The organism is Actinomyces israelii DSM 43320 (genome assembly GCF_000711965.1).
Taxonomy (GTDB): Bacteria; Actinomycetota; Actinomycetes; order Actinomycetales; family Actinomycetaceae; genus Actinomyces; species Actinomyces israelii.
On sequence record NZ_JONS01000002.1, the window covers coordinates 171,099 to 215,524 of the forward strand.

Annotated in this window: 34 protein-coding genes (1 of these 34 only partly in view); 9 read left to right on the forward strand and 25 right to left on the reverse strand. The window is 70.4% G+C overall.

Annotated features, from left to right (window positions below; translation table 11 throughout):
• Positions 1-1,130: the 3' portion of a glucuronate isomerase gene (uxaC, locus tag O145_RS01935; protein WP_043558853.1), read on the forward strand. It extends 295 nt beyond the left edge of the window; only the last 1,130 of its 1,425 coding nucleotides appear in the window; the start codon falls outside the window, past its left edge; the stop codon is at positions 1,128-1,130.
• 71 nt (positions 1,131-1,201) lie between these two features.
• Here uxaC and O145_RS01940 read toward each other — a convergent pair whose 3' ends face one another.
• The 4 genes from O145_RS01940 to O145_RS01955 form a co-directional block, all read right to left on the reverse strand.
• On the reverse strand, positions 1,202-2,260 hold the full coding sequence (locus tag O145_RS01940; protein WP_052374504.1) for a LacI family DNA-binding transcriptional regulator: 1,059 nt from the start codon (positions 2,258-2,260) through the stop codon (positions 1,202-1,204).
• A 96-nt stretch (positions 2,261-2,356) separates the two neighbouring features.
• Entirely contained in the window at positions 2,357-3,193 is an 837-nt protein-coding gene (locus tag O145_RS01945; RefSeq protein WP_043559040.1) for a carbohydrate ABC transporter permease, read from the reverse strand.
• A 5-nt stretch (positions 3,194-3,198) separates the two neighbouring features.
• A complete protein-coding gene (locus O145_RS01950) occupies positions 3,199-4,137 on the reverse strand; it encodes a carbohydrate ABC transporter permease (protein ID WP_084682300.1) in 939 nt (312 codons plus the stop codon).
• Between the two features lie 49 nt (positions 4,138-4,186).
• A complete protein-coding gene (locus O145_RS01955) occupies positions 4,187-5,461 on the reverse strand; it encodes an ABC transporter substrate-binding protein (RefSeq protein ID WP_043558857.1) in 1,275 nt (424 codons plus the stop codon).
• A gap of 250 nt (positions 5,462-5,711) precedes the next feature.
• Here O145_RS01955 and O145_RS01960 point away from each other — a divergent pair, with 250 nt between their 5' ends.
• Complete coding sequence (locus O145_RS01960; RefSeq protein ID WP_052374508.1) at positions 5,712-7,820, forward strand: alpha-galactosidase; 2,109 nt, start codon at positions 5,712-5,714, stop codon at positions 7,818-7,820.
• Between the two features lie 330 nt (positions 7,821-8,150).
• Here the strand turns inward: O145_RS01960 and O145_RS01965 are convergent, their stop codons facing one another.
• Genes O145_RS01965 through O145_RS01980 form a run of 4 tightly spaced genes read right to left on the reverse strand, consistent with a single transcriptional unit; the run spans position 8,151 to position 13,236 of the window.
• Entirely contained in the window at positions 8,151-10,160 is a 2,010-nt protein-coding gene (locus O145_RS01965; RefSeq protein ID WP_043558860.1) for a glycoside hydrolase family 31 protein, read from the reverse strand.
• A 39-nt stretch (positions 10,161-10,199) separates the two neighbouring features.
• Entirely contained in the window at positions 10,200-11,030 is an 831-nt protein-coding gene (locus tag O145_RS01970; protein WP_043558864.1) for a carbohydrate ABC transporter permease, read from the reverse strand.
• Complete coding sequence (locus O145_RS01975; protein ID WP_043558867.1) at positions 11,027-11,998, reverse strand: carbohydrate ABC transporter permease; 972 nt, start codon at positions 11,996-11,998, stop codon at positions 11,027-11,029. The genes O145_RS01970 and O145_RS01975 overlap by 4 nt, the downstream gene beginning before the upstream one ends.
• A complete protein-coding gene (locus O145_RS01980; RefSeq protein ID WP_052374512.1) occupies positions 11,995-13,236 on the reverse strand; it encodes a sugar ABC transporter substrate-binding protein in 1,242 nt (413 codons plus the stop codon). Before O145_RS01980 ends, O145_RS01975 begins: the two co-directional genes overlap by 4 nt.
• Before the next feature lie 219 nt (positions 13,237-13,455).
• Between O145_RS01980 and O145_RS01985 the strand changes: the two genes are divergently transcribed.
• The gene (locus tag O145_RS01985) at positions 13,456-14,478 is read left to right on the forward strand and encodes a LacI family DNA-binding transcriptional regulator (protein ID WP_043558869.1); all 1,023 of its coding nucleotides are present in this window, start codon (positions 13,456-13,458) and stop codon (positions 14,476-14,478) included.
• A 54-nt stretch (positions 14,479-14,532) separates the two neighbouring features.
• Here the strand turns inward: O145_RS01985 and yicI are convergent, their stop codons facing one another.
• From yicI to O145_RS02010, 5 genes are all read right to left on the reverse strand, one after another.
• Positions 14,533-16,851: an alpha-xylosidase gene (yicI, locus tag O145_RS01990; RefSeq protein ID WP_043558870.1), complete on the reverse strand. Its 2,319-nt coding sequence runs from the start codon at positions 16,849-16,851 to the stop codon at positions 14,533-14,535.
• A 47-nt stretch (positions 16,852-16,898) separates the two neighbouring features.
• The gene (locus O145_RS01995) at positions 16,899-17,819 is read right to left on the reverse strand and encodes a carbohydrate ABC transporter permease (RefSeq protein WP_229118291.1); all 921 of its coding nucleotides are present in this window, start codon (positions 17,817-17,819) and stop codon (positions 16,899-16,901) included.
• Positions 17,820-17,821: 2 nt separating this feature from the next.
• Positions 17,822-18,772, reverse strand: a complete 951-nt coding sequence (locus tag O145_RS02000; protein ID WP_084682301.1) for a carbohydrate ABC transporter permease — start codon at positions 18,770-18,772, stop codon at positions 17,822-17,824.
• Between the two features lie 97 nt (positions 18,773-18,869).
• Entirely contained in the window at positions 18,870-20,174 is a 1,305-nt protein-coding gene (locus O145_RS02005; RefSeq protein ID WP_043559055.1) for an ABC transporter substrate-binding protein, read from the reverse strand.
• 98 nt (positions 20,175-20,272) lie between these two features.
• Complete coding sequence (locus O145_RS02010) at positions 20,273-21,292, reverse strand: LacI family DNA-binding transcriptional regulator (RefSeq protein ID WP_084682302.1); 1,020 nt, start codon at positions 21,290-21,292, stop codon at positions 20,273-20,275.
• 413 nt (positions 21,293-21,705) lie between these two features.
• Between O145_RS02010 and tkt the strand changes: the two genes are divergently transcribed.
• Positions 21,706-23,817 carry a transketolase gene (gene tkt, locus O145_RS02015; protein WP_043558872.1) on the forward strand — a complete coding sequence of 704 codons (2,112 nt, stop codon included), beginning with the start codon at positions 21,706-21,708 and terminating at the stop codon, positions 23,815-23,817.
• Positions 23,818-23,900: 83 nt separating this feature from the next.
• Here tkt and O145_RS02020 read toward each other — a convergent pair whose 3' ends face one another.
• The 5 genes from O145_RS02020 to O145_RS02040 all read right to left on the reverse strand — a co-directional run bounded on the left by O145_RS02020 (position 23,901) and on the right by O145_RS02040 (position 29,542).
• On the reverse strand, positions 23,901-24,653 hold the full coding sequence (locus O145_RS02020) for an iron ABC transporter ATP-binding protein (RefSeq protein ID WP_043558875.1): 753 nt from the start codon (positions 24,651-24,653) through the stop codon (positions 23,901-23,903).
• Positions 24,650-25,666, reverse strand: coding sequence for an iron chelate uptake ABC transporter family permease subunit (locus O145_RS02025; protein ID WP_043558878.1), 1,017 nt, complete (start codon positions 25,664-25,666; stop codon positions 24,650-24,652). The genes O145_RS02020 and O145_RS02025 overlap by 4 nt, the downstream gene beginning before the upstream one ends.
• Positions 25,663-26,667 carry an ABC transporter permease gene (locus tag O145_RS02030; RefSeq protein ID WP_043558885.1) on the reverse strand — a complete coding sequence of 335 codons (1,005 nt, stop codon included), beginning with the start codon at positions 26,665-26,667 and terminating at the stop codon, positions 25,663-25,665. The genes O145_RS02025 and O145_RS02030 overlap by 4 nt, the downstream gene beginning before the upstream one ends.
• A gap of 62 nt (positions 26,668-26,729) precedes the next feature.
• On the reverse strand, positions 26,730-27,740 hold the full coding sequence (locus O145_RS02035; protein ID WP_052374514.1) for a siderophore ABC transporter substrate-binding protein: 1,011 nt from the start codon (positions 27,738-27,740) through the stop codon (positions 26,730-26,732).
• Positions 27,741-27,880: 140 nt separating this feature from the next.
• Positions 27,881-29,542 carry a xylulokinase gene (locus O145_RS02040; RefSeq protein ID WP_043558887.1) on the reverse strand — a complete coding sequence of 554 codons (1,662 nt, stop codon included), beginning with the start codon at positions 29,540-29,542 and terminating at the stop codon, positions 27,881-27,883.
• Between the two features lie 308 nt (positions 29,543-29,850).
• Here O145_RS02040 and O145_RS02045 point away from each other — a divergent pair, with 308 nt between their 5' ends.
• Positions 29,851-30,624: an L-ribulose-5-phosphate 4-epimerase gene (locus tag O145_RS02045; protein ID WP_043558888.1), complete on the forward strand. Its 774-nt coding sequence runs from the start codon at positions 29,851-29,853 to the stop codon at positions 30,622-30,624.
• A gap of 79 nt (positions 30,625-30,703) precedes the next feature.
• Here O145_RS02045 and O145_RS02050 read toward each other — a convergent pair whose 3' ends face one another.
• The 6 genes from O145_RS02050 to O145_RS02075 form a co-directional block, all read right to left on the reverse strand.
• Entirely contained in the window at positions 30,704-31,669 is a 966-nt protein-coding gene (locus O145_RS02050) for a variant leucine-rich repeat-containing protein (RefSeq protein ID WP_043558889.1), read from the reverse strand.
• A 693-nt stretch (positions 31,670-32,362) separates the two neighbouring features.
• Complete coding sequence (locus O145_RS02055; protein WP_052374515.1) at positions 32,363-33,754, reverse strand: MFS transporter; 1,392 nt, start codon at positions 33,752-33,754, stop codon at positions 32,363-32,365.
• 47 nt (positions 33,755-33,801) lie between these two features.
• Entirely contained in the window at positions 33,802-34,749 is a 948-nt protein-coding gene (locus O145_RS02060; protein ID WP_043558893.1) for a sugar kinase, read from the reverse strand.
• Positions 34,750-34,843: 94 nt separating this feature from the next.
• On the reverse strand, positions 34,844-35,758 hold the full coding sequence (locus tag O145_RS02065) for an L-ribulose-5-phosphate 3-epimerase (RefSeq protein WP_052374517.1): 915 nt from the start codon (positions 35,756-35,758) through the stop codon (positions 34,844-34,846).
• Positions 35,755-36,408 carry a 3-dehydro-L-gulonate-6-phosphate decarboxylase gene (locus O145_RS02070; RefSeq protein WP_043558895.1) on the reverse strand — a complete coding sequence of 218 codons (654 nt, stop codon included), beginning with the start codon at positions 36,406-36,408 and terminating at the stop codon, positions 35,755-35,757. The genes O145_RS02065 and O145_RS02070 overlap by 4 nt, the downstream gene beginning before the upstream one ends.
• A 16-nt stretch (positions 36,409-36,424) precedes the next feature.
• Complete coding sequence (locus O145_RS02075; RefSeq protein ID WP_043558898.1) at positions 36,425-37,417, reverse strand: phosphotriesterase family protein; 993 nt, start codon at positions 37,415-37,417, stop codon at positions 36,425-36,427.
• A 221-nt stretch (positions 37,418-37,638) separates the two neighbouring features.
• Between O145_RS02075 and O145_RS02080 the strand changes: the two genes are divergently transcribed.
• The 4 genes from O145_RS02080 to disA all read left to right on the forward strand — a co-directional run bounded on the left by O145_RS02080 (position 37,639) and on the right by disA (position 42,430).
• Positions 37,639-38,595, forward strand: coding sequence for a sugar-binding transcriptional regulator (locus O145_RS02080; protein WP_052374519.1), 957 nt, complete (start codon positions 37,639-37,641; stop codon positions 38,593-38,595).
• 241 nt (positions 38,596-38,836) lie between these two features.
• Positions 38,837-39,199: a hypothetical protein gene (locus O145_RS16325; RefSeq protein ID WP_052374521.1), complete on the forward strand. Its 363-nt coding sequence runs from the start codon at positions 38,837-38,839 to the stop codon at positions 39,197-39,199.
• A 545-nt stretch (positions 39,200-39,744) separates the two neighbouring features.
• Complete coding sequence (radA, locus tag O145_RS02090; protein ID WP_043558900.1) at positions 39,745-41,169, forward strand: DNA repair protein RadA; 1,425 nt, start codon at positions 39,745-39,747, stop codon at positions 41,167-41,169.
• A 181-nt stretch (positions 41,170-41,350) separates the two neighbouring features.
• Positions 41,351-42,430, forward strand: a complete 1,080-nt coding sequence (gene disA, locus O145_RS02095; RefSeq protein WP_043558906.1) for a DNA integrity scanning diadenylate cyclase DisA — start codon at positions 41,351-41,353, stop codon at positions 42,428-42,430.
• 75 nt (positions 42,431-42,505) lie between these two features.
• On the opposite strand, the gene O145_RS16330 is transcribed toward disA, so the two are convergent.
• Entirely contained in the window at positions 42,506-43,852 is a 1,347-nt protein-coding gene (locus O145_RS16330; RefSeq protein WP_052374522.1) for a hypothetical protein, read from the reverse strand.
• Positions 43,853-44,426: the final 574 nt, after the last annotated feature.

Genomic DNA, 44,426 nt, shown 5'->3' on the forward strand with positions numbered 1-44,426 from the left:
CCTTCCGCCTTCTGTGCGAGAGCTGGCACCTGCTGGCCGGCACGCCCGTGCAGGCGTGGTTCGCCGAGGAGCTCCACGGCGTCTTCGGCGTGCGCGTGCAGCCCTGCGCGCGCACGGCCGACGACATCTACGACCAGATCGACGCCGCTCTTCACACCCCGGAGTTCTCCGTGCGCGCCCTGTACGAGCGCTTCGATATCGCCGTCCTGGCGACGACGGACGACCCGTGCTCCGACCTGGCCGCGCACCGCACGCTCGCGCAGGACCCGCGGTGGACCGGGCGCGTGGTGCCGACCTTCCGCCCCGACGCCTACCTCGAACCGGCGCGCGCGGGGTGGCGGGAGCTCACCGAGCGGCTCGGAGAGGCCGCCGGCCTCGACGTGTCCACCTACACCGGGCACGTCGAGGCGATGCGGGCGCGGCGCGCCTTCTTCAAGGCCAATGGCGCGGTCTCCTCCGACCACTCGCACGCCGACCCGGGGACCGAGCGGCTGACCGGGACGGAGGCGGAGACCCTCTACGCCCGCGCCCTGGCGGGCACGCTCGATGGGCGCGACAGCGACCGGCTGCGCCGCCACATGGTCAATGACCAGGCCCGCCTCGCAGTCGACGACGGCCTGGTGATGACCCTGCACCCCGCCGTCCTGCGCAACCACGACACCGGCGCCTTCCGCCGCTACGGCGCCGACGTCGGCGGCGACATCCCGATGGCCGTGGAGTTCACGCGCAGCCTGCGCCCGCTTCTGGACGCCTACGGCAATGCCGAGGGCTTCCACCTCATCCCCTTCACCATGGACGAGACGGTCTACTCGCGCGAGCTCGCGCCACTCGCCGGCTGGTACCGGGGGGTGTACGTGGGCGTGCCGTGGTGGTTCATCGACGAGCCTGACGCCATGCTCCGCTTCCGTGCGGCGACGACGGGTTTCGCAACCCTCTACAAGACCTCGGGATTCATCGACGACACCCGCGCCTTCTGCTCCATCCCCGCGCGCCACGGCATCGCCCGGCGCTGCGACTCGTCCTTCCTGGCCCGGCTCGTGGTCGAGCACCGGATCACCATGGACGACGCCGTCCGGATCTCCCGCGACCTCGTCGGCCCCATCCCCCGGCGGGCCTTCAAGCTCGACTGAGCCGCCGAGGCGCGCCAGGGCCGGAAGCCAGGAACGCACCGATGACGCAGGACGCCGGCCGGGGTCCTGCCTCACGCCCGCGCGGCCCGGACGAGCCCTCGGCGCGGGTGCGGCACCGTCGTCGACTCCCCCCGGATGAACTCGGAGGCGATGACGACGGGCGAGGGCGCGGCACCGGCCCGGTCCGGGAGGTCCAGCAGAAGCTCCACCGCGGCCCTCCCGGCGGCCGTGAAGTCCTGGCGCAGCGTCGTCAGGGTGGGGGTCACGACGTCCGCCAGCGGGATCCCGTCGAAGCCGGTCACCGAGACGTCCTCCGGAACGGACAGGCCGGCCTCGTGAACGGCCCGGACCGCCCCGAGGGCGAGCTCGTCGTTCGGGCAGACCACCGCGGTGACCAGCTCCCCGTACTCCTCCAGCAGCCTCCGGCAGGCCCGGTAGCCCGCGCGCGGCTCCCACGACTCGCAGCGAACGATCGGATACAGGGGCAGGCGGGCGTCCCGCAGCGCGTCGAGGGCCCCGACGGACCTGCGCTCCGGAGGAGCGTTGTTCGGCTGCGCCACGACGAAGACGGAGGTGTGCCCCAGCTCGACGAGGTGCTTGGTCACCTCGTAGGCGCCCCCGTACTCGTCAATGGCCACGTACGGCTTGCCCGAGGACTCTCCGGACTGCGGCGGCCCCACGTCGACCACGGGGAGGTAGTCGGGAATCCGGGAGATCGCGCTGTGCGCCAGGACGTCGTAGTCCACGACCACGACGCCGGCGGGCTGGTGCGAGGCCGTCGATGCCACCGCGTGCTCCACGGCCTTCTCGTCGTCCCGGTCGAGCACGCAGATGAGGGAGGACATTCCCGCCCTCCGAGCCCGCTGCTCGGCGCCGCTGATCGTCTGCGCGTACCCGTAGGGCAGCGTCTCGGAGGTAATGATCGCCAGGGTCTCGGGCCGCCCGGACACCAGCTGGCGCGCCGCAGAGTTCCCGAAGTAGCCCAGCTCGCGCATCACCGCCTCCACGCGGGCGCGGGTCCTATCGCTGACCTTCTGCGAGCGGCTCAGGACGCGGGAGACCGTCACCGTCGAGACGCCCGCCTCGCTTGCGACGTCGGCGATCGTGGGCCGCTTCGGGGTGGGCTTCACGGCTCCAGGGTATCGACCGGCAGACCGACCCGGACGTCCGCAGCGCCCGCGCGCCGCGGCGCCCGCGTTCTTGTCGGGTCCGGGCCCCGCCGGTCCTCACCCCTTGACCGCGCCGCTCATCATTCCGGCCATGAAGAACCTCTGCAGGAACAGGAAGACGAGCGCCACCGGCAGGACCGCAATGACGGAGGCCGCCATGAGCCCTCCCCAGTCGATGGAGTTCGCCCCCTTGAACAGCATGATCGCGGGCGTGATCGTGCGGAAGCGGTCCTGAGAGATGAAGATGTAGCCGAACATGAACTCGTTCCACGCGTTGATGAAGGCGTAGAGGCCGACCGAGACGATGCTGGGCCGCATCATGGGGAGGATCACTCTGCGCATCGTCTGCAGCCTCCCGCACCCGTCGATCTCCGCGGCCTCCTCCAGGGAGACCGGTATCGCGTCGAAGGCGCTGGAGAGCATGAAGGTGCACATCGGGATCACGAAGGTCGTGTACGCGAGGACCAGGGACAGCGGGGACTCGAGCAGCCCGAGATTCTTCATCGTGATGTAGAGCGGGACGAGCAGAAGAACGCCCGGGATCATCTGCGAGACCAGCATGAAGAAGCTGGCGCATCGGACGGACCGTCTTCGGAAGAACCTGCTGAAGACGTAGCCCGCGAAGATCGCAATGACCAGCGCGAGCAGGCAGGCGGTGGCCGAGACGACGAGGCTGTTGCGGATGTACCGCAGGAAGCCGTGGTCGAGCAGGACGCTCCGGAAGCTCCCCAGGGTCGGGTGGTCGATTGTCAGGCGGGGGACGCGGGCGCGGATCTCCTCGCGCGGCTTCAATGCGGACAGCGCCATCCACACGAACGGGAAGATGCTGTAGATGACGAGGAGGGTCAGGAGGACGTAGGCGACCGCGTCACCGAGGACCCGCTGCTTCTTCATGTCGATCAACCCACGATCTCCTCACTGAGGCTCCGGCGCATTCTGTAGTAGATGACGAATATGAGGCTCGTCGCCGCCAGCATGATTGTGGACAGCGCGGAGGCCATACCGACGTTGAAGTCCTGCATCGAATATCGGTAGATGAGGAGCGGAAGAGTCATGGTGGCGTAGTTGGGCCCGCCCTGAGTCATGACCCAGATGAAGTCGAAGTTCACCGCCGTCCAGATCAGGTGCATGAACACGATGATGAGCGAGGGTGAGCGCAGCTGGGGGAAGCTCACCGCCCAGAAGGACCTCCAGGCCGAGGCCCCGTCGATCTGCGTGGCCTCCTTGAGCTCGGGCGGGATCGCCTGAAGCGCAGCGAGGAAGGTGATCGTGTAGTAGGGGAAGCTCCGCCAGATGTTGACGAAGATGACGGCGGGCATCGCCCAGGCCGAGTCCCCGAGGAAGTTGACGGGCGAGTCGGTCGCTCCCGCCCGCACCAGGACGGCGTTGACGATCCCGAAGTCCGGGTTGAGCATCCACTCCCACGTCATTCCCGCCACGATAATCGGCACCAGCCAGGGGACGAAGGTCAGCGTCCTGAATACTCCCCCGCCCCGAAGGCGCCGGTTGAGGAGGACCGCGGAGCCCAGACCGAGGACATACTCGCCGACGACGGATCCGATCGTCCAGACGAGCGAGTTCCTGACAGCCCCCGAGAAATGGGGGTCGGCAAGGACGTCCGAGTAGTTCTCGGTGCCGGCGAGCCCCGAGACCGACGGATTGACGAGGTTCGAGTGCGAGAACCCGTCGACAAGGACCTTGAGGAGCGGGTAGCCGATGAGGAGGACGAGGAAGACCCAGGTCGGCAGGAGGGCCGTGGTCACGAATCTTCTGCTCGCCCTGCTCCGGGGGCTCCTACGGCCGGCCTTTCCCCGCCCCTCCGCCTCCTGCTGGGACATGCCTCTCCTTCCCCCGTGCTGACGGCGCCGAACAACTCCCCCGAGGACGTCAGGCGTGTGCGTCACCGGACTGCTGCAGCGAGGTGTTGATCGCCTCTGACAACCAGGTGGCCGCCTCCGCGGAGGACGTCCCCTCCTGAAGAACCATGGCCAGGGCGTCAATCATGTTCTGCGTGACTCCGGACAATGCGATCGGCGGGTAGGTGACGCCGGTGTCGAGGAGCGCGGAGAAGTCTCTGCTCCACTTCGTGTCGGTGGATACGCCCGACAGGGCGGAGCGGTCGGCGAAGCCCGCCGTCTGCCACTCGGTGGAGGCGAACGCCCGGGCCAGCCGCGTCGCGCCGTCGAGCGCCCTGGAGGACGACATGACCATGAGGGGCTTGGCCTCGATGTAGGTGGCGGGCCGGCCGTCCGCGGGATGCGGAATCGGATGGACCGACACGTCCCCCATGGTGCTCGGGTTGGAGGACTCGCGCTCGGCGAGCCAGTTGCCGGTGACGTACGTGGCGGTCAGGCCCGTCGCGAAGTTCTCATCGGTCTCCTCCCAGCCGTAGGTGGACGAGTTGGGCGAGGCGGCGCCGGACCTGACGAGCGAGGCGTAGAAGTCGAAGACCTTGACGGCCCCGGCGAGCTCGTCGGGGTTGTCTCCCCAGGTGTTGCGGTAGCCGCCGCCCTCCTGCTCGGCGGCGACGGCCAGGCCGTACTGGGCCAGGTACACGAGGAGCTCCTGAGGGGCGCGCACCCCGGTGCCCGCCACCCCGTAGAAGGACGATCCTGTGGCCTGCTCGACCTTCGTGCCGGCCCCGACCACCGCGTCCCACGTCCTGGGGACCGCGACCCCGGCCCGAGCCAGCAGGTCATCATGAACGAGGTAGGCGCGCGCGGTGGTCTCGTAGGGGAAGCCGATGATCTTCCCGTCCACGGTCATCGCGGACTTGACTGTGTCACTGACCTTGTCCCTGTCCTCCCAGGAGTCCCAGGCGGAGGTGAGGTCCGCGAGGATCCCGAGCCTGTGGAGCTCGCCGACGTACTCGGGAAGCCCCCAGACGGCGTCCGGAAGGTTGCCGCCGGCGGCCGAGGCGATGAGCTTCTCGTGAAGCATGTCGTAGGTGAAGTTCGTCTGATTGACCGTGAAGCCGGTTGACTCCTCGAACTTCTTGATCTGCTCCTGGCCGGCCTTCGCCGTATCGGCGCCCTCGGTCCAGGCGGTCCACAGCTCGACGGTCCTCGAGTCGCCCTTCGATCTTCCGGCGCCGCAGGCGGCGAGGAGGGCGGGGGCGGCTACCGCGCCGCCGGCCAGTTTCAGGACAGTCCTTCGCTTCATGGGAAGCCTCCGCATGCTCGTCATTGAACAAGGCGCGCACCACAGGTGGCCGGCGCAAGCCGGGCGGGCCGACGCATCCGACCATATGATGAACGTCGATCATTTATACGGCACATCCACACTCCTCGTCAAGTCCGTGCGACAACGATTACTTCCCTCTTGCGCCCAAGAGCACGAGAGGACATGATGAACTACGTTTATCATTCTCTGCCACGGCCCGTCAGGCGCTGCGGCGCCGCTCACAAGGAGGTTGAGAGATGACCCGGTTCTCCTGGGGAGGCCCCCCGCAGGGCTCTTCTTCGACTATGGGGACGACCGCCCGGTCCGTGTCAGCAGCTCACCGCTCCCCCAGTCCGACCAGGGGCCCGCGCCCCGGGCGATGGTCGAGATCCTCGCCGTCGGGGAGGGGCGGGCGCTGACGAGCACCCGGTCGGACCGGGGGGCGCTCTCGGAGCGGCTCCGCTTCGTCTCCAGGGGGGAGCGGGACTCCCGGGGCGTCCGCACTCTGGAGATCGTCCAGCGAGACCCCCTGTCGGGTGCACTCGTGACCACGACATTCACCCGCCATGGAGACCTCGACGCCTGGCGCGTCAGCACCGGGATCCGGAATGAGGGAGGCGCGCCCATCGTCCTGCAGATGCTGTCCTCCGTGGCCCTCAGCGGCCTGACCGGCTTTCTCGGCCCCGCACGCACGACCGAGATCTGGACCGCACGCAGCGAGTGGTGCGGGGAGAGCCGCTGGGCCGCGGCGCCGCTCCAGGGCGCCGGCGCGCTCGCCGACGCCCACCCCCGCGCGCACGGCCAGGCCCACCGGGGCGCGTACTCCTTGCAGGGAAGCTCGACGTGGTCCTCCGGGGACCACGTCCCGGTCGCGGCGCTGGTCAACACGGACACGGGTCACGCCGTCGTGTGGCAGATGGAGGTCAACGGCCCCTGGCGCTGGGAGATCGACCCGCAGCTCGAACGGCCCGACTGGTTCACCCTGGTGCTCCAGGGTCCGGACGACCTTCACCACTCCTGGCTGAAGGCGCTCGCACCGGGCCAGGGCTTCGAGAGCGTCCCGGTCTCGCTCGCGTTCAGCGACGACGGGCTCGACGCCGCCGTCGGCGAGCTCACGCACCACCGGCGGGCCTCGCGCATCCCGGTGGCGGCCGACTCCGGCCGCCCGCTCATCTTCAACGACTACATGAACACGCTCATGGGCGACCCGACGGCGGACAGGCTCCTGCCGCTCATCGACGCGGCGGCCGAGGCCGGAGCGCAGTACTTCTGCATCGACGCCGGCTGGTACGACGACAGGGGCCACTGGTGGGACAGCGTCGGCGAGTGGCGCCCGTCGACCACGCGCTTCGGCGACGGGGGGCTGGCCGGCGTCCTGGAGCACATCCGCGGCCGCGGCCTCACGCCCGGCCTCTGGATCGAGCCCGAGGTGGTCGGCGTGAGGTCCCCGCTCGCACGGACCCTCCCCGAGGACGCGTTCATGCACCGGGCCGGAGCGCGCATTATCGAGCACGGACGCCACCTCCTCGACCTCCGCTCCGCGAGCGCGCGGGACTATCTCACGCAGACCTTCGACCGGCTGATCAACGGCTACGGCGTGTGCTACATCAAGTGGGACTACAACGTGACCCCGGGGACCGGGCCGGACACGGGGGCGAGCAGCACCGGCGAAGCGCTGCTGGACCACGCCCGCGCCCACCTGGCGTGGTTCGAGCAGCTGCGCCGGGCCCACCCGCGGGTGATCTTCGAGTCCTGCGCCTCCGGAGCCCAGCGCATGGACCAGGCGGTCCTCTCCCGCTACGACCTCCAGTCGACCAGCGACCAGCGGGACTACCGGCTCTACCCGACGATCGCCGCCTCCGCCCCCATGGCCATGGCTCCCGAGCAGGCCGGGAACTGGTCCTACCCGCAGCCCGGCATGACCCTGGAGCAGATCGCCTTCACCATGGTGACGGGCCTGTCGGGCCGGCTCTACCTGTCCGGCCACCTCGATCGGCTCAGCGGCGAGCAGATGGCCCTCGTACGCGAGGGGACGAGCCTGTACCCCGGCCTCATGGCGCACCAGTCGGCCTCGGTCCCGCTGTGGCCCCTCGGGCTGCCTGCCTGGGACGCCCCCGTCGTCGTCCTCGCCACCGAGTCCGACACCGAGACCGTGCTGTACGTCTGGAAGCGGAGCCCGGCCCTCGCGGGTACGACGATCCCCCTGCGCGGGCACGTCGACGAGGACCTCGAGGCCCGGGTGGCCTACCCGACGTCGTTGGAGCCCTGGCGCGTCACGTGGCTGCCGCGGGCGGGGTGCCTCGACATCGACTTCGAGCCCGCCGGGGAGAGCGCGCGAGTCATCCGCCTGCGCAGGTGACTCGGCGCCCGGGGGCGGATCGCCTACTAGGCTCCTCTGTCTCTTACTGTACGGGCGTAAGGAGCGTAGTAAGCAGCGCCCGGCTCACGGTCTTCTCCGGTGTTGCACATGGGAGGGCGGGGCCTCTGCGGGGCGGGAACCGGTTTCCCGCAGGATCATGCGTTTTCCCATCGGTCGTCATGTTCGACCGGCAGGCTCCCATGTGCGCTGAGGGGGGTCTGCGCACATGGGAGCCGGGTCCTGGTCGCCACCGAAAACACTCTTCCGCATGATTCCGGGGTTTCTGCCGACGCGGAGCGCGCGCGAATGTGCAACATCACCGCCCCGGGCTCAGACGCCGATGCGGGCGCCCTCCCGGCGGAAGACCGGGATGTACTCGTACGGCGCCTCGGCCCGGATCCGCTCCCCGCCGTCAAAGGTCTGCTCCGAGTGGATCTCCGTCCACCGGACGCCCACCGGCAGGTAGACCTCGCGGCTGGTGACGCCCGGCTCGGTCACCGGCGCGATGAGCAGGTCCGGCCCCAGCAGGAACTCGTCGTCGACCTCCCAGGCGGCGGGGTCGTCGGGGAACTGCAGGAAGAGCGCGCGCATGGCCGGGACCCCCTTCTCGGAGGCCTGCCTCATGACCTCGCCGATGTAGGGGCGCAGGCGCTCGCGCAGCTCCATGTGGGCCCGGGAGATCTCCAGGCAGCGCTCCCCGTAGCTCCACACCTCGTTGGGGCCGCCGCTCACGGGCGAGCCGAGCTCGCCACGGGGCTCGCGGTGCCCGTGGAGCCTGAACAGCGGGCAGAACGCGCCGAAGGCGAACCAGCGCGCGTACAGCTCCCGGTACGCCTCGTCCGTCGGGTCGCCGCCGTGGAAGCCGCCGATGTCGGTGGTCCACCAGGGGATGCCGGAGATCCCGATGCTCATGCCCGCGCGCACCTGCCGGGCCAGGGAGTCCCAGGTCGGCGGGATGTCCCCGGACCACACGGCGGCCCCGTACTTGGCCTGCCCCGCCCACGCCGAGCGGCACAGCAGCACGGTGTCGGGGGCGCCGGCGTCTCGGCTGCCCTCCCAGAAGGTCCGGGCGTTGTCGCGAGGGTAGACATTCGCCACGGCCGCGCCCGGCCCGGCGTGGAAGGACAGGTTCTTCGGGTGCCCGGGGTTGAGCTCCGGCTCGCAGGCGTCCAGCCACCACACCCGCACCCCCAGGTCGAAGTAGTTGCGCTTGACGGTCTCCCAGATGAATGCGCGGGCGCGGGGATTGGTCGGGTCGTAGAAGGCGACCGGCAGGGAGCGCGGCATCTTCTTGTCGTGGATGTCCTGGTGGAGCTCCACGCCCTGGTCGGCGCCCACCAGGAGGCCCCGCCGGACCATCTCGTCGTAGTTCTCCGACAGGGGCGAGATGGTCGGCCAGACGGAGACCATGAGCCTGACACCGAGCTCGTCGAGCTCGCGCACCATCGCCTCGGGGTCCGGGTACTCCTCGGGGTCGAACCGGTAGTCGCCCATGGCGGTCCAGTGGAAGAAGTCGGTGACGATCACCGACAGGGGCAGCCCCCGACGGCGGTACTCCCGGGCGACGTCGAGCAGCTCAGCCTGGCTCAGGTACCGCAGCTTGCACTGCCAGAACCCCGTGGCCCACTCGGGAAGCACCGGAGAGTGACCTACCGCGTCGGCGTAGCGCTCCATGATGTCGGCCGGCGTCGGCCCGGCCGTCACCCAGTAGTCGAGTCCGGGCGCGGCGTCAGCGACCCAGCGTGTGGCGTTCTCGGCGAGCTCCACGCGTCCGACCGCCGGGCTGTTCCACAGGAAGCCGTAGCCGCGGCTGGACAGGTAGAAGGGGATCATCACCTCGGCGTTGCGCTGGACGAGGTCGAGCACGACCCCCTTGTGGTTCAGGCGCCCGTGCGTGTGCTGTCCCAGCCCGAAGATCCTCTCCCCGGGGTAGGCGCGGAACCGCTGGTGGATCTCGTACAGGCCCGAGCGCTGCCCGTAGAAGACGTGCGAGCCCGGCCACCAGAAGTGCTCCCGCTCCTCGGCCAGGAGCTCGCGGCCGTCGCCGGTGCGCAGGAAGCGGAGCATGACCGCCGGCTTGCCGTCCCCGGCGTCCAGGCGGGCCTCGACGGTGAGGTTGCCGACGACGAGGTGGACGGCCTGACCGTCCTGTTCGTCCCGGCTCGCGGGCGGGCAGTCGCGCGGCCCGGGAGGGGTCTCCAGAGCACCGGCGTCCGCGGACGGGATGGCGTGCTGCGCGCAGCGCACCCGCACCGAGTCGCGACCCCACTGCTCGACGCGCATCACCTCGTGCGCGTACCGGACCTCGAATCCGTGATCAATAGTGACGTATTCCAGCATATGAATTCCTTTATCCGATGAATAGGACGAGCGTGCGTCTCAGGACTTCACGGCGCCGCCGGTCGCTCCCGCGGCGACGTACTTCTGGGCCACCACCAGCAGGATCGCGGCGGGCAGGGACGCCATGGTCGCCGTCGCCATGACGGAGCCCCAGTCGGCCACGAATCCCCCGATGTACTGGTAGATGCCCAGGCTCACCGGCCTAGCGGCCGAGCTCGAGTCCAGGGTGAGCGCGAACAGGAAGTCGCTCCAGGCGAACAGGAAGCTGAAGAGCGAGGCGGTGACGAGCGCGTTCCGGCTCAGCGGCAGGACGATGGAGAAGAAGACGCGCAGGCGGCCCGCGCCGTCCACCCTGGCCGCCTCCAGGATGGAGACCGGGATGGCCGACATGAAGGCGCGGATAATGAGAATGGAGAAGGGGACCCCTAGGGCGGAGTCGGCCAGGATCAGCCCGGGAACGGTATTGAGGATCCCGAGGGTGTTGTAGGCGCTGTACAGCGCGTTGGCAATGATGATCCCGGGAATCATCTGGCTCAGCAGCAGGATGAACAGGATGGCCCCGGAGCGCCGCACCCGGTGAAGGGACAGGGCGTAGGCGGCCGGCGTGGCCACGCACAGGCACACCGCCACGGCCCCCAGGGAGACCACCAGGCTCGTGGCGAGGTTCCCGCCCTGGCCGGCAATGGCCTGCCGGTACCCGTCCAGGCCGGGACTCATGGGAAGGATCTGCAGGTCGGCGGTGGACACGCCCGGCTGGAGGGAGGCGTTGACCATCCAGTACACGGGGAAGAGCATGATCGTCAGGAACACCAGCCCCAGGACCGTGTTCACGACGGCGCGGCGGGAGCGGCGGGGGCGCGGGGCCGTCATGATTCCTCCCCGGAGCGGCTGAGCCTGAGGTAGACGACGGCGAAGGCCACCGACACGAGCACCAGGACGTTTCCGAGCGCCGCCCCCTGACCGAACTCGAAGTTGGTGAAGGACAGTTTGTAGGACTGCGTCGCCAGGGTCTGGGTGGCGTTCGACGGCCCGCCGCCGGTGAGCCCCAGAATGATGTCGAGGACCTTGAGGGTGTAGACCACCCCGAGGACCAGCACCACCGAGACGACGGGCCTGAGCATCGGCCAGGTCACGTACCGGAAAGCCTTCCATCCCACGGCCCCGTCCAGGGAAGCGGCCTCGTAGAGCTCATCGGGGATGTCCTGGAGCCCGCTGTACAGAATAGTCATGTTGAAGGGAATGCCGAGCCAGATATTGACGATGATGACCGCGACCAGCGCCACGCTCGTGCTGGTCAGCCACGGCACGGCGGGAAGGCTCAGGGCGTGGAGGAGCTGGTTGACGACGCCGCTGTCCTTGTCCAGCATCCACTTCCAGATGGCGCTGGAGACGATCATCGGCAGCAGCCAGGGCAGCAGAATGAGTGAGCGCATCACGCCGTTAAGGGGGAAGCGCCGCTTGAAGAAGACGGCGAGCGCCAGCCCGATGGTGAACTGGCCGGCGATCGAGCCCACGGTGAACAGGAAGGTGTTGAGCATTGCCGTGGAGAACACCGAGGAGGTCAGCACCGAGGCGTAGTTGCTGAGGCCCACCCACGGGGCCTCACCGGTGTAGAAGGTGGAGGTGGTGTACTCCTGGAAGCTCATTGTCACGTTCTTGACAACGGGGTACCCGAAGAACAGCGCCATGAAGGTCAGGGCCGGCAGGAGGAAGGCCCACTTGCCGAGCTCCTCCCGGCGCCGCACCGACTTGCGCGCCGCCGACCTCCCCGCCGCGGGCGTGTGCTCCTCTCTCGGGCCGCGCTGGGCGGGCCCCGCCAGGTCTGCGGCCGCCGTCATGACAGGTAGTCCGTCTTGGCCGTCTCAAGGGCGGCCTGGGCGGAGGCCTTGCCGGTCAGGGCTGACTGGATGGCGTTGTAGAGGGCCTCGGCGGTCTTGGGCCAGGCCTCCCCCAGCTGCGCGGTGCGGGCCCGGCCGTTGTTGACCGACTCGACCAGCGAGGCCATCTGCGGGAGCTCCTTGAGGTAGTCCTCATCGACCTGGGAGCTGGTGGGGATCGTGTACCGCTCCGTGTTGAGGCTCAGCTGCCGGGAGGCGGAGAGCAGCTCGGACAGGAGCTCGGCCGCCTTGGCCTGGCGGTCCTTGCTGCCGGTCTGGGGAACCGTCCACACCTCGCCCCCCAGAGGGGCGACCAGGGTGCCGCCGGCCTTGGGCACCGGGATCTCGGCAACGGCCCAGCTGATGTCGGACTTGTCGAAGGTGATGGTCTGCCACGGCCCGTTGATGACCATGGCGGCCTTGCCGGAGGTGAACTGCTCCCCGACATCGCCCTGGCCCCAGTTCAGCACGCCGGAGGAGGCCGATCCCTCCTTGACCAGGTCGACCCACAGCTGCAGGGCCCCGGCGGCGGCGGCCGAGGCGATGTCGGTCTCCTCCGCGCCGTTGGACCAGAAGAAGGGCAGGAACTGCCAGGAGCCCTCGTAGGAGGCGGCGGCGCAGAACGCAATGCCGTAGGTGTCGCCGCTGGTGAGGGTCTTCGCAGCGGCCCTGAGCTCGTCCCACGTGGTGGGGACGGACACTCCGGCGGCGGAGAGCTTGTCCTTGTTGTAGTACAGGCCGATGGTGTTCGCGCACGGCCCCATGCCGTAGAGCCTGTCCTGGTAGGTGCCGGCGCTGACGAAGCCCTGGTTGAACCCCTCTGCGCCGATCCCGAAGTCCGCCAGCGGGGCCAGCGCCCCGGTCGCGGCGATCTGCTGGAGGTCCGGGTTGTCGAGCATGAGCAGGTCGGGCAGGGTCTTGGAGGAGCTCATCTGGAGGACCTTCTGGATCAGGCCGGTACCGTTAACGCTCTCGCGCTCGACGGTGACGCCCACCTTGGAGGCGCACTCCTCGAGGACCCTCTGGAAGATACCGTTGTCGGGTTCGTCCGCGTAGTAGTCGAGGATCTTAATGGTTGAGGAGTCCCCTGACCCACCGCTCTTGCCGCACGCGGCCAGCGGCAGCGCCGCTGCCACGAGCGCCGCGCCCTGCAGGATGCGGCGGCGGTTGATCATGAGCCTGTGCTGGATCGTGGACATGTCAGCTCCATTCCTCCGCCGGCAGCGATCAGACCGAGCGATACGTATGCGCACACGTATGCGATCGGCGCTCATGCCTTGGGCGGTGACGTGACGGGATCTCGGGCGCACGCCTCGTCGCTGCGCCTCGGGGCCCGAATGTATCGTGATAAACCTAATGGCGCAAGGCGCGGCCCTGAGCGCGGGCCTGCCCGTCAACACACCTGGAGGTCGCCCACCATGCCTTCCTCGCCCACCAGCCGCGATGTCGCACACGCCGCCGGCGTCTCGCAGTCCACGGTCTCCTACGTACTCAGCGGTAAAAGATTTGTTGCACCGGAGACAAGAAAGCGGGTCCGCGAGGCGATGGCCGCACTCGGGTATCGTCCGCACGCGAGCGCGCGCGCCCTGAAGAGCAGCCGCAGCAGGATCCTCGGACTCATCGCGCCCTACCACGAGCACACCGATGCTCCCGGGCAGTACCGCTACATCGTCTCGCTCGCGGCCGCGTGCCGGCGCCACGGCTACGAGCTGCTGGTCATCAGCAGCGAGGAGGGCGTGGAGGGCATGCACCGACTGACCGAGTCCGCGCTGTGCGACGGCATCCTCGTCATGGACGTCCGCGACCGCGACCTCCGGGTCGAAGCCGCGCGCAAGTCGCAGATCCCGTCGGTGTTCATCGGCTTCAGCCACGACGCGAACGACGTTATCGCCACCGACACCGACTTCGAGGCCATAGGCTCCGGCTGCGCCCAGAGACTTCACGACGCCGGTCACCGACGGGCCCTGGTCATCAACCCGGCCTCCGAGCACGTCAGGCCCATGGGCTTCATCCACCGCTTCGCCCGGGCGCTCAACGAGCGCGCCTCCGCGCTGGGGCTGACGCTTCAGCCCGTGGAGGTCGCCCGCGACTTCAGCTCGATGCAGGCGGCGCTGACCGCCCACCTCGCCGGCGACAGCCCCGCGGACGCCTTCATCGCCGCGCCCGCCACCTCGATAGACGACGCCATCAATGTGCTCGCGGCCAGCGGCCTCGTCCCAGGGGCCGACGTCTCGATCATCGGGGCCGGGGGCTCGGGCGACTCGCCGCACACCAGCGTGGACTACACCCACTACGACCCCGACGTCTCCAGGGTCGCCGAGACCGCCGTCGGACTGCTCGTCGACCAGCTCGACGGCCTGCTCCCGCTCTCCGGCAGGGAGCCCGAGCGCATCGCCCCGATCTTCCACCCGGGCGCATCCATGAAGAGCCCCGCGCGGTGAGCCCTGCGGGCGGGCGCTCGGGCCCGCCCCCTGGGACGGGCCCGAGGCGGGCGCTCAGTCGAGCCGGAGCTCGACGGTCTCGGCGCCCGCGGACGCCTCGACGCGCCGGCCGTCCGCCTCCAGGGCCCAGGGGCCCCGGGCGCCGCCGGCCGAGGCCGTGAGCGCTCCGCCGCGGCGGACCACCCGGAAGGCGACGGACGCGCAGCCGTCGTGCGCGGGCACCACGACCTCGCGCTCCTCGCCGTCGGCCAGGGCGAAGCAGCGCAGCGTCACCCCGTCGGCCCAGTCGGCCTCGGGCCGGTCGAGCCGGGAGGAGACCGGCAGGACGCTGCCGGGCCGCACGTAGAGCGGAAGCGTGCCGACGCCGTGGCGCTCGTGCACCCACCGGGGCCCGACAACTCTCGTCCCGTCCCACCAGGAGGTCCAGGTGCCCTCGGGCAGGTAGACATCCGCCTCGCCGCCGGCATCCATGACGGGCGCCACGAGGAGGGCGTCGCCGAGCATGTACTGGGTGTCGACGTCCCAGGCCCCGCGGTCGCCCGGGAACTCCAGGAGCATGGAGCGCATGACCGGGGTGCCGTCGTCGTGGGCCTCGCCCGCCAGGCGGTACAGGTAGGGCATGAGGGACAGGCGCAGGGCGATGAAGCGGCGGGCAACCTCGACGGCCTCCTCGTCGAAGGCCCAGGGCACGCGCACCGAGCCCGACCCGTGGAGGCGGGCGTGCGAGGACAGCAGCCCGAAGGCCAGCCACCGCTTGAAGACCGCCGGGTCCGGGGTGCCCTCGAAGCCGCCGATGTCGTGACTCCAGTAGCCGAAGCCGCAGGAGCCCAGCGACAGCCCGCCGCGCAGGGTCTCGGCCATGGAGGCGTAGGTGGACTCGCTGTCCCCGCCCCAGTGCACCGGGTACTGCTGGCCGCCGGCGGTGGCGGAGCGGGCGAAGAGGACGGCCCGCCCCTCGCCGCGCCTGCGGCGGAGCAGCTCGAAGACGGTGCGGTTGTACAGGTGCGTGTAGTAGTTGTGCATCTTCTCCGGGTCGGAGCCGTCGTGCCAGGCGATGCCCCGCACGGGGATCCGCTCCCCGAAGTCGGTCTTGAAGCAGTCCACGCCCATGTCGACCAGCGCCTCCAGCTTGGAGCTGTACCAGGCGGCGGCCTCGGGGTTGGTGAAGTCGACCAGCGCCATGCCGGCCTGCCACAGGTCGGTCTGCCACACCCCGCCGCCGTCGGTCCGCACGAGGTAGCCGCCGGCGAGCCCCTCGTCGAAGAGGGCCGAGCGCTGGGCGATGTACGGGTTGACCCACACGCACACGCGCAGGCCCCTGGCCCTGAGGCGGGCGAGCATGCCGGCGGGGTCGGGGAAGGTGTCCGGGTCCCACACGAAGTCGCACCAGTGGAGGGCGCGCATCCAGAAGCAGTCGAAGTGGAAGACGCTCAGCGGCAGGCCGCGCTCGGCCATGCCGTCCACGAAGGAGGCGACGGTGGACTCGTCGTAGTCGGTGGTGAAGGAGGTCGTCAGCCACAGGCCGAAGGACCAGGTGGGGAGCATGGGCGGGCGGCCGGTCAGGGTCGTGTAGCGGCGCAGCACGTCCTTGGGCGCGGGCCCGTCGATGACGTAGTAGGCCAGGCGCTCGCCCTCGACGGAGAACTGGGTGCGGGCGACGGCCTCGGAGCCGACCTCGAAGGAGACGCCGCCGGGGTGATCGACGAGGACGCCGTAGCCGGCGCTGGTGAGGTAGAAGGGCACGTTCTTGTAGGCCTGCTCGGAGGCGGTGCCGCCGTCCTCGTTCCAGATCTCGACGCTCTGCCCGTTCCTGGTCAGCGGGCCGAAGCGCTCCCCCAGGCCGTAGACGCGCTCGCCCGGGCGCAGGGACAGCTGCTCGCGCATGTAGGCGGTGCCGTCGGGGCCGGTGACGTGGGCGACGGCGCGCGGCGGGCTGGCGGTCAGGCGCCGCCCGTCGGAGCTGAACTCGGCGGTCCACTCCGCCCCCTCGTGCACGGTGACGGCCAGGGAGCCTGCTCGCAGGGTGACGGCCCGGCCGGCCCGGCCGGCCTCGCCGGTCTCGCCGGTCTCGCCGGTCTCTATGGTCTCGACGACGCCGGTGAAGCCGGCCTCGCCGGCGACCTCGAAGCGGGGGCCGCGGTCGGGGGCGCCGCGGTGGTGGACGAGCTCGACCCTGATGACGCCGTCGGCGACGGCCCTGAACGAGGCGCTCAGGAGGCCGACATTGAGGGTGTCCCCACGGGTGGCGACGGGGCGGACGGGGGCGTGGGCGACGACGGCGCCGTCGTCCTCGACGGCGAGGTCGCGCAGGCCGCGCGCCTTGCGGACCGCGTATCCGGCGCGGTCCATCCAGTAGCCGTTGGTGAACTTCATGGCGGGCTCCTTGGCAGGGGTGGTCGGCGGGCAGGCGTCCCGGCGTCCTACTTCACGGCTCCGGCGGTGACGCCCCGGGTGAGGGTCCGCTGGAAGAACAGGAAGAAGAGGAAGGTCGGGACGAGGGAGACCAGGGCGCCGGCGTTGAGGGTGGGCACGTCGAGCATGCGGTCCCCCTGGAGGCTCGACAGCGCGATGGGCACCGTCTGGTGGTTGTTGCTGGTGAGCATGACCAGCGGGATGAAGAACTCGTTCCAGGTCCAGATGAAGAAGAAGATCATGAGGACGGACAGGGTGGGGCGCACGATCGGGTAGACGACCTTCCACAGGATCTGCCAGCGGCCGGCGCCGTCGAGCTCGGCGGCCTCCAGAAGGGCGCGCGGGAAGGTGCCGAGCACGGAGGACAGCAGGTAGGTGCCGAAGGCCGACTGGATGACCGTGAAGATGATGACGATCGACCAGGGGCTGTCCGCCAGCCCGGACCTCTGGGCCATGGTGAACAGGGGGTAGATGAGGGCCTCCTGCGGAAGCATGTTGGCGATCATGAACACGGCAATGACCCAGGCGCGCCCGCGCACCCTCCCGACGCCGATGGCGTAGGCGTTCAGCAGGGACAGGAGGGCCCCGGCCACGGCCACCACGGCGGAGGTCCACACGGAGTTCCACAGCTTGACCGGGAAGTTGACACGGTTCCAGAAGTAGACCAGGCCCTCGGTGTAGAGCTCCCGGGGCCAGGACAGCGGGCTGCCGGCGGAGTAGTCCTCGGGGGACTTGAAGGCGTTCATGACCATGAGGAGGAAGGGAGCGATCATGAGCAGGGCGGCGGCGCCGACGAGGGCGAGCACGATCCAGCGGGCGGCGCCGCGGTGGAAGCGGTCGCCCTCAGGCCGCCCGGCGGTCCGGGCGGGCGGCGCGGAGGCGGGGGCGTCGGCGGCCGCAGGGGCGGGCGCAGCGGGCATGGTTGACATGGTCAGCGTCCTTCCTCGTCGCGTCGGGCCGAGCGGTTCTGGAGGACCTGGATGATCCCGGCGACGGCGATAATGACAACGGTCAGGACGGTGGAGATCGCGGCTCCGTAGCCGACCTTCGACTTGTCGAAGAAGTTGAGGTAGGAGTAGTAGCTCGGCACGAGCGTGGAGCTCTCGGGGCCGCCCCGGGTGAGCACGTAGATGGGGGCGAAGACCTTGAGGGCGGCGATGGTGCAGGTGAGCACGATGACGAATGTCTCGGGCTTGATCTGGGGGACGGTGATGGCGCGGAAGCGGGTGAACCAGCCTGCGCCGTCGAGCTCGGCGGCCTCGTAGAGCTCGGGGTCCACGCGCTGGAGGGCGGACATGAAGATGACCGTCGGGTAGCCGATCTGGATCCAGATCAGGACGAGCATGACCGAGGGCAGGGCGGTGGAGGTCGAGCCGAGCCAGTTGGGCGGGTCGGCGAGGCCCGCGCCCCGCAGGATGACGTTGACGGCGCCGGTCTGGGAGTTGAGGATCCAGTTCCACACGATGCCGGCCACGGACACGGGCAGGATCTGGGGCAGGTAGTACATGGCCCGCAGGGCGGAGGCGGTGCGCGTGCCGATGTGCTTGCCGACGTAGTCGAAGAGGACGGCCGCCAGGAGGAGGCCGATGAGGGTCGGGACGGCGACCATGGCGACGATCATGGACAGCGAGTTGCGGAAGGAGGCCCAGAAGCTCGCGTCGCCCATGAGCTCGGCGTAGTTCCCTGCCCCGATGAATCGCATCGGCGCCATCCCGCCCTTCCACTTGTGCAGGGAGTACCAGATGTTGAGCGCCAGCGGCACGAGGATGATGACGGTGAAGGAGACGAGGCCGGGAAGCAGGTAGGGCAGGTAGGCCGGGCTGCGACGGCTCCCGCGCCTCGGCGGGGCCGGCGGGGGTGCTGGGGTGGCGGATGCGGTCATAATGAGCTCTTTTCGCTAAGGGGCCGACGGCGGTGCCGGGGCCCGCCGCCGTCGGGGCGGGAGGGCCCGGCGGTGCGCGGGCACCGGCGTCGGCGGATCAGTGGTCGACGCCGAGCTCGGCCCTGCCCGCCTCGTAGGCGGTCTTGAGGTCGGCCAGGACCTGGTCGCCGGTCTTGGAGCCGTTGATGAGGGACTGCATGGCGGAGGTGATCTGGTCGTAGAAGCCCGCGACCGGCCAGTCGGGGTAGAAGGCGAGCCCGTCCTCGGCGTTGATCGCGGCGAAGTTCTCCGTCATGGTGCGCGTCTTGGCGTCCTCGATGGCCGCGGGGTCGCCGCTCACGGGCAGGCCGCCCTTCTGGCCGAGGACCCCCTGGACCTCCTGCGACATGGTGATGTCGATGAAGTCGTAGGCGAGATCCTTGTTCCTGGCGTTGGCGGGCACGACCCACAGGTTGCCGGAGGAGCCGAGGTGGAGGCCGGCGCCCGGGAACAGGAACTGGTCCCAGCCGGCGCTCATGTCGGCCACCAGGCGGCCGAACCACCACGACCCCGAGACGAGCATCGGGTAGGAGCCGGCGATGAAGGCGGCGCCCGCGTCCTCGGCGGTGAGCCCGGCCGAGTCCGGGGCGACGTAGCCCCTCCTGATCCACTCCACGAGCGTGTCGGTGCCCGTCTTGACCGGGCCCGCGCTCCAGTCGACGTCGCCCTTGAAGAGCTGGTAGGCGTCCACGAAGGAGCGGTCGGCGTGAGCGAGGATGAGCTGGTACCACAGCTGCCCCATGGGGTACTCCGAGCCGGCCTCGGCCAGCGGGACCTGCCCGGCGGCGACGAAGGCGTCGCACACGGACTCGAACTCGGCCAGGGTCGTCGGCACGCTCAGGCCCCGGGCGGCGAACATGTCCTTGTTGTAGTAGACGAAGACGTACTCGCCGTAGTTGGGGACGCCGTACCAGTCGCCGTCGCCCATGAGGCCGTCCTCGGTGTAGCGGGCGGTGGTCTGGAGGGAGGCGGTGAGCGCCTTGTCCCAGCCGCGCCTGGAGGCCTCCTCGGTCAGGGGCTCGAGAAGGCCCTGGGAGGCGAGCTGGCCCGAGGTGGAGTTGCCCTTGTTGTACTCCATAATGTCCGGCACGTCGTCGCCTGTGAGGACGATCTTGGCGTTCTTCTGGAGCTGCTCGAAGGTCTGCGCCTCGTTCTTGACGGTGACCTCGGGGTGCTTCTCCTTGAAGATCTCGATGGCGCGGGCCCAGGCCTGGCCCATGGCCGAGTCGTCGGCCTCGTAGTCCCAGATGGTGAAGGTGTCCGAGCCCTTGCCGGAGGAGCCGCAGCCGGCGAGCCCGAGACCGAGCAGGCCCGAGGCGGTGCCGGCGGCGAGGAGGGCGTTGAAGTCCCTGCGATTGATCATGGTGGTGCACCTCTTCATTGAGATTCCGGGATTGTGCTGAGGAATGGGGCCCGGCGGGAGGCGGCGGGCGGGGCCGCGCCGCCCGCGGGCGCAGCGGCTCAGGGCGCTCCGGGCGCGGGGCCGAGGCTCTCGCCGGCGATCACCGTGCAGGCGACGAGCCGGTGGTAGTCGGCGGGTTCCAGGCGGTCGTTCAGCAGCGCGATGAGGGCCCGGGCCGCTGAGCGGCCCATCTGCTCGCCGGGCGCGTGGGTGGTGGTCAGGGTGGGGCAGGTCATGGCCCCGAGGGTGGGCGAGGAGACGACGCCGACCACGGACGCGTCCCGGGGCACCTCCAGGCCCAGGGCGCGCAGGCCCGGCAGCAGGCCGAGCGCAGCCATGTCGTTCATGACGACGACGCCGGTGGGCGGCGCCGGGCGGTCGAGGAGCCGCCGGGCCATGGCCTGCCCCGCCTGGGGGCCGGCCTCGCAGGCGACGGCGAGGGGCTCCAGGCCGCGGGCCCGCACGGCCCGCTCGTAGCCGAGGCGTCCGCGCACCGCCGGGCCGTAGCCGGCGGCGGCCTGGGCCGCCGGGCGGCCGACGAAGGCGATCCGGCGGTGCCCGAGGCGGTGCAGCGCCCCGACGGCATCGTCGACGGTGCGCTCGAAGTCGATGTCGATGTGGGCGATGCCGGCGGGCCTGGCGGTGCGCCCCACCATGACGAAGGGGAGGCGGGCCCGGCTCAGCGCGGCGACGCGGCGGTCGGCCATCTCGACCTCGACGAGGAGGACGCCGTCGGCCTTGCCCTGGCGGACGAGGCCGACGAGGCCCTCGCCGGCGCGCTCCTCCTCCAGGGGCCACACGGCCAGGGCGTAGCCCTCCTCGGCGGCTCCCTTCTGGGCTCCGCGGACGATCTCGAAGACGGTCTCCCCCATGGCCGTGTCGAAGCGGGGGAAGGTCATGGCCAGGGTGCGGGAGCGGCGGCTGGCCAGGCCGCGGGCCATGGCGTTGGGCTGGTAGTGGAGCTCGTCCATGGCGGCGCGGATCCGCGCGGCGGTCTGCGGGGCGACGGGCCGGGCGCCGGACAGGGCGTAGGAGACGGTGGACACGGCGACGTTGGCCCTGCGGGCGACGTCCTGCATGGTTGCCACGTGCGCACCTCCTTGTGCCGGGAGCCGGGGACGATCCTCGTCGAAGCGTTTCGATCAGTGTGCGCCGCCTTCCGATAACGGGTCAACAAATCTGGTCGAAGATCGAACGTGTTCGACTCGGACTCGCATCCCATGGCGTCACAGCATCGTCACTTTTTGTTCATCCACTGTATTTTGATAGGTTTGCCGGACCCTGGCCGGGTGCTGCCCCGGGTTCGCCCGCACTGAGGGCGCCGCGGCGATGGAATCACGAGGCGCACATCTGTCCACCCGCCCGGTTGTTCGCTCTTGAGGAGCCGGGGGACGATTCCAGGGAACCGGTGGGAGGATTCCCCGGAGACCAGTCGCCGGGCGCACGCCCGTCACCGATATCCACACACGAACGCGTACGAAGGAACCTGTTAATGACTACGGAGCCTACAGACCCCACAGAGCCCGCAGAGCCCCTCCGGCTCTCGGACCTCGATCTCAGGGCGATCAGCATCGCCAAGGCGCTGGCCGCCGACGCCGTCGAGAAGGCCGGGTCCGGGCACCCCGGCACCGCCATCTCCCTGGCCCCCGTGGCCTACCTGCTCTACCAGCACGAGATGGCCTGCGACCCCTCCGACGCCCGGTGGCTGGGGCGCGACCGCTTCATCCTGTCGGCGGGGCACGCCTCGGTCCTCCAGTACATCCAGCTGATCATGGCGGGCTACGGCCTGGAGATCTCCGACCTTCAGGCGCTGCGCACCGCCGGGTCGCTGACGCCGGGCCACCCCGAGCTCGGCCACACGGTGGGGGTGGAGACGACCACCGGCCCGCTGGGTGCCGGGTTCTCCAACGCGGTGGGCATGGCCATGGCCGCCCGCTACGAGCACGGCCTGCTGGACGCCGCCGCCCCGGAGGGCGAGTCGATTTTCGACCACGTCGTCTACACGCTCATGGGGGACGGCTGCATGCAGGAGGGCGTCGTCGCCGAGGCCGCCTCCCTGGCCGGCGCCCAGCAGCTGGGCAACCTCATCGCCATCTACGACGACAACGACATCACCATCGAGGGCAGCACGGACCTGGCCTTCACCGAGGACGTCACCGCTCGCTTCACCGCCTACGGCTGGCAGGTCATCGAGGTGGACTGGAGGGGCGACGGGGAGTACCACGAGGACCTGGCCGCCCTGCACGAGGCACTGGTGGCGGCGCGCGCCGAGACCAGCCGGCCGTCCCTGATCCGGTTGCACACGATCATCGCCTGGCCCGCCCCCACCATGCAGGGCCAGGCCTCCACCCACGGCGCGAAGCTCGGCGCCGCCGAGGTCGCCGGGCTCAAGAGGGTCCTCGGCCTGGACCCCGAGGCCTCCTTCCAGACCGGCGGCGTCCTGGAGCGCACCCGCGCCCACGCCGCCGAGCGGGCCGCCGCCGCGCGCGCCGACTGGGACGCCCGCTACGAGGCGTGGAGGGCCGCCAACCCCTCGGGCGCGGCGCTGCTGGACCGCCTGCGCTCCGGCGAGCCGCCCGCGGAGCTGGAGGCCGCCCTGCCGACCTGGGAGACCGGGAAGTCGGTCGCCACCCGCAACGCCTCCGGAGCGGTGCTCACCGCCCTGGCGCCCGTCGTCCCCGAGCTGTGGGGCGGCTCGGCCGACCTGGGCGGCTCCAACAAGACCACCATGGTCGGCGAGCCCTCCTTCCTGCCGGCGTCCCTGGCGCAGAAGGAGGGGGACGGCCCCTACGGGCGCACGATCCACTTCGGGGTTCGCGAGCACGCCATGGGCGGCATCCTCAACGGCATCGTCCTGGACGGTCTGACCCGCGCCTACGGGGGCACCTTCCTGGTCTTCGCCGACTACATGCGGCCCACCGCGCGCCTGGCGGCGCTCATGCGGATCCCCAGCATCTTCGTGTGGTCCCACGACTCCATCGGCGTGGGCGAGGACGGCCCCACCCACCAGCCCGTCGAGCACCTCGCCTCCCTGCGGGCCATCCCGGGCTTCGACGTCGTCCGCCCCGCCGACGCCAATGAGACCGCCGCCGCGTGGGCGGAGATCCTCAGGCGCCGTCACGAGCCCGCCGGCCTGATCCTGTCGCGCCAGAACCTCCCCGTGCTGGCCTCGGCCGAGGCCGCCGCCGAGGGCGTGCGCCGCGGCGCCTACGTCCTGGCCGAGGCCGCCGACTCCCGGGGCGGCGCCGTCGCCCCGGCCGTGACCATTATCGCCACCGGATCGGAGGTGTCGGTCGCCGCCGACGCCCGCCGCATCCTCCAGGCCGCCGGCACCCCCACCCGCGTGGTCTCCGCCCCCTGCCTGGAGTGGTTCGACGCCCAGGACGAGGACTACCGCGCCCAGGTCCTGCCCGAGGACTGCGTGAGGGTCGCCGTGGAGGCGGGCGTCGCCATGGGCTGGCGCGAGCGCGTCGGCGACGGCGGCGCGATCGTCTCCATCGACCGCTTCGGCGCCTCCGCCCCGGCCGCGGAGATGTTCGCCGACTACGGCTTCACCGGCGACAACGTCGCCTCCGTGGCGCGCGAGGCCCTCGCGCGGGCCTGAGACCCGGCGGGGGCCGGCTCGCCTCCTGGCTCCCGCCGTCGTCGAGCGGGGCGAGTGCGTCACGCCGTGCCGGCCAGTCCTCTTCAGAAGCAGGCGATGAGGCCCTTGGGCCCCTCGATGACCTCAATGTCGGTGCCGAAGATGGAGCTGAGGATCTCGCCGCGCATGATCTCGGCCGGGGTGCCGAACTCGACGATCCGGCCGTCCTTGACGGCGCAGATCCGGTCGGCGTAGCGGGCCGCGACATTGATGTCGTGCAGGACGATGATCACCGTGCGCCCGAACTCCCGGGCGGCGCGCTCGACGTGGTTCATCATCTCCACCGAGTGGGCGATGTCCAGGTTGTTGAGGGGCTCGTCGAGCAGGACGTAGTCCGTCTCCTGGCACAGGACCATGGCCACGTATGCGCGCTGGCGCTGACCGCCCGAGAGCTCGTCCAGGTGGCGCCCCTCGAGCTCGCCGAGCCCGAGGAAGTCCACGTATCGGGAGATGATCTCCTCGTCCTCGGAGGTCAGCCTCCCCCGGGAGTAGGGGAAGCGGCCGAAGCCGATGAGCTGGCGCACGGTGAGCCGGGTGATGAAGTGGTTCTCCTGCCGCAGGATGGACAGCACCTTGGCCAGGTCCGCGGACCTGGTCGAGGCCACGTCCATCTCGGCCACGCGGATCGTGCCCTCGCTGATGCCGAGCAGCCTGCCGATCATCATGAGCAGCGTGGACTTGCCCGCCCCGTTGGGGCCGATGAGCGCAGTCACCCCGCCGGCGGGGATGTCCAGCTCGACGGGGCCGATGGAGACCTCCGAGCTGTAGACCTTGGTGACCCGACGCAGCTCGATCACAGCCGCCCCTTTCTGAGAATGACGACGAGGAACGCGCAGCCGCCCACCAGCTCGATAATGATCGAGACGACGCCCTGGGCGTCGAAGACGTGGTACATGAGGAAGTAGGCCCCGGTGAGCACGAGCAGGGCGAGACTGACCGCCATGGGCAGGATGTAGCGGTGGTCGTAGGTGCCGCACAGCTGGTAGGTCAGGGTCGCGACGAGGAACCCGAGAAAGGTCATGGGCCCCACCAGCGCGGTCGATGTCGCCATGAGCACCGACACGAGCACCAGCACCGCGATCGAGGTCCGCGTGTGACTCAGCCCCAGGCTCGTCGTCGTGTCCCTCCCCAGCGACAGGACGTTGAGCCTGCGGGAGGCGACGAGCAGCGCCGCGGAGGCGATAAGCACCAGTGGCAGCGCCACCGGGTAGTACTCGGAGTCCGCGTTGTTCACCGAGCCGAACAGGCGGGCGGTGAGGACGTCGAACTCGCTGGGGGTCAGCATGCGCTGCATGAAGGTCGAGACGCTGCCCAGCCCCGCGCCGATAATGATCCCGATGAGCAGCATGGCGTGCATGCTGCCCGCGCGCTCGGTCAGCAGCCAGGAGTACAGCAGCAGCGACAGCCCGATCATGAGCACCAGCTGGATGACGAACATCTGCAGGTTGCGGGCCGCGTTGAGCCCGGCGACGCCGAAGAAGAACACGGTGGAGGTGTGGATGGCCCGGTACAGGGACTCGAATCCCATAATGGACGGGGTGATAATGCGGTTGCCGGTCACCGTCTGGAAGGCGACCGTGGCCATGGCCTGGCACACCGCCACGACCCCCATGGCGATGAGGGCGTACATGCGGCGGTGGGCGATGAGCCAGAAGCTGCGCGTGCCCAGCGGGGCGGGGTTCTTCCAGATGAGCAGCCCGGCGGCGAGCAGGAGGGCCAGCGCCGTCAGGCCCAGGTAGGTGATCCACCACCGGCGCCGGGCGCGGGCGCTCGGAAAGGCGCCGGAGCGGCGCACGGTCTGCGCGCTCATGACGACCTCCCGAGCCGGCGGATAATGAGGGCGACGAACACGGCCGCGCCGACAATGCCCAGCACCACCGAGACGGGGATCTCGAAGGGGGAGATGATCGTGCGGGCGAGCAGGTCGCAGGCGGTGACCAGGCCGATCCCCACCAGGCAGACCCACGGCAGGTTGGAGCGCAGGTCGTCCCCGCGCCGCATGGAGACCAGGTTGGGGACGATGAGGCCGAGGAACGGCAGCGACCCGACGACGACGGTGACAATGCCGGTGGCCAGGGCGATCAGGCCCGTCCCGACCAGGACGGTGCGCCGGTAGTCGACCCCGATGCTCGTGGCGATGTCCTGGCCCAGGCCGGCCGCCGTGAGCCGGTCCGCGTAGTGGAAGACGGCGGCGGCCACCAGCAGCACGAGCCACAGGACCTCGTACTGGCCCCGGTAGACCGAGGTGAAGCTGCCCTGGAACCACACGCCCAGCGACTGGAGCATATTGGTCTTGAGGGCGAAGAAGGTCGACAGGGCGCTGACCACGGAGCCGAGCATGATGCCGACGATGGGCACCAGCAGGGAGGAGCGCAGCGAGACGCGCCGCAGGAACAGGAAGAAGACCATGGTTCCCGCGAAGGCCATGACGACGGCGCCGACCATGCGCATGAGCACGCTGGCCCGCGGGGCGACGGCCATGACCAGGAGCAGCCCGAGCCCCGCCCACTCGGTGGTTCCGGTGGTGGTGGGCTCCACGAAGCGGTTCTGGGTGATGAGCTGCATGACGAGGCCGGACATGGACATGGCGGCGCCCGCCAGGACCAGGGCGATGGTGCGCGGCACGCGGACGTTGAGGAACATCTCGCCGCCGTCGCTGCGGGAGAAGATGGAGTACTCGCCGGTGAGGAGGCTCACGACGAGCAGGGCTGCGACGATCGCCAGCCCCGCGAGCAGCCCGCCGGTGAGCAGTGGGCCGCGGGTGCGGGTGGCGGGCGGCGTCGTGGGGCTTTCTTTCTGGATCTCAGTCATGGGGTCGGCCGTCCTGCAGGGCCTCGGAGCCGCGCAGGACGGCGGGAGCGCACGTCTGCGGGTCAGCCCTTGGACTTGGCGGCCTCGAAGGCGTCGGCCATCGAGCTGAGGATCTCCGTGTAGGTGATGATCGACTCGTTGGTGTAGGTGTCCTTGGGGGCGTAGATGACCTGTCCCTTGGTCACGGCGGGGACGTTCTGGAGGGCGCTGTTGCCCGCGATGACGTCCTCGGCGGGCGTGTAGTCGTCCTTGTCGGCGCTGATAGCGCCGTCGCGGTCGAGGACCAGGATCCACTCGGGGCTGGAGTCGGCGATCTTCTCCACCGAGATGTCGTCGCCCTTGTGGTTGTCCGTGCCCTCGACATCATCCAGGGCGGGCGTGAGGCCGAGCAGGTCGTACAGCGGCCCCCAGGTGCGCCCGATCTTCGGCGCGACGTAGCCGATCTTGCCGCCGGAGACGTCGACGGCCATGACCTTGGAGCTGCCGTCGTAGGCGTTCTTGGCCCGCTCCAGGGCGGCATTGAAGTCGGAGACGAGCTGGTCGGCCTCAGTCTCCTTGCCGAAGACCTGACCCAGTGCGGTGACCTGGCGGCTGAGCTCGGAGTCGAGGGGCTGCCCCTCGCGAGGCTCGAGGTCGAGCAGCGGGACGCCCGGGTTCAGCTCGGCCATCTGGTCGTCGTACTGGGAGAAGCGCTGGCCGGAGATAATGAGGTCGGGACTGGCCGCCACGAGCTTCTCCAGGTCGGGCTCCTTGTGGTTCTTCAGGTCGACGACGTCGTCGCCGCTGTAAGCGGTCACGGTCGAGGGCATGAGGCCCTTGGGAACGGCGACCAGCGGCACCTCCCACTGCGCCAGGACCTCGAAGGTGCGGTTGTCGGCGGAGGCGGCGCGCTGGACGGGCAGGGTGATATCGACGGTGCCGCGGTTGTCCTCAATGGTGACCGTGGAGCCCTGCGAGGCGGAGTCGCCGGAGCCCGTCGAGCTGTTGTCGGCGGGCCTGCCGCAGGCGCCCAGAGCGAGCCCGGCTGCGGTGACAAGGACCATGCTGTGACGGCGGGAGATCTTGCGAGACATGTCTTCCTTATTTAGGTGAGGATTGACTCGCCTAAAAACCTAAGGGAAACCTCACCTAAAGGGGAAGCCCCGTCAAAGCCCGTTGTTTCGTGGCAACTGTCACTGCTCGACGTCGTCGGCCCGTCGCCGCCCCGTCGCCGTCAGAAGAGGTCGGCCGCGGCAGCCTGGACGGGCAGGGCCCGCGTGAAGGCCGCCAGGTAGCGGGCGTACTCCTCGACCTGCCCGGGCTCGGGCACGACCGTGGTGACCTCCATGTCGCGGAAGACGACGTCGGCGAGGTAGTCCTCCAGTGCCGGGCCGCCGGGGCCGGCCGCCCACAGCCTGTAGCCGGCGAGCAGGGCCATGCCCCACGCCCCGCCCTGGGAGGCGGTGGCGCCCACCGACACGGGCGTGTCGAAGGCGGCGGCCAGGACCCGCTGGGGGATCTCGGGAGTGGTGAAGATGCCCCCGTGGGCGAACATGGAGTCGATCGGCGCCTCCGCGCCGGCCCGCAGCACCCTCAGGCCGTGGGCCATGGAGGCGAAGGCCGCGAACAGGTGCGCGCGCATGAGGGTCGCCAGCGACAGGGTCCCCTCGGGGCGCCGCATCACCAGGGGCCGCCCCTCGGCCAGGCCCACCAGGTGCTCGCCGGACAGGAAGTTGAAGGCCAGCACCCCGGGGCTGGCCGTGCCGGACGCACCGGACGTGCCGGCACGGCCGCCCCCGCCGGACGCACCGGCGTCGGCCGCGGCGCCCAGCAGGACCTCGAACAGCCTGCCCCGCTCCACCGGCGCGCCGATGGCGGTGGCGAACTGGCCGAAGACCTCCACCCAGGCGTTGATGTCGCTCGTGCAGTTGTTGGAGTGGACCATGGCCACCGGCGCCCCCGACGGCGTGGCCACCAGGTCGATCTGCTCCACCATGGTCCGCAGCGGCCGCTCCAGGACGATCATGGCGAAGGCGCTGGTGCCGGCCGAGACGCTGCCGGTGCGCGGGCGCACCGAGTTGGTGGCGACCATGCCGGTGCCGGCGTCGCCCTCGGGCGGGCACAGCGGCGTCCCGGGGCGCAGCGCGCCGGTGGGATCGAGCAGGAGGGCGCCGTCGGCGGTCAGCGTCCCGGCGTCCTGGCCGGCCACGGCGACCCGCGGCAGGATGTCGGCCAGGGACCAGGGCGCGTCCACGCGCCGGTCGAAGGCCGCGATCATCTCGGCGTCGAAGGAGCGGCCGTCGGGCCCGATCGGGAAGACGCCCGAGGCCTCCCCTGCGCCCAGGACGTGGCGGCCGGTCAGGCGGTGGTGGACGTAGCCGGCGAGCGTGGTGATGCGGGCGATGCGCGCCACGTGCTCCTCGCCGCGGGCGATGGCGTGGTGGAGGTGGGCGATGGACCAGCGCTGGGGGATGTTGAGGCCGAAGAGCCCGGACAGGGCGGCCGCGGACTCCTGGGTGAAGGTGTTGCGCCAGGTGCGGAAGGGGGTGAGGAGCTCGCCGTCGGCGTCCAGGGGGAGGTAGCCGTGCATCATGCCGGAGATGCCGATGGCGCCGACGGCGGTGAGCGCGGCGCAGTACCGGTCGCGGTAGTCCCGGGCGAGCTCGGCGTAGGCGGCCTGCAGGCCCGCGACGACGTCGTCAATGGCGTAGGTCCACACCCCGTCCACGAGCTCGTTGGCCCACTCGAAGCCGCCGGAGGCGATGACGGCGTGCGACCGGTCGATCAGGACAGCCTTGATGCGCGTGGAGCCGAGCTCGATGCCGAGGGCGGTCCGGCCCGGGTCCGGGGCGATCGCGGCGGGCGGGGCCGCGGGGGTCTCGGCAGAGGGGGTCATCCGAATCATGCTCCATTGGTCGGCGGGGCGATGCGCCCGCGCCCCGGTCAGCGGCTGCCGGGCGTACGACGATGGCGCTCATTGGCGATGCTACCGGTGAGCAGCCGTTCATGTGAACGCTCACATCTATACTTGACGGCGCCGCCTCGGGGCGGTCCGGCCGCATCTGCCGCACTGCGGCAACACCGAGGCGCACGTCCGTTCACCACAGCTGGTGCAACGGGGTGCCGGGACCGGCACAGTAGATATGACAGTAGATATGTCAGTCGTGCCCGCCCGGCGGGCACGACCAGTGAGGAGCGAAGAGAATGGGGTCTGAATTGTCTGAGTCGCCCAAACCGATTGTCCTGTCCGAGCTGGATGCCGAGGTGCGCGGGGCGGTGGCCGCGACCCGCGAGAAGGTGGCGGCGCTGCACGCCGAGCTGCCCCGCTGGGGCCTGGTGGTGTGGACCGCCGGCAATGTCTCCGAGCGCGTCGTCCTGACCCGCGACGGCGAGACCGTCAAGACCGATCTGTTCGTTATCAAGCCCTCGGGCGTCTCCTACGACGAGCTGACCGCCGAGACCATGGTGGTGTGCACCCTGGACGGTGCCAAGATCAACGACGGCACGCCGGCGTCGCTCGCGCCGTCGTCGGACACCGCCGCCCACGCCTACGTCTACCGGCACATGGAGCAGGTCGGCGGCGTCGTCCACACCCACTCCACCTACGCCGCTGCCTGGGCGGCGCGCCGCGAGCCCATCCCCTGCGCCCTGACCATGATGGGCGACGAGTTCGGGGGGCCCATCCCCGTGGGGCCTTTCGCCCTCATCGGCGATGACTCCATCGGGCGCGGCATTGTGGAGACCCTGTCCGGCTCGAAGTCCCCGGCTGTGCTCATGGCCAACCACGGGCCCTTCACCATTGGGCGCGACGCCTGCGCCGCCGTCAAGGCCGCCGTCATGTGCGAGGAGGTCGCCCGCACCGTCCACATCGCCCGCGCCGGCGGCGAGATCACGCTGATCGACCAGGACCTGGTCGACCGGCTCAACGACCGCTACCAGAACGTCTACGGCCAGCACGACCAGCACGGCCAGCACTGAGGGCCGGCCGAGCCGCCGGCACCGGTAGCCGGGGCGAGCCGGGGCCGCCGCCGGCGACTGAGGCGGACCGGCGCCGCCGTCAGTAGCGGGAGCCGTAGGTCGACTTGCAGGAGCCCCCGTAGCTCATGGAGTAGTCGCGTCCTCCGCAGCTCTTGCCGAAGGACTCTTCCGAGCTCCCGGAGGGGGACAGGTAGTAGAGGCTGTCGCAGTCGCCCATGTCGCCTTTGGAGCACGAGTCCCTCAGGCCGCTGTTCGACGAGTTGTAGGTCGAGTAGGGCGTGGGGCTGGGCGAGGAGTAGCGCGAGCCGTAGGTCGACCTGCAGTCGCCCCCGTGGGTCATGGAGTGATCGCGTCCTCCGCAGCTCCTGCCGAAGGACTCCTCCGAGCTCCCGGACCTGGCGGCGTAGTAGAGGCTGTCGCAGTCGGCCATGTCCCCGCTTCTGCATGATGTTTGCAGAGTGCTGGTCCCGGAGTCGGACGACTGTCTGCTATAGGTGGCTAATACAACGCTTCCGATGGCCAGGACGATAACGGAGAAGAAAACCACAATGCCCACTGCGGCAGCCGTGTTGGAGCTCTTGGGGCCTGTCGGTGGGACGGGCGCGAGCGGGGCCGCACCGTTGTAGGCGGCGGATGGTGCCCACGGCGGGGCGGCGCTGTAGGCGGCCGACGGCACCGACGGCGCGGACAGCGGGGCGGCGCTGTAGGCGGCCGACGGCACCGACGGCACTGACGGCACGGACAGCGGCATGGCTCCGCTGCCTCCTCCGACGAGCGGAGGAGGCAGGGCGGCCTCCCCCGTCTGCCGGTTCTCGAGCTGCGCGGCGTACACCGAGGCCGTCTGCTGCTCCGACGCCGTCAGGGCCGCTTGGACATCCGGACCCCCGACCTGTCGGAGCCACTGCCGCAGGTCCGGGTAAAGAGACGGGTTGGCCGCCAGAGACGGCCACAGGTCGGGGCGCTCGGCGGCGATCTGCGCCATGTCCTGCGCGCTCGTGCCGGGATCGGCGGCCTGCGCGGGGGTGAAGGCCGAGGAGTCAGTCATCGTCTACCTCCATGGGATGACGAGGTGGGGGCGGAGCGGGTGGGCCGCAACCTGAGGGCAGGCTAAAGCGCTCCGGCGTGCCGGACCAGGTACAAGTTCTGATACACCGCCCGCATCGCCCTGGTGGCCGGACCAACCTGACGCACGCCACCAAGTTGCGAGGTCAGCATACGCCCAGCCAACGACCTCAGCCCGCCCCTCCTTCGCCGAGATCGGTTCAGTTCCGGCTCGAGATCGGTTCAAAGCGCCCGCAGGACGTCGACGGACTCCGGAAAAGTGACGCTTCCACGCACTTTCAGCCCCGCCTTTCCCTCGCCCTCTCCGACCCGCGGCGAGGAACCCTGGAAGCACATCAGCTCCTGCCACGACCATGACCGCAGAACACCTTGAAGACGTCGAACGGAAACATCGCGAAAAGGCGCCCGAGAAAACGGTTTCGAGCGCTCCCCGGCCACGGGCTCGGACGACCGTACGGCGGCTGGAGGACCCATCGTCCGCTTCAACGGGTACCGCGGTCATGCGACCTCCCCGACCCGTGCTCGCGCTCTTACAACGGGGCCTACAAGGAGTCTCGTTGCCCAAGAATACGGCTCGGCCCCGGAGCGCGCGCTCCGGGGCCGAGCGATAGTCCCGAGTCCGGACTGAACCGATCTCGATGCGGAAGTGAACCGATCTCGGCGAAGGAGGGACCGATCAGATGTCCTCCAGGGAGGCCCCCTTCGTCTCACGGGCGAAGAGGTAGATAATGCCGCCCGCGAAGAGCAGGACCGCGAAGACGATGAAGGGCAGGAAGACCACCTCGGCGCTCAGCTTGCTGTTTCCAATGAGCGCCCCCACGAAGTACGGCCCGACGACCTTGGCGATCGCACCAATACCGTAGCCCAGCCCCAGGCCGGTGGAGCGGGCCTCGGTGGGGAACTGCTCGCCGCCGAAGGCGTTGAGGATGCCGAAGGCGCCGTCGCCGAAGGTCATGACGATGAAGATGCCCGCGAAGAACACGTAGCCGGCGCTGCCGATCTCGTCCCCGTGGACCATCCGGGTCGAGAAGGCTGCGATGAGGGCGCCGATGGCACCGATCATGCCGCAGCCGAACATAGTCCAGCGCCGTCCGATCCGGTCAGAGATCCAGGCCGACCCCAGGCGCCCGAGCAGGTCGCCGAACGAGACGAACATGAACAGGGTCGCAACCGTGCTGGCGCCGAACTTGAAGGACTGGCCGAGCAGCGTCTGCCCCCAGGACTGGACGGTGAAGGAACCCATAATGAAGGAGAAGGAGCCCAGCGCCACGACGAGCAGCTGGCGGGGGTACTTGGTGAAGATGACCGAGTAGGACGCGGAGGTCTTCTCCGGGATCGGGGGCAGGTCGGCGACCTGCTCCACGGGAATCTCCATGGCCCAGGCGTAGGCCGCCCTGGCCTCCTCCTCGCGCCCCTTGGACTGGAGGAAGCGTGGGGACTCGGGAATGACGCGGGCCCAGGCCAGCAGCACAATGGGCACGCAGCCGACGGCGATGAGGCCGCGCCACCCCAGAGGACCGCCGAGGTACTTGGTGACCAGACCGCCGAGGAAGATGCCCGCGGGGATGAAGACGCTCGTGAGGCCCGCCAGGAGGCCGCGCTGCTTGGCGGGCACGAACTCCTGGACGAAGGGCACCGAGGTGATGTTGAGCCCGCCGACACCGAAGCCGACACCGGTGCGCAGGATGGCCAGCAGGATCCAGCCGTTGACCGGGGTGAAGGCGGAGGCGGCGGTGAAGACGACGAGGACGACAATGCACCAGATGAAGGCGTGCTTGCGGCCGAAGACGTCGGCCAGCCGGCCCCAGGTGATGGAGCCGAGAACCGTGCCCAGGCCCGCGCCGGCGAGGATGATGCCGGACTGGAAGCCGCTGAGGTTCCATCCCGGGGCCTCAAGCAACAGGTTGACAATGAAGCCGATGAGGAACAGGTCGAAGAACTCCGACACGTTGCCCACAATGGCCATCCCGATGAGGGACTTCTGGTGCCCGGTGAGGCGGTGGTTGTCAATCTGCTCCGGGGCCGTGCGCCCCTGTGGTGCTGCGTGCACCGATGTTGCTGAACTCATGTGAGGACCAATCGTGAATGATAAGAGGGGTGGAGTACCGGGGCGGGTCAGCGCACGATGTCCGAGCCGTGGAGAGCCAGGAGCTCGCCGGGGCGCACGTGCGTGAGGTCGCCGTGGTGGGTCAGGGCGAGCTGGGCCACCTTGGTGCCCATCTCGATGCCGCGCTCGACATCGCCGTCGAGCCACCCGTGGAGCGTGCCCGCGACGAAGGAGTCGCCAGCACCGGGCCGGTCGATGACCGGGACGGACTTGATCTCGAAGACGCGGTCAGTTCGCGCCGTGGACAGGTAGGTGCCCGCGCGCCCGTCGGTGGACACGACCGTGGGCGCACCCATCTCCTCGCGCAGGTTGTGGCACACGTCCACGCCCTCGCCCTCGATGCCGAAGACGATACGGGCGTCCGAGCGCGAGCAGAACAGGATGGCCGCCCGCCGCGCAATGGGCTCCAGCACCTTGCGGGCCTGCTCGCCGCTCCACAGCAGGGAGCGGAAGTTGACGTCGAGGGCGACGTCAACGCCCCGCTCGCACGCGGCGTCGGCGAAGTAGCGCACCACCGCGGCGGTCTCGGGAGTGAGGGCCGCCGTGATGCCGGTGAGGAAGACGACCCGGGTGTCGAGCAGGGAGTCCCAGTCGAAGTCCTCGGGCGTGATGGAGCGGAAGGGCGTGTACTGGCGGTCGTAGGTGACCTTGCCGGGCAGCGGGAACTCTCCCGGCTCCAGGAAGTAGAGGGCCACGCGGCCCTCATCGGTGAGCACCACGTGGCGCATGTCCACGCCGACGGCCGAGTACTCCAGGGCGATGCGGTCGGCCAGCTCGCCCTTGGGGAGCTTGGTCGCCCAGGCCGTGGAGCGGCCGAGCTCGGACAGGAGGCCCGAGACATTCGCCTCGGAGCCCGCGGCGGTCATGCGAAGCGAGCGGGCGGTGGCCAGCCGGTCGCCGCGCTCGCACGTCAGCCGAATCTGTCCCTCGCCGATGGTTGTCAGATCGTACGTCATTGTTCGATTCCTTACTCTGGCGGCCCCGCGGGGCCGTCTCGCGGCGGGCCCGCGCGGGCCCGCCGCGGGGGTTTGTGGTGGATTTGTGTGCGGTTCAGGGGGCGAGGACCGGGATCCCGGCCGCCGCCGCCCTGGTCTCGATGAACTCCCGGGCGGTGACACACCTGGCGACCGAGTCGGACGCGTCGTCGTTCCACATCTCGATCATGAGGCGGCCCGCCCAGTGCTGGGCCCCCAGCAGCCCGAAGGAGCGGTCCCAGTCGACGACGCCGGCGCCCATCGCAACGCGGCGGGGCTCGCCGGGGCGCACGTCCTTGGCGTGCATGGCGACCATGTGGCCCTTCCCGGCCTCCAGCTCGACGGCGGGGTCGAGCCCCTGCTCGGCGATATTGCCGAGGTCGGGGTAGACCTGGAGGTAGGGCGAGCCGACGGCCCGCACGAACTCCATAGCCTTGCGGATCGAGGTGACGTCGGTTCCGTCGACGTTCTCAATGCCCATGACCACGCCGAGGCGGGCGGCCAGGGGGACTGCGTCGGCCAGGAGCTCGCCGTACCAGCGCTCGGCGTCGGGATTCGGGGCCTCGTAGTAGCAGTAGTACCCCGCGACCTGGAGGACCGGGGCGCCCAGGTCGTGGCACACCCGCAGGCCGCGGGCCATGACCTCGCGCGCCCGCCGCCGCACGGCGGGGTCGGCCGAGCCCGGGGCGATCCTGCGGTGGATGGACAGACAGATCCCGCCGATGCCGGCGCCGACGGCGTCGGCCGCGTCGCGCACCCGGTGGCAGGCGGCGGCGTCCCACTCAAGACGGGCCTCGCGCTGGGGCGACTCGTCGATGGAGATGTCGAGGAAGGAGAATCCCGCCTCGGGCACCTGGGCGAGGAAGGTCCTCCAGTCGTCGGCGGTGACGAGGCTCCCGCCGACCAGGGCCTTCTCGTAGATGCCCAGGCTGAGGCCGTCAGCCAGCTCGTCGATGCGGCTGTCGCTCCTGCCAGTGCGGCCCGCGCTCATGACCAGACCTCGTGGAGGGTCTCGCGCAGCGTCCTGGCCGCCGCGGCCGGGTCGTCGGCCTCCACGATGGCGCGCCCGGCGATGACGATGCCGACGCGGCGCCCGGCGAAGGCCGGCAGGTCCTCGGCGGAGACCCCGCCGGTGATGGTGACGGTCAGTCCCATGGCGGCGAGCTCATCGACTCGGTCCATGTCCTCGGCCTTCCAGGACAGGTCGCCGGCCGCCTCACGGTCACGGGACCGCTTGACAATGACGTGCTGGACGCCGGCCGCGCGCCAGGCGCGGGCCCGATCGGCGTCGTACCACTCGTCGGCCAGCTCGACCTGCACCTCGCCGCCGAACTCGTCGGCGACCTTGCAGACCTGCTCGATGGTGGCCATGGAGGCCCCGGCGACGCAGGAGACGAGGTCGGCGCCCGCCTCGAAGGCGAGCCGGGCGATCTTGGAGCCGGCCTCGGCGATGCGCACGTCGGCCAGGATCTGCTTGTCCGGGAACAGCGCGCGGACGGCCCGCACGGCATGGTAGCCCTCGCACAGCACCAGGATGGTGCCGCACTCGATGACGTCCACGTGGGGGGCCGCCTTCTGCAGCGGCCCGAGTGCGCTGGGCAGGTCGAAGGTGTCCAGTGCGATCTGCAGCTTGGGTGCCATCTCGACGCGCCTCCGCTCAGCCCTGGAGGGGCTCGAAGGCGAAGAAAGTGGCCGCGTTGTTCACCAGGAGGTCCTGGACGTAGTCCGGGTCCACGCCCTCGTCGTCGATCAGGCGCGGGCAGAAGACGGCCGGGTCGTAGTCGATGCCGGAGACGGACCCGTAGACCTTCTGGTAGGAGGCCTTGCCCGAGTCCGTGCCCAGCAGGATCTGCTTGCCGTAGCCCTTCTCGCCGAGGACCTTGATGAGGTTGACGCGCGCGTGGTCGGGGACGTACTTGATGCGGTTGGTGCCGTCGAGCTCGACGTAGGCGCCGAGAGAGGTGATCTGCTCCTGGATCCACGGGTCCCAGTTGCGCTGGATGTGGCCAATGGCGATCTTCTCCGGTGCCACGCCCTGCTCGATGAGGAAGCGGGCCTGCTCGGGGCCGCAGGTGCCGGCGGTGACGTGGGTGTTGATGGGGGCGCCGGTCTCCTTGGAGGCGATGGCGACGGCCTTGCCGGTCTTGACCTCCCAGTCGGTGATCCTGCCGTAGGCGGTGGCCCACTTGATACAGCCGGCCTTGATGTCGGTGCGCTTGACGAGCGGGCCCATGTAGTCGTTGGCATCGACGCCCTCGACGACGTCGGCGATGAGCAGGTCGGCGATCTCGGTGACGGTGTACTGGTTGACCCAGGACTGGCGCCACTCCAGGTAGACCTTCTGCTGGTGGAAGCCGGTGGCCTGGATGACCTGGAGACCGGGGACGCGGTCGACGACCCTGCGCAGCTTGAGGACGCCGCGCCCCGAGGAGGCGGGGCACATGTCGACGATGGTGGCGCTCGGCGCGAAGCGCTTGGAGGCCTCGACGAAGTAGGTGGCCTCCTGGGCCGCCTTGTCCTCGTCGATGAGGAGGTGGTCGGGGTCGATGTAGACCTCACCCGCGCCGACGCGGATGAGGTGGTCGTGAGCGTTGACGACGCCGAGGGTGGTGGGGGCGACGTCGCCGTGGATGGTGCGGACGATACCCATGGGGGTTCTCCTTTGAACGAGCGTTCTGCGAGTTGTCCGGGAGCGGCTCCCAGATCCGAGGACCTGCCTCCCGACGCATCCAACGTATGGGCGCGCCGTCGGGCCCCGAAACACTCCAACGCACATCCGTGCCAATGTGACCTTGGCGTAACCAAGCAGAAACCTCGATCCCCCCGCTAAAACTGGGGACGCGAGCGACAGTGGACCTCTACAATGAACACATGTGCGCCAACCTGACTCGTAATCGCGCGTCGCTGCTGCTTGAGGTCTCCCGCCTGTACTGGGAGGAGGATCTTGGCCAGGCGGACATCGCCCGCCGCACGGGCTACTCGCGCCCCACGGTCTCGCGCATGCTCACCGAGGCGCGCCGGGTCGGCATCGTGACCGTCACCGTGGCGCACCCCATCGAGCGTCTCATGGCGCTGGAGGAGCAGCTCGTGACGGCCTACGGCCTCAAGACCGCGCGCGTGAGCGAGGTGACGCCCGGCAATGGAGCCGACGTCGGGCCCGACGTCGCCCGCAGCGCCGCGGACCTGCTGCTGGAGCACTGCGGGCCGCGCAGCGTGATCGCGGTGTCCAACGGGCGGGGAGTGGCCGCCGTCGTGCACCACATGCCCGAGCGCAGCTGGCCCTCATCGACCTGCGTGGCCATGCTCGGAAGCGTCGGGGAGTCCTTCAACACCGAGGACGGGCCGGACGTGTGCCGCAACCTGTCCCTGCGGCTCGGCGGACGCTTCCGGTCCCTGACCGTGCCGCTCGTCTTCGACTCCCTGGCCCTGGCCCGGGCCGTGCGCAAGGAGGACCAGGTCGCCACGACCCTCGAGCTCGCCGCCCGCAGCGACATCGCCCTGACCGGCGTGGGCACGGTCGGGACCTCTGTGAGCCCCCTGCTGCGCCGCTGGATGACCCCCGACGTCGTGCGCGAGTGCCGCGAGCACGGCGTGGTCGCGCACCTGTGCGGCCACCACCTCGACGCGAACGGACGCCACGTGCACACCGCGCTGTGCGACCGCACCCTGTGCCTCGACCCGGACCGGCTCAAGGGGATCCCGCTGGTCGTCGGGGTCGCTGCGGGCCCCGACAAGGTCGTGGCCATCCGCGCTGCGCTGCGGGGCGGCTACCTGTCCGCCATGGTCACCGATGAGACCACCGCGCGCGCCGTCCTGAGCAGCGTGTGAGCCACGGGCGGCTCCACCCGCGTCGCGCCGGCGCTCGGGAGCGGACCGGGCGACTGTGAGCACACCCCTTGTCATCCGCCGGAAGGCCGTGGCTGGACTCCGCCCAGGGAGATGGTTTCGTGACCTCGCCTGCTCGACCGCACGTCCCCTGCCGGCACGGCCCGCTGCCGCGCACCAGCCCTCTCTCACCCCGACACCCTACCGCCGGTCTCACGGCGAACACCGATGAAGCGAGTAGCCCATGACGACCGAGAACAAGGCCCACTCCTCCGCGTACTACCTCATAATGGTCCTCGCGGTGATGATCGGGGTCGTGCTGGGCATCGGCATCTTCGTATGGATCATCTCCAACGTCACCGGCCGCGCGCGGATCCCCTACCTCCTGCTCGCCCTTCCCACCATCCTCCTGGTGGCGCTGGTCAGATTCATCGATGGAGCCCTTGTGAAGCGCCAGCAGGAGTCCGGCGGACTGGACAACCAGGACATGGTTCCCCTGGTGAGCCCCTACGGCCAGGCGCAGCAGCCCGGCGTCCCCGCCTACGACCAGACACCTCAGGCGGGCACGCAGCTTTCCTACAGCCAGAACGGACCGCAAGTCGGCTGAACTCGCGGCCGCAGGTCACGCACCCGCCGAGAACAGGCTCGCGCCTGGCTCCTCAGCAACTGATTCCGACAGCACGCAGGTCGGGCCGGGTCGGGCGGCGGACCCCAGCGTCAACGGAGGTACGTTCACGTTCGTTCACGCTCCAGGCGGACACCTGGGCGCCCGGGCCCAAGACGCCGGACCGGCTCGCAGCCCCCGCTGCCCCCGGAGAATCACTCATCCGGATGAGCGAGCTGCACATGGGAGAATGGGTCCCTCGCGGGGCAGGTGCGGTATTTCGTTGAGATTCTGCGGATCCTCACGGATCGTCAAGATGAGTTGACGCGCTCCCATGTGCATGCAGGGGGGTCTGCGCACATGGGAGCGTCTTATCCTTGGCGACCGGCTCTGCGATTCCGCATGATTCCGCGGTTCTTCTCGGCTCGGATTGCAGACGAATGTGCAACCCGCCGCGTCGGCAGTCGCGCCGGCAGACTCCATGACTCGCAGGCGGCCCCGCCCGCGCCGAGAACGGCCCGGCCGGCGGCGCTCGCTAGCCTGAGACCATGGTTCCCACCAGAAGCACCAAAGCGCGCACGTCCTACGTCTGCACGGAGTGCGGCTGGAGCAATCCCAAGTGGCTCGGCCAGTGCCGCGAGTGCAGGGCCTGGGGCACGCTCGAGGAGTTCACCGAGGCCGCCGGAGTCGCCGGCTCGGCCGCGAGCGGACCGGCAGCGGCCCGCTCGCTGACCGTGCGGCCCGCCGTCGCCGCCCGCCCCATCGGCGAGGTCAGCGCCGAGGAGGCCCGAGCCCGCCCCACCGGCGTCGGCGAGCTGGACCGGGTGCTGGGCGGCGGGATCGTGCCCGGCGCCGTCGTGCTGCTGGCCGGGGAGCCCGGAGTGGGCAAGTCCACTCTCCTGCTCGACGTCGCCGCCAAGGCCGCTCGGGAGGCCCGGCAGCGGAGCGACGGTCCTGTGCTCTACGTCACCGGAGAGGAGTCCGCGAGCCAGGTGCGGCTGCGGGCCGAGCGCATTGACGCCATCGACCCGGCGCTGCTGCTGGCCGCGGAGACCGAGCTGGGGACGCTGCTCGGCCACGTGGAGGCGGCCGACCCCTCGCTGCTCGTGGTCGACTCGGTACAGACCATTGCCTCGGCGCAGGTCGAGGGCTCGGCCGGCGGTGTGACGCAGGTGCGGGCGGTCGCCGGGGCCCTGATCGCGGTAGCCAAGGAGCGCGGCATCCCGGTGATGCTGGTCGGCCACGTCACCAAGGACGGCGGCATCGCAGGCCCGCGCGTGCTCGAGCACCTGGTCGACGTCGTCTGCCAGTTCGAGGGGGACCGCCACGCCCGCCTGCGGCTGCTGCGCGCGGTGAAGAACCGCTACGGCCCGACCGACGAGGTCGGCTGCTTCGACCTGGGCGAGCGGGGCATCGCGGGCCTGGCCGACCCCTCGGGCCTGTTCCTGTCCGCGGCGCGCTCGGAGGTGCCGGGCACCTGCGCGACGGTCACCCTGGAGGGGCGCCGGCCCATGCCGGTCGAGGTCCAGGCGCTCGTGGCCGGCAGCGCCGCCGGGTCCCCGCGGCGCACCACCTCGGGGGTGGACCACTCGCGCGTGGCCATGGCACTGGCGGTGCTGATGGCGCGCATGGGCGTGGACACCTCCGGGGCGGACGTGTACGTCTCCACGGTCGGGGGCGCCCGCGCGGTCGAGCCCGCCACGGACCTGGCGGTGGCCCTCGCCGTGGTCAGCGCGGCCCGCAACCTGCCCACCCCCGCAGGCCTGGTCGCCTTCGGGGAGGTCGGCCTGACCGGAGAGGTGCGGGCCACGGTCGGCATCCAGCGGCGCCTGGCGGAGGCGGCGCGCCTGGGGTTCGACCGGGCGATCGTGCCCCTGGCGGGCTCCCGGGAGCTGCGCCCCGTCGCCGGCGTGCAGGTGCTGCCGGTGGGCCACGTGGGCGAGGCTGTCGGAGCGGCCCTGCCCCGCTCCTGAGGCTCGACGACGGCGATCGCGGCGGCCCCAACCGCGAGCCCGGCGGCTTCGGCACCGGCGGGCGGCGGGCCCGGGCGCGATGCGCCTCACAGCGACGCTATAGGTGTACCGATACGATGTGGTCACCTGGCCGCGGGGCACCGACCGGTGCTCCAGACCCATTCCCCGCCTGGAGACACGAATGACTGAGTCGACCGGCAAGCCCGGCAACCTGCTGCGCGAGACCCTGGCGCTCGTCGCGCCCGGAACCGTGCTGCGCGACGGCCTGGAGCGCATTCTGCGCGGACGCACCGGCGCGATCATCGTGCTGGGCTACGACGAGATGGTGGAGTCGATCTCCTCGGGAGGCTTCAACCTCGACGTCGAGCTGTCCGCGGCGCGGCTGCGCGAGCTGGCCAAGATGGACGGCGCCGTCGTCGTGGACCGCACCGCGGGGCGCATCCGGCGCGCCAACGTCCAGCTCCTCCCCCACGCCTCCATCGAGACCGCCGAGGCCGGTATGCGCCACCGCACCGCAGAGCGCGTCGCCCGCCAGACCGGCTACCCGGTCATCTCGGTGAGCCAGTCCATGCGGATCATCTCCCTGTACGTCGACGGCAGGCGCCACGTCATCGAGCCCAGCGAGGCGATCCTCGCCCGGGCCAACCAGGCACTGGCCACCCTGGAGCGGTACAAGGCGCGCCTCAACGAGACCTCGGCCAGTCTGGACGCCCTCGAGATCGAGGACCTCGTCACCGTCCGCGAGGTCACCTCGGTCCTCCAGCTGCTCGAGATGGTGCGCCGCATCGCTTCGGACATCGACGGCTACGTCGTCGAGCTCGGCACCGACGGGCGGCTGCTCGCCCTCCAGCTCGAGGAGCTCACGCGCGGCCTGATGGCCGAGCGGGACTTCCTCCTGACCGACTACCTGCCGCAGGGGATGGACGCGGCCACCGTCGAGGCCCGGCTCAAGTGGGTCGGCTCCCCCGCCCTGCTCGACATGGCCATGGTCGCCCGCTCCATGGGCATCGGGGGCGACGACGGCCAGGAGCTCGACGCCTCGATCTCGCCGCGGGGGATGCGGATCCTGGCGAAGATCCCGCGCCTGCCGCTGGCGACGTCGCGCACGATCGTGGCCACCTGGGGCTCGCTCCAGGCGATCCTCGGCGCGACGGTCGAGGAGCTCCAGGCCGTCGACGGCGTGGGGGCGGGCCAGGCGCGCACCCTGCGCGACGGGCTGTCGCGCCTGGCCGAGGTCTCCATTGTGGACCGCTACGCGTGAGGGGCTCGCTCCCGGGCCGCACCGGCGGGGCGGCGCAGCCCGGGGCGCCCGCCGTGCCCGCTCAGCGATTGCCGGCTACTCGATGACGAAGACCTGCTCGCCGGTGACGGTCTCGCCGCCGAGCTGGACGGAGAGCCGGTAGGTGCCCGCTCCGGCCACGTTCGGGTCCACCGGCGTGGGGCTCGCCGTCGCCTCGGCCCCGGGGCTCGCCGAGCCCTCCGGCGTCGGGCTCGGCACCGGGTCCGGGCTCGGGCTCTGGCTCGAGGCCGACGGCGAGCAGCCCGCGGCCGCAGAGTCGCCGTTCCACCACAGGGAGGCGCCGGCGGACTCGCCGACGTCGATGAGCAGAGTGCGCTCGACGGGGTCGGCCGGGCAGGACGTGGACGCCCATACGATCTGGTCTCCCGAGACGATCACCGCCCCCAGGGAGGCGCCGCCGACGTCGAGCAGGCAGGCGTCGCCGCCCTCGTTCGTGACCGTGACGTCGATGCCCATGCCGGCGCCGACGGAGGTCTCCTTCGGGGCGTCCAGGGAGATGCGCAGCTGGGCGGCGTCGCAGGCGGCGGGCGCCGGGTAGTCGGTGTGGGACTGGCTGGCGGCCACGGCGTCGTCCTGGCTGCGGATGGTGTTGCGGACCCAGGCGGCGCTGGCGATCATGGCGTAGGACACGCCGCCGACGAGCCCCAGGACGATCCCGATGACCAGGAGCCAGCGCAGCCAGTAGCGCGGCCTGGGCGGGATGCCGGTGGCTGCGCGGCGCAGCCGGGAACCGGAGGGGCGGCCGGGCCCCCAGCCGGTGGACCCGGATGCGGAGCGGGCCGTCTTGTCGCGGCTGCGGCGCGCGGTCGAGCGGCGCGCGCCGGAGCGCGACGGGTGCCCGTCCTGGGTCGTCACGGTGCGCGCGCGTCGGGCCGTCCCCCGCGCGGCCTGCCGCGGTCCGGAGGCGGGGCGGGGCCTGTCGGCGGCCGCGGGAGGGCTGCCGGCCGTCGGAGGCGGGTTGTCGGCCGCGGAGCGAGTCCGATCGGCCGGCCGCTGCGTCTTGTCCGTGCGGCCCGAGCGGCCGCCGGTCGTCGGGCGGGCCCCGCCGGCCGGCTTGCTGCCCTTGCCGCCCTTGCGGGCCCTGACCGGGTGGCCGCCCGCGGATCGCAGGGTCGTCTTCGAGCGGCTCGTGCGGCCCGAGCGGCCGCCGGTCGTCGGGCGGGTCTTGCCCGCCGGCTTGCGGCCCTTGACGGAGCCGCCGTCTGCGGAGCGCGGGGTCTTCCCGGGGTCGCCGTCTGCGGGGCGCGGGCCCCCCGAGGCGCGAGGAGTCGAGGCGGAACGGCGCGGATGGTTGGAGCCCGCGCCGGAGGACGGGCGGGCGCCGCCCGTCCGACGCCGCCTCCTGTGCGGCGGGTTGCCGCCTCTCTTCCGTCCCTTTGCCATGCGAACGACTGTACCGGCGCGACCCGCCCCGCACCGCGGTGGCGCGCGCGGGTAGCGAGCCTCACCGTGGCGGATTCCGCACTGCCGCCCGGCCCGGGCGGGGCGGAGACACGATTCGACCCTTCTGCGCCATGACGGCTCCCCAAGAGCGCCCGCCGCAGGGCGGACGTCCCGGACAGGAAGGGACATACTATGCGCAACGGCCCTGGGAGCCGAGCCCCTTGGGAGCCATCGATGAAAAGAAGATCAATTTCGTTATGCGGGCTTGAGCCGGCACGCTTTCTTTGCTGTTGTATCCCGCTTGCCGGCAGCAGCGTCAAGCACGAAAAGTAAATCGAGCGACGAAGCCTGAACTGGGCTGCCGGGCGTGTCTCGGACAGTTCTGAAGGTGGTGTCTCGGGCTGTTTGTCGTGTTGCTCGGTGGTCCTGGTCGACCTCGCCCTGCGTCCTGTACCCCAGGGCGGAGTGGAGTCATTTCTGATCGTGTGTACCGGGCTCGACCTGGGAGGCAGTATCCCGGATGGTCTTGCTTCTTGCGGTGGTGGACCATCTGATAGACCCTCTCGTTCCTTGA

Excerpts from the sequence above, each read along its gene's own strand:
- O145_RS01945 (WP_043559040.1), bottom strand. The coding sequence starts at position 3,193 with ATGAAGAAGCAGCGGGTCCTCGGTGACGCGGTCGCCTACGTCCTCCTG.
- O145_RS01950 (WP_084682300.1), bottom strand. The coding sequence starts at position 4,137 with ATGTCCCAGCAGGAGGCGGAGGGGCGGGGAAAGGCCGGCCGTAGGAGC.
- O145_RS01955 (WP_043558857.1), bottom strand. The coding sequence starts at position 5,461 with ATGAAGCGAAGGACTGTCCTGAAACTGGCCGGCGGCGCGGTAGCCGCC.
- O145_RS01965 (WP_043558860.1), bottom strand. The coding sequence starts at position 10,160 with ATGCTGGAATACGTCACTATTGATCACGGATTCGAGGTCCGGTACGCG.
- O145_RS01970 (WP_043558864.1), bottom strand. The coding sequence starts at position 11,030 with ATGACGGCCCCGCGCCCCCGCCGCTCCCGCCGCGCCGTCGTGAACACG.
- O145_RS01975 (WP_043558867.1), bottom strand. The coding sequence starts at position 11,998 with ATGACGGCGGCCGCAGACCTGGCGGGGCCCGCCCAGCGCGGCCCGAGA.
- O145_RS01980 (WP_052374512.1), bottom strand. The coding sequence starts at position 13,236 with ATGTCCACGATCCAGCACAGGCTCATGATCAACCGCCGCCGCATCCTG.
- O145_RS01985 (WP_043558869.1), top strand. The coding sequence starts at position 13,456 with ATGCCTTCCTCGCCCACCAGCCGCGATGTCGCACACGCCGCCGGCGTC.
- yicI (WP_043558870.1), bottom strand. The coding sequence starts at position 16,851 with ATGAAGTTCACCAACGGCTACTGGATGGACCGCGCCGGATACGCGGTC.
- O145_RS01995 (WP_229118291.1), bottom strand. The coding sequence starts at position 17,819 with ATGTCAACCATGCCCGCTGCGCCCGCCCCTGCGGCCGCCGACGCCCCC.
- O145_RS02000 (WP_084682301.1), bottom strand. The coding sequence starts at position 18,772 with ATGACCGCATCCGCCACCCCAGCACCCCCGCCGGCCCCGCCGAGGCGC.
- O145_RS02005 (WP_043559055.1), bottom strand. The coding sequence starts at position 20,174 with ATGATCAATCGCAGGGACTTCAACGCCCTCCTCGCCGCCGGCACCGCC.
- O145_RS02010 (WP_084682302.1), bottom strand. The coding sequence starts at position 21,292 with ATGCAGGACGTCGCCCGCAGGGCCAACGTCGCCGTGTCCACCGTCTCC.
- tkt (WP_043558872.1), top strand. The coding sequence starts at position 21,706 with ATGACTACGGAGCCTACAGACCCCACAGAGCCCGCAGAGCCCCTCCGG.
- O145_RS02025 (WP_043558878.1), bottom strand. The coding sequence starts at position 25,666 with ATGAGCGCGCAGACCGTGCGCCGCTCCGGCGCCTTTCCGAGCGCCCGC.
- O145_RS02030 (WP_043558885.1), bottom strand. The coding sequence starts at position 26,667 with ATGACTGAGATCCAGAAAGAAAGCCCCACGACGCCGCCCGCCACCCGC.
- O145_RS02035 (WP_052374514.1), bottom strand. The coding sequence starts at position 27,740 with ATGTCTCGCAAGATCTCCCGCCGTCACAGCATGGTCCTTGTCACCGCA.
- O145_RS02040 (WP_043558887.1), bottom strand. The coding sequence starts at position 29,542 with ATGACCCCCTCTGCCGAGACCCCCGCGGCCCCGCCCGCCGCGATCGCC.
- O145_RS02045 (WP_043558888.1), top strand. The coding sequence starts at position 29,851 with ATGGGGTCTGAATTGTCTGAGTCGCCCAAACCGATTGTCCTGTCCGAG.
- O145_RS02050 (WP_043558889.1), bottom strand. The coding sequence starts at position 31,669 with ATGACTGACTCCTCGGCCTTCACCCCCGCGCAGGCCGCCGATCCCGGC.
- O145_RS02055 (WP_052374515.1), bottom strand. The coding sequence starts at position 33,754 with ATGAGTTCAGCAACATCGGTGCACGCAGCACCACAGGGGCGCACGGCC.
- O145_RS02060 (WP_043558893.1), bottom strand. The coding sequence starts at position 34,749 with ATGACGTACGATCTGACAACCATCGGCGAGGGACAGATTCGGCTGACG.
- O145_RS02065 (WP_052374517.1), bottom strand. The coding sequence starts at position 35,758 with ATGAGCGCGGGCCGCACTGGCAGGAGCGACAGCCGCATCGACGAGCTG.
- O145_RS02070 (WP_043558895.1), bottom strand. The coding sequence starts at position 36,408 with ATGGCACCCAAGCTGCAGATCGCACTGGACACCTTCGACCTGCCCAGC.
- O145_RS02075 (WP_043558898.1), bottom strand. The coding sequence starts at position 37,417 with ATGGGTATCGTCCGCACCATCCACGGCGACGTCGCCCCCACCACCCTC.
- O145_RS02080 (WP_052374519.1), top strand. The coding sequence starts at position 37,639 with ATGTGCGCCAACCTGACTCGTAATCGCGCGTCGCTGCTGCTTGAGGTC.
- O145_RS16325 (WP_052374521.1), top strand. The coding sequence starts at position 38,837 with ATGACGACCGAGAACAAGGCCCACTCCTCCGCGTACTACCTCATAATG.
- radA (WP_043558900.1), top strand. The coding sequence starts at position 39,745 with ATGGTTCCCACCAGAAGCACCAAAGCGCGCACGTCCTACGTCTGCACG.
- disA (WP_043558906.1), top strand. The coding sequence starts at position 41,351 with ATGACTGAGTCGACCGGCAAGCCCGGCAACCTGCTGCGCGAGACCCTG.
- O145_RS16330 (WP_052374522.1), bottom strand. The coding sequence starts at position 43,852 with ATGGCAAAGGGACGGAAGAGAGGCGGCAACCCGCCGCACAGGAGGCGG.